The following is a 54,054-nucleotide window of genomic DNA, read 5'->3' on the forward strand; positions in this document are numbered from 1 at the left end:
GCCTCTTCAGTTCAGACTACGGAAAGGCCGCCCAATGGGCGGCCTTTTTGCTTTGGGGTGGGGGGCGAGGTGAGCCTAGACACGCCAATTATGCGCAATGCGGGAACGGCAGCGACCGAGTCAGGGCACTCATTTCGCGTGCGCCTTGCGACTGTCGGACGGGGCCTGCTCGCGGTCGAACTTACCGTAGTCACGTATGACGCTGGCGATGCGGAGTCGGTAGTCCTCAAACACAGCGGCCCGCCCCCTTGCCTGCGCCCCGCGATGCTCATTCAAATTGCGCCAGCGAGCAATTGCTGCTTCATCTTCGAAGAAAGAAAGAGACAAGATTTTGCGTGGGTCAGTCAGGCTCTGGAAGCGTTCAACCGAGATGAAGCCCTCGATCTGATTCAGCATCGGACGCATCTCGGACGCGATGTCGAGATATCCCCCTTTGCACCCGTCCGCCGGTTCGACTTCAAAAATGACCGCGATCACGTTTCGACACCAGGATTGTGTGGCGCAGAAGCGAGCTTTAGGAATGTTCTGTCTTCACGCAGCAGGAATTTCTCTTTCTGGGCAAACTTGTAGTTCTCACGGCCAATGGGGTCTGCTGACAATCGCGACCTATAAGCTTCATAGTCTGCGAGGCTTTTCACATTGTAGATCCCGTAGGCGAGCGTGGATGACCCTTCATGGGGGGCATAATATCCGATCAGATCTGCGCCACAGCGCGGGATCGCCTGCCCCCAGTTGCGGGAATACTCTTCAAACTGAGCCTTTTTAGTGGGGTCAATTTGGTAGCGAATGATGCAGGTCAACATTTAAGGATCCTTTCAGTTTGTTTTTTCCGGTCTACCTAATTGCGACAAGTAGATGCTTCGATTAGGGTCGAACTATGAAGGAAGGTCCTGATATTGCACATGTCGCCGCGCTGATCGGTGACCCTGCCCGCGCCAACATGCTGACCGCGCTCATGGGCGGCAAAGCCTTGACCGTGAGCGAGTTGGCAGAAGAGGCAGGCGTTACCATTCAGACCGCCAGCTCTCATCTGTCGAAACTTGATGGAGGCGGTTTGTTGCGTCCTCGCAAGCAAGGTCGACACAAGTATTTTTCTCTCGCAAATGACGACGTTGCGCATGTTTTGGAAGGCTTGATGGGGTTAGCTGCGGGATCGGGCCGTCTTCGCAAACGTACCGGGCCAAAAGACGCCGCGTTGCGACAGGCACGCGTCTGCTACAACCATCTTGCAGGAGAGTTGGGTACGCAAATGTTCGACAGCTTGATTATGCAGGGCCATCTAGTCTTTGACGGTGATGACCTCCATCTAACGCGTTCCGGCCAAGCATTTGTAACAGAGCTCGGAATTGATTTAGCTGAACTACGCAAAAACAAATCAACGCTGTGCCGTGAGTGTCTGGACTGGAGTGAACGCAGGTCACATCTGGCAGGCAGCCTTGGCCGTGCGTTCCTCAGCCGATTTGAAGGTCTTTCGTGGGCCAAGCGCGATCAGACAACCCGCGTGATTTCATTCTCGGCAAATGGAATCGCGGAATTTAAACGACTTTTCCCTGCTGTTTGACCTTGCCTGAAAGTCGGGACCAGACATTGGCACAGCCGCAGCGAAAGCTCACTTTGTACGCATAGGGGGCGAAAAGGGGCGATGCGGGGGCGTCACTCAGTGCCAGATGAGTCTAGGCTGATGTGGTGGGGTTCTCTGAAGGCTTGCCCAGTGCCGCATCAGCGGCATCGGTGATCTCGTCGAGCGATTGTTGCAGGCTCAGTCGCAGGGCTTCGGTTTCGTCTTCGGTGGGTTTGCGTGGCACCGCGTCGGTCCATTCCTGACAGGTGATGATCCCGCGCGAAAACGGCAGGGGCAGCATTTGCTTGTCCCAGGTCGGTAGGCGCAGGACGCGTTTTTGCGCGAAGGCCAGCGTGAACACCCGCGCGCCGGTGGAGCGTGCCCAAATCAGTGGCACGGTGGAGGCGACGCGGGCAGGGCCGCGGGGGCCGTCGGGCACCACACCCAGCGAGCAGCCTTCGCGGTGGCGTTTGAGCACTTCACGGGACAAGGTCACGTGGCGTTGGTGGCTGGACATTGGGATGGTTTCCCAGCCCAGACGCACGAGGATTTGCCCGGCGAGCCGTCCGGCACGGGCGGCGGAGGTGAGCGAAACCACGCGGGCGCCCTTGGGGGCGTTGACCATATAGGGGCCAAGAATCAGCCGTTGGTGCCACACTGTGGTGATCACAGCCTCACCGCGGGCGAGGCAGGCGTCGAGTTCTTCACAGCCGGTGCGCTCAAATCGGGAGGTCTTGAAGGCGAATCGTACATAGGCGGCAAACATGCCTTCCACGGCGCGGTTCACACGCGGGCTATTGGCGATGTTTTTGCGCAAACGATTGAGCGATTGCTTCAGCGACATGGGGGCAAAACCTCTTGAGTGCGCACCTCTCATACAGGGGCAATTCAAAGCTGACCAGTCTTGCGATTTTTGCGCGTTTTACCTCTTGCCACCGGCGCGAGGGTGCCTTACGAAACACCCCACGTTAGGGGTATAGCTCAGTTGGTAGAGCGACGGTCTCCAAAACCGTAGGTCCCGGGTTCGAGCCCTGGTGCCCCTGCCATTTCCCAAAGATTTGGACACGTCTCAAAGCCCCTTCGGGGGCTTTTTGTTTTGTGGTTTGGTGTGAGGGCAGGACTAGCTGTCTTTGCCCCACTCGGCGTCCTGCATTTCACGCAGGCGGGAGGCGGTGCGTTCAAACTCAAAGATGCCCTCGCCCTCAAGGTAGAGCATTTCCGGCTCGGCGGCGGCGGAGCAGATCAAGCGGACCTTGGCTTCATAGAGCGCGTCAATCAGAGTCACGAAACGTTTGGCTTCGTTGAAATTGTTGCGGCTGAGCGTGGGGATGTCCTCAAGGATCAGCACTTTCACCGCATTGGCCACCGCAAGATAGTCGCCGGGGCCAAGCATCTTGCCGCAGAGATCAAAGAAGCTCGCGCGGCCAATGCCGTTGCGGTAGGCGGGCAGGGTGACTTCGCGGCCCTTTACGGTGAGCACCAGCGGCTCGGCGGCACCGCCGGTGAGATCGTCCCAAATGGCGCGGATTTGCGCGCGGGCCTCAGACCCGGCCTGCACAAAGTAGACCTGATTTCCGGCGAGGCGGTTTTGGCGGTAGTCGGTGGGGCTGACCATTTCCCAGACCCGCATCTGCTCTTTGATCAGGGCGATAAAAGGCAGAAAAAGCTGGCGGTTGAGGCCGTTTTTATAGAGATCATCCGGGATGCGGTTGGAGGTGGTGACAATCACCACACCCGCCTCAAACAGTTGCTCAAACAGGCGCCCGACAATCATCGCGTCGGTGATGTCGGTGATCTGCATTTCATCAAAGGCCAGCACGCGCACGCTGGCCGCCACAGCTTTGGCAACGGGTTGCACTGTGTCCTCAACACCTTCGGAACGAGCCTTGTGCATGGCTTCGTGGATTTCCTGCATAAAGGCGTGAAAGTGTACACGGCGCACGGGCACGTTAAGGCTGTCGACAAACAAGTCCATCAGCATGGATTTGCCGCGTCCAACACCCCCCCAAAGATAGAGGCCCTGCACCGGCTCTGGGGTGGATTTGCGGAACCAGCTTTTCTTCATAGGCTTGGCCAGATCACTGCGGATGCGTTCAAATTCCGGCAGCACCGCGACCTGGGCGTCGTCGGCGTGTAGGGTTCCGTCAGCCACGCGGGCGGCGTAAATCTCGGGCAAGCTATCCATACAAACCCCTTAGCCAATTGAAGCGGTGAGGAAAAGGGCCACGCCGGACCCTATGACAGACTGTTATGAGGGGGTGAACAAATGCTGAATTGACCTTAGGTGCTTCATTTGTTCAGAATCCGCCTGCGCAAACAGGAGCAAGATGATGAGTGCCAAGACCCCGTTGATGTCCCCGGTTTTGATGGTGGGCTGTATCATCATCCTTGTGAGCTTTGCCATTCGGGCGAGCTTTGGGGTGTTTCAGATCCCGATTGCCGAAGAGTTTGGCTGGCTGCGCAGTGAGTTTTCGCTGGCGATTGCGATTCAGAACCTGGCCTGGGGCATTGGGCAGCCGATTTTTGGGGCCATTGCCGAGAAGATTGGCGACCGGAAAGCGATCATTCTGGGTGCGTTGACCTATGCGGCGGGGCTGGTGCTGTCGTCCTTCGCAGTGACGCCGGAAGCGCATCAGATGCTTGAAATCCTTGTGGGATTTGGTGTCGCGGGCACCGGCTTTGGTGTGATCCTTGCGGTGGTCGGCCGGGCGAGTTCGGATGAGAACCGCTCGATGTCTTTGGCCATTGCCACGGCGGCGGGATCAGCCGGTCAGGTGTTTGGGGCGCCGATGGCGGAATGGATGTTGTCGTTCATGAGCTGGCAGCAGACTTTTGTGGTGTTTGCGATTGCGATTTTGGCGGTCCTGCTGCTTTTGCCCGCGATGCGGGCGCCAGCGGCGGCGAGCAAAGAAGAGCTGCAGGAGAGCATGGGCGAAATCCTGAAGCGGGCCTTTAAAGATCCGTCTTACACGTTGATCTTCCTGGGCTTCTTCAGCTGTGGCTATCAACTGGCCTTTGTCACCGCGCATTTCCCGGCGATGATCACCGAGATGTGTGGGCCGATTGCGCCGGGCTCAACGCTGGCAAATATGGGGATCACTTCGACGTCTACGCTGGGCGCAGTGGCGATTTCGCTGATTGGTCTGGCCAATATTGGCGGCACCTTGCTGGCCGGTTGGGCGGGCAAGCACTTCCCGAAAAAGTACCTGTTGGCAGGGATTTACACCGGGCGCACATTAGCCGCAGCGGTCTTTATTCTGATGCCGATTACGCCGATGAGCGTGATTGTGTTCTCTGTGGTGATGGGCTCGCTGTGGCTGGCAACCGTGCCGCTGACCTCCGGTCTGGTCGCGCATCTCTATGGGCTGCGCTACATGGGCACGCTTTACGGGATTGTGTTCTTCTCCCACCAGCTTGGCAGCTTCCTCGGCGTGTGGCTGGGTGGTCGGATGTACGACCTGTATGGTGACTACACACTGGTGTGGTGGGTTGGTGTTGGCGTGGGCGCGTTCAGTGCAATTGTACACCTGCCGATCCGCGAAAATCGGACGCCAGAGGCTGTCGCCGCATAGGGGCAAGTGGGGGCCAGCCCCCACACCCCCGGGATATTTTGAGCAAGAAGAAGCGCTTGCGTTAACCAACCGAAACCTACGTCGGTACTGCGTCGGTATCGTGACTGTTTTGCAGAGGCAGGGAAATTTCAAGGCCGTTGCGGGTTATCGCAGCGGCCTTTGCTTTAAGAAGAGCTTAGGACTGTGCCGCTTGCCACTGATCGAGAATGTAGCGGCTGGTCATCAGGTCGAGGTGCGCGCCGCCGCCGTTTTTGAACAGGGTGATTTGATCGTCCGAGGTGCGGGTGAACTTGTCGAGGCTGTAGTAATCCGCCAGCACGTCTTCGCGGGTGATCACGCCTTCGGCGAGCGGGATTTTCAACTCGCCAATGTGATCCAGCGTGGTGTCGTAGCTGTCGACAAAGAGGCTGGCGCGGTTGAGGGCGGTGTTGTCGATTTCGCGCATGTCGGGGCGGTAGGCACCGATCAGGTCGATGTGCTGGCCCGGTTGCAGCCAATCGCCGCGCAGGGTGGGTTCGGTGGACATGGTGGCGGAGGTCACGATGTCAGCCTCGCCGAAAGCCTGTTCGAGATTGGTCGCGACCTTAAGGCCGTCGATTTCGGCGGCCATTTTTTCGGCGTTGGCCTGCGTGCGGTTCCAGACCGTGAATTCTGCGTCAGGGAAGACGGCGGAGTAGGCGGCGTGCAGATTGCGGCCCACGGTGCCTGCGCCGACGATCAGGATTTTGGAGCTGCCCGGGCGGGCAAGGCGGCGGGCGGCCAAGAGGCTATCCCCAGCGGTTTTCCATTTTGTGACCAAGTGGAAGTCGATCAGCGCGGACAGGATGCCGTGGGCATCGTCAAACAGCGTGACCGCGCCGTGGATCATCGGCACGTCCTGAGACGGGTTGTCCGGGAAGACGGTGGCAGATTTCACCGCGATGCCAAGGCCGTCGATCCAGGCTTGGCGCTGCAGCAGCGTGTCTTTGCCGCGGTAGAGGAAGCTGTCGGAGATTTCCGCTTTGGGCAGGCTGTGGCCTGCGGCGAGCGCATCGGTCAGCCCAAGCCAGTTGATATTCTTCTCGCCCTCGTCAAAGGAGATGATCGTGGTCATTTGGCTTCCTCCTCGGTGAGCAGGCCTTCTGCAACGAGGCGGTCGGCCCAGCCCTGTGGGTGTTCAAACAGGTGGGTCTGCCAGCCGCGTGCCGCAGCCGCTGCGATGTTGTGGGCGCGATCATCGGTGAACAACAGGCGGTTTGGCGCGATGCCGCAGTCTTCCTCGACATGGGCGTAGATTGCCGGATCAGGCTTGATGAGTTTCAGGCGGCCGGAGACATACTCGCGGTCAAAGCGATTGAGAAACGGATAGACCGCTTGGGACAGGGGGAAGTTGTCGTGGCCAAAGTTGGTCAGGGTGAAGACGGTCACGCCTTTGTCGACCAGCGCATTGAGCAGGCGCACGGAATGGGGAATGGCCGGGGCGGCCAGGTCGTTCCAATTGTCGTTCCACATGCGCAACTCGGCCTCATACTCGGGATACTGCGGCACGAGGCTTTCGATCATGCCGGGCAGGGAGGCCCCGGCGTCGATCTGTTCATGGTGGTGATGGATGTTGGTGTCGGCAAAGAAGGCTTTGCGGCGGGCTTCGCCGACGGTGCGGTCGTAGAAGTTTTCCGGCTGCCACTGGATCAACACATTGCCAATGTCAAAAATCACGGCGTCAATTTGCAACATAATTTGCCCCTGAAAGAATGGTTTGCGCCGACCTTAGTGGGCGCAAGCTGGGACGCAAGTGGGGAATGCGTTGGGCTGGGCTTAGCGGCGCACGCGGGGACGGTCCGGCACCGGCGCGCTGCCCACTTTGGCTTCGCGCCAGAACACAAACAGACCAGCGCCAATGATAAGGGTCATGCCGATCCAGGTGGTGGGCGCAGGCCATTCGCCAAAGATCACGATGCCAAACAGCACGCCCATGGGCATGGCTGCATATTCCAGCGGGGCGATCAGACTGGCCTCGGACACGCGGTAGGCTTGGGAGATGAAGAAGCCGCCAAAGGCGATGGAGCAGCCGAGTAGAAACAGGATGGGCCAATCGGCGGTGGCGGGCCAGTGCCAGGCGCGCAAAAGAAAGCTGATCATCTCGCCGCCCGCGTTTTCATAGGCCCCATGGCCGAGCAGCAGGCCGACACAGGCGGAGACCACAATAAAGACGATCTGGATGAATACGGCCATGGTGGCGGCGCTGTCGGTGGTGCCGATTTTGCGGGTTAGCACGTGCAGAAGCGCATAGGCGACGGCGGAGACCAAGGGCAGCAACAGCGCGAGATTGAAGTCGGAGGCGCCAGGGCGGATCATGATTAGGACGCCAATCATACCCGCGGCGACGGCGGCCTTGCGGCGTGGGCCGATGATCTCTCCCAGCAAGACGGCGCCAAAGAGTGTGATCAGTAGAGGCGAGATGAAGAACACGGCCATGGCGTCGGCCAGTGGCAGCACGGCCAGGCCGAGAAAGAAGGTGGTGTTGGCAAAAACCACACAGAGGCCGCGCAGGCCGTGCATGCCGAGGCGTTTGGTGCGCAGGGCCGAGAGCCCGCCTTGGAATGGCACGATCACAATCAGCAGAATGGCCAATCCAATCAGTGAGCGGGTCAGCACAATTTGGTGCAGCGCGTAGTCGCCGGAGAGGAATTTGATTGCCGCGTCGTTGATGGCGAAAAAGAAGGTCGCGATCAGGGCGGAGAGCGGGCCAAGAGGCAGAGTTGTGCGGGGCTGAGACATGGGCGCAGAAGGGCGGGATTCGCCGGCGAGGTCTAGGTCAAAAACGACCTCCACGGGAAAAGCCGTTGAATTGATTGCGTTTAAAGATGTTGACGGAAGAGATACAATGCATAACCATCGAGTTATGAAACTAATTGGTTATGAAAGCCCTGAGTTGAACGCGGTTTTTGCTGCATTGGCTGACCCGACCCGCCGCGCGATTTTGGCGCGGCTGTGTGAGGGCGAGGCCAATGTGCGCGACCTGGCGGAACCGTTTGAGATGAGCCAACCAGCGGTGTCTAAACATTTGAAGGTGTTGGAGGCCTCGGGGCTGATTGAGCGCGGGCAGGTGGGACAAAGCCGCCCGGCCTATTTGAAGGCGGCGCCGATGAAAGAGGCGGTGGATTGGATGGAGCAATTCAGCCGTTTCTGGTCCGGCAGTTTTGATCAGTTGGACGCGCTTCTTGAGACCATAAAATCTAGCGAAAAGGACGATTTGAAAGATGAGTGATTTGCCGATCTATATGTACAAGCGCACGTTTGAAGGCACGTTGGGCCAGATTTGGCAGGCGTTTAGTGACCCTAAGCTGCTGTCGGTCTGGTATGGGCCGGGGGTGGAGACGGTGATCCACGAGTTTGACCTGCGTCCCGGCGGGCGGTGGCTCAATGAGATGCGCATGGGCGAAAAATCGGACTATAGTCGCATGGACTTTCAAGAAGTGGCTGAGGGCGACAAGATTGTCTGGTTGCATCACAGCACCGATGAGAACTGGGAACAGGCGCCCAATCCGATGATGCCAAACTGGCCGCAGAAGCTTTTGACCACGGTGACGTTCAGCGAGCAGAACGGGCGTGGTCAGGTGAAGCTCGAGCAGGTGCCAGTGGATGCGACGGAAGACGAGATTGCCTGTTTTGCGCAGATGATGGGCAATATGGACAGCGGCTGGGGCAAGGGCTTCGATTTGCTGCAAACCCTGCTGTAACGCGCCAAAACGCTATTTTCTTTGCCAAAAACGCCTGTCTCGGCTTACGCTGGGGCAGGCGTTGCGGTGTTTTTGGACTGTTTTGCGCAAAGGGGATGACATGAAATATGCGGTAGTTGCGGCTTGTCTTGCAGGCTGTATGAGCGGCGCGGGGATGGCGCTTGCGGAGGATGCGGGGGCGTTCTGGCAGCCTGCGCGGGAGAAATTCAACCAGCTGTCGGATGAGGCCTGTGACGGCAACGGGCGGGCGTTTCGGGAGTTGATGCAGGCGGCCATTATGGAAGAACACCCGGTGGCGCAAAATGATCTGGCCTGGGTGTTTGCCACGGAGCGGTGTCAGTTTTTTGCCGATGACATCGAAGCGGTGGCAGACCTGCAAAAGCAGGCGGCGGATGCAGGCTATCCGGTGGCGCAGAACAACATAGGCGTGAAGCTGATGCAGGGGCAGGGCATCGCCAAAAACGTTGATCTGGCGATTGATTATTTTGAGGCCGCGATGCGCGCGGGCTATGGCGAGGCGGCGGCGCAGTTGGGCATTTACTTTGCCGAAGGTGTGCATGTGGAGCGCAATATCGCGCGGGCGGATCAGCTTTGGGAGGAGGCGCAGTTCCTTGAGGCGGATCAGGACATGCTCGACCGGCTGGGGGATGCGCTCAATGCCGCCGCGCCTGCGCCGCAATTGGTGAAGATCTCGGACGGCTGGGTCTATCGCGATGGTGAGGCGGGTTGGAACCTGGTGCAGAACGGCGCCCTCGTGGCCACTGTTCTGGTTGGTTACGATCGAGAGTTTCAGGAATATTACTACGGGTTTTACCGGGTGTCAGACGATCCGATGATCCATCTTATGGGGGCGTCGGTGGAACATGCCGGTGGGCGACAGACCGAACTCGATATGAATGGCTGTGGCGGGCAGAGTTGTCTGACGGACTATGGCGACAGCGCGCAGGTGCGGATTCCGATTACCGCGCGCAATCAAGCGCCAATGCTGGAGGCGTTTAAGTCCAGCAATACGGTGAAATTCCGCTATCAGACCCAGGCCAGCTACGCGCAGGATCAGTTCAAAACCATGACGATGGGTCTGAAAGGCTCCCGCAAGGCGATTGAGGCGTTGGAGCGAGAGGCGGCTTTGTCGCGGCCCTCATCGGTGCCAGCGACACCAGCCCCCCAAACTTCTATGCCACAGTCCGCACCAACAGCGCAGGCGGCAGTGGCGGAGCCGAGCTATACTGGCGGCACGTCCTACTATCATGAGGATACGAAAGACGGAGATATCTTCTGTGCGGCGGAGGATCGGGCGGACTTCAGTCCGGGGTTCTACAAAGAGCTGACCCAACGCCAGCAGGACAGTTGGTTAAACCCCATGGGAGGGCAGTTGAAACCGGCGGCCTCGGAGTATTTGCGGACGGCGACCACCTTGTGGCAGAGCGGGTTGCACGCAAGCAGCAATGGAAATCTGGTGTTTTACAAAAACGGCGCCGTGAAGGAACTGCAACACACGGCGCGCGATGGCGTGTTTGACATTTATGAGGTGATGGCGGGCAGTTGGCAGCAGGAGGACGGGCGCGGGATTGTGATGCGCCTGAAATCCAAATGGAACTATTGGGGCATGGGGCATCGCTACTTCGAATGCACCGGTGGCTCCGTGGCGCGTACCCGTGTCTATGGATATCGCGACGGCAATTCCAAGGCCAATTGGCGCAGCTGCAGCATACAGTTCAACTGTGTGCATTGGAGCGACAAACATCCGGAGAAACAGCCCGGGGACTATTATGGCTCACTGATTGAATGGGCCCCCGGCGACGTTGCCCCAAAACAACTGAAGTGGAGTCAGCTGCAACTCAAAGGGCGGAACTAGCGCGGCCCTTTCCGGCTTCTCATTCCCCCAATATCCCTGCCGGAGGCTCCCGAAGGTGCCACTGGCGCGGCGATCAGCGTTTGGCCGCGCGCAGCTCGCGTTCGAGCGCATCCAAAAAACGGGACCGGTCGGCTTTGGTGAAGCCTTTGCCGCCGCCTTGGCGGAAAGGATCGGCGGCACGCAGGTCGGCCATGAGGTCGCGGGTGGCGAGCACGTTGCCGATGTTCGCCGCTGTCAGCGCCTCGCCGTTGTGTTTGAGCACGCGCGCGCCGCTTTCCACACATTTGGCTGCCAGAGGGATGTCGCCGGTGATGACCACGTCGCCTGTCTTGGCGCGGTCGGCGATCCACATGTCAGCCACATCGGGGCCTTCGGGCACAATCACGTTTTCCACCAGCGGGTTTTGCGACGGGCGCAAGCCGCCGTTGGAGACCACGTAGATTTTCACTTTGTGGCGGGTGCCGACGCGCTCGACTTCGGCTTTCACCGGGCAGGCATCGGCATCCACGTAGATGGCTGTCATAGGTAGAGGTCTCTCTTAGTCCGCATAGAGCGCTTCGGCATGGAAGGCGATGTGCTCTTCCATGAAGGTAGAGACAAAGAAGTAGCTGTGGTCATAGCCTTTTTGCAGGCGCAGGGTGGCTTCCTGACGGCGGGCATTGGCGGCTTCGGCCAGCGCTTCGGGGCGCAGCAGGTCGATGAATTGGTCGCTGGTGCCGGCATCGACCAGCACAGGGCCGTCAAAGCCGTTTTCTTTCATCAAGAGCGTGGCGTCATGCGCGGCCCAGGTGGCTTCGTCATTGCCGAGATAGGCGGTGAGCTGTTTGCGACCCCAGTCCGACGCGGTGGGGTTGGCGATCGGGGCAAAGGCTGACACGGAGCGGAAGCGACCGGGCAGGGACATGGCCATGGTCAGCGCGCCGTGGCCGCCCATGGAGTGGCCCATAATTGATTGGCGGCTCAGGTCGACGGAGAAGTTTTCCTGCAGCATCGAGGGCAGGTCTTCGGTGATGTAATCCCACATGTTGTAATGCGGCGTCCACGGGCTCTGGGTGGCGTTGACGTAGAAACCTGCGCCTTTGCCAAGGTCGTAGGCCGGATCATCGGCCACATCATCGCCCCGAGGCGAGGTGTCCGGGAAGACCAGCGCCACGCCTTGTTCGGCGGCCCATTGCTGTGCACCGGCTTTGGTCATGGCGTTTTCATGGGTGCAGGTCAGCCCGGACAGATACCAGATCACTGGCACGGGGCCGGTTTGGGCTTCCTCTGGCAGGAACAGACCAAAGGTCATCTCACAGCGGGTGCTGTGCGAATTGTGGCTGTACACGCCTTGGGTGCCGCCAAAGGCGCGGTTTTCTGAGATGATCTCCATGGGAAGGCCTCCTGCCAAAAAGGGTCGGCGTTCACGATGTCAGAGTTGGGAGACCCATGCAATCACAACGCTGACTGTGGCGATGGATATGACTGTGGAGAACAGGATTGCAGCAGAAGCGCGATGGGGCGCGACGCCATAGTGTTGCGCCAACATGTAGACGTTTCCGGCCACGGGGAGCGCGGCGGCGGCGATCACCACGGAGGCCGAATAGGTGTCGATCGGCAGGAGCCACAACACGGCGACGGCAACAAACAGCGGGTGCAGGATCAGTTTGGCAAAGGTGAGCCAGAGCGCGACTTCGACCCGCTCGGCGGATTTGCCTGCCAGTGAGGCGCCGATGGCAAACAGCGCGCCGGGGGTGGCCGCGCCGCCCAGGATGGCGAGAAATTCGTTCATCGGGTCTGGGATCGGGATTTCCAGCGCAGACCAGACAAAGCCCAGCGAGATGGCGACAATCATCGGGTTGCGCAGCAGGCCGAGGGTGACGGTTTTGAGCACGCCGATGTGCATACGCCCGTCGCGGCTGCCGGTGATCAGGATCACAATCAGGCTGGAGAAGACAATCAGATCCACCGCCAGCACCATCATCACGGGGCCAATGGCCTCCGCCCCCATCAAGAGGGTCAGCATGGGCACGCCGAGGAAGCCGACGTTGCCAATGGTGGCGCATTGGGCCTCGACGGCGGCAGTGGCGATATCCTGTTTACGCAGCATGGCCACAAGCGTGGCGAGGCCGTAGATGGCGAGGCAGCCCACCAGATAGCCGCCAATCAGGCGCCAGTTGAGCACCTCGGCGAGGCTGAGATTGGCGGAAAACCGGAAAAGCATCGCCGAGAGGGCGAAGTAGAAGACAAACTTGGTGAGGTAGGCTGTGGCTTCCGCAGAAAAGAAGCGGGTGCGCCCGGCCCAGTAGCCCAGGCCGATGATTGCAAAAAACGGTAGCGTTTTCAGAAAGATTGCCAACATGCGTCAGCCTTAGCAGGTTTGTGGGGCTTGGCAAATGGAGGAGTAAGTGCCGCTTCTAGTCGAGGTGGAAATGCGTCTCGATGGGGGATGTGCACAAGCACCCAAACGGTGTTCTTAGACCTTTCAGATTTGTGAGGAGCAAGTGCTTGCCGGGACGGAAGCGCGCGGTGTATTGTCCCCGTTACACTCACCGGGAGGCCGGATAACGCCTATGAGAGATATATGACTGACACCGTGGCCATCCTGAAAAAGGGTCGCAAATTTGCACAGGTGGTGGACAGCGCGCGGGCGTTGTTCATGTCGCACGGCTTTGAAAGCGTGAGCATGGATGTGATCGCGCAGAATGCCGGGGTCTCTAAGGCGACGTTGTACAACTATTTCCCGGACAAGCGGATGCTGTTTGCCGAAGTGGCAAGGCGGGAGTGCATTTTGCAGGCAGAGGGGCTTGAAGCGCAGGTGGATCTGGCGCGGCCCGTTCCAGAGGTGCTGGGCATTGTCGGGCGCGGTTTGATGGCGATCATCCTGTCGGACTTCGGGCGCAATATGTTTCGGGTTTGCGTGGCCGAAGGCGAGCGGTTTCCCGACATTGGGCGGCAGTTTTATGAGACCGGGCCGGGGATTTTGAAAACCCGCCTGATCGAGTTCTTCTACATGGCCGAGGAGCGCGGTGAGCTGGAAGTGGATGACTTTGCGTTGGCGGCGGATCAGTTTGCCGAGCTGTGCAAAGCGGGACTGTTCTTGCGGCAAGTGACCGGCGTGCAGACCAAATTTGCCCAGGAAGAAATCGACTATGTGGTGGATGGCGCGGTGGCGACCTTCATGGCGCGCTACGGCGCACGGGTCTGAAATGTCACGGCGGCAAACGTAGAGATCTGCGAAATTTGACGGACCGAGGCCAATCTATGGTAGGCTTTGTGTAATTGACTTGCGCGTTTGGCGTGAATTTTGGCCCGGCGCGCTCCCAATAGCTTTGTTTAAACTGTTGCCGGGAGGGTGCCATGCATAAGGCCCAATGGAAGTTTCACTTGATTTTGAAGTCACTTATGGGGACCGCTACGGCGTCTTCGCTTGCGCTGGGCACTGCGGCGGTGGCGCAGGAGTTCAACACGGAACAATCCGATACTGAAGTGGTGCTGGCGCCGGATGGGTTTTCGCCCTACGCCGGACGCAACTTCCCACAGGTGCCTTTGTGGGGCGACAGCCATTTGCACACGATGGTCTCGGTTGATGCCGGGACGATGACGCGGTTGTCCCAGGAAGATGCGTTTCGATTTGCCCGAGGGGAAGAGGTGACCACCACCCATGGGCTACGGGCAAAGCTGTCCCGTCCGCTGGATTGGCTGGTGGTGTCCGATCATGCGGAAATGTATGGGTTGATGCCCCAGCTTTTGGGGGGAGATGCGCAGATCTTGTCCTCGCCCATCGGTAAAGAATGGTACGAAAATCTCACCGCGGGTGATCCGCAAATTGCGTTTGAAACTGCGATGGAGATTGTCGCCTCGCTGTCCGGGGATGTGCCGCCAATTGATAACCCCAAGGCGGTGAAACATGCTTGGGAGAATTACACGGCGCTGGCGGATCAGTTTAACGAGCCGGGCGTGTTCTCCGCGATCATCGGGTATGAGTACACCACTGAAGGGGCCAACAACCTGCACCGCAATGTGCTGTTCCGCGATGACAGCGTGCGGGCCAATCAGACGCGGCCCTTCTCGCAATTTGACAGTAAGAACCCCGAAGACCTCTGGGCCTATTTGGCAGAATATGAGGCACGCACGGGTGGTGAGGTGTTGGCGATTGCGCACAATGGCAACCTGTCCAATGGGCGCATGTTCTCGATGAACGCCTGGGACGGATCTGACTTGACCAAAGAGATTGCCGAGATGCGGGCACGGTTTGAACCTATTTATGAACCAACGCAGATCAAAGGTGATGGGGAGGCGCATCCGTTCCTGAGCCCGGATGATGAGTTTGCAGACTTTGACACCTGGGACGCATCCAACCTGAATGGCACGGAGCTCAAGACACCGGACATGCTGGCGGGGGAATATGCGCGGGAGGCGCTCAAGCGAGGTTTGAAGATCGAGCAAGAGTTGGGCGTAAACCCGTTTAAGTTTGGCATGGTGGGGGCGACGGATGCCCATACCGGGATGGCAACGGCGCAAGAGGACAACTTCTTTGGCAAGCATTCCGGGGTGGAGCCGGAGCCGCAGCGCTGGAAACATGTGGTGATAGAGGCGCCGGACCCAGATCTGTCGATTTATGGCTGGAAGCAGGCTGCTGGCGGGCTTGGTGCGGTCTGGGCCAAGGAAAACACCCGCGCGGCGATCTTTGACGCGATGATGCGCAAGGAGACTTACGCCACCACCGGGTCACGCATGTTGGTGCGCTTCTTTGGCGGGTATGAGTTTACCGAGGCAGATGCGCAAAGCCGGCTGCCTGCAGATGCGGGATACGCCAAGGGGGTGCCCATGGGCGGAAACCTGGCCGTTTCTGAGGATGGCGCTGCGCCCACCTTCCTGGTGGCTGCATTGAAAGACCCGCTGTCGGGCAATCTGGACCGCATACAGATTGTGAAAGGCTGGCTGGATGCAGAGGGTGAGACGCAGGAGAAGGTCTATAATGTCGTCTGGGCCGGAGACCGTGCGTTGGATGGTGACGGCAAGTTGCCGGATGTGGGCAATACCGTGGATGTGGCCAATGCGACTTGGACCAACACCATTGGGGCGGCGGAGCTGATTGGCACCTGGCAGGACCCAGATTTTGAGGCCAACCAGTCTGCGTTTTATTATGTGCGGGTGATTGAGATCCCCACCCCGCGCTGGACCGCCTATGAGGCCAAGCGCTTTGGGGTGGAGATGGATGCGGCGGTGCCCATGATCACCACCGAGCGGGCCTATACCTCGCCGATCTGGTACACGCCGGGGTGATCTGGAAAACGCGTGGGTTATGTCACGGTGAACTGGCCCATCATGCCGCAATCCTCATGTTCGAGAATGTGGCAATGGTACATGTAGGGCGCGTCTTCCGGGGCTTCGTAGTCAAATTTGACAAGCACTTCGGAGGCGCCGTTTTCGACGTGCACCATGTCTTTCCATCCGGCGGCATAAGCCGGGGGCGGGGCGTCGTTTTGCGTTAGGATGCGGAATGAGCAGCCGTGGATGTGGAATGGGTGCAGTTGGTCGTCTACGGTGATGCGCCAGATTTCTGTGTCGCCCTTGCGCACAGTTTCGTCGATGCGGTCCATGTTCATTGGCTGGCCGTTGATCGCCATTGCGCCGCCGCCGCAGACATTGCCCCAGTTGGCGGCCAAGGCAGCGAGGTCGGCACCGGTGGCCATTTCCAAGGAGAAGTCGCGTGTGACGGAGGCTTGGCTGCGGTCTGGCGGGGCCAGATTGGCAAGCTGATCGGGCAAGGCACCGTCAAATCCCTTGTCCGAGGTGCGCGTCAGGGTGAGGGCGGTTGCGGTGGTGTTTCCGCCGCCAAACAGCCCGCCGAGGAAATTGAACAGGCCTTCCTCGGGTTCCAGGCCAACCATCAGGCTGTTACTCTCTGCAGTGCGCAGGTCGACGAGCACCTCATAGCGTTCCCCAGGGGACATAAGGATGCTGTCAGTCTCCACAGTGCGCGCCAGAAAGCCGCCGTCGGAGGCGATGACACGCATGGGGCCGGTTTGCATCGAGAGCGTGAGGAATTGGGCGTTGCAAGCGTTGAGGATGCGCAGGCGCACGAGGCCGGTGGGCACGTTTTGAGCAACGGGGGCGATGGTGCCGTTGACCACCAAGGTGTCGCCAATAAAACCGTCCTCAAAGACCGCGCCGTTGACGTCGTAGGTGAGCGTGCCATCAGCGGCGAACATCTTGTCCTGAAGCACCAAGGTGAAGTCATCCACGCCATAGGTTTTGGGCAGATCCGCGGCGAGGCTGGCGTCATCTTCGACCAGCATCACGCCTGCGAGGCCTTTGTAGGTTTGTTGCGCGGTCTTGCCGTGGGTGTGGGAATGAAACCAGTTCATCGACGCGTGTTGGACAATGGGCACGTCCGGCGCCCAAGTGTCGCCCGGCGCGATTTCCTGATGAGGTCCGCCATCCACGTCGCCGGGAATGTGCAGGCCGTGCCAGTGCAATGTGGTGACATCGTGCAGTCTGTTTTGCACGTCAAACGGTAGGGTTTGACCCTGTTTCACCCGCAGGACTGGGCCAAGGTAGCTGTTGTTGATGCCGTAGGTGGCGCTCGCTGCCGCATTGCCAAAATCATGGGTGGCCGCAGCCAGTGTCAGCGGAAGGCGGCCTTCTATGCCGGTGGTGAGGTCGGTCATGGGGATCAATGGGAGTGGACGCAGGGAGGATTGTGCGAAGCTTGTTCCAGCACTTGCCAGCAAGGCGGTTGCCCCGGACGTTTTGAGAAAGTCGCGGCGGTTCATTGAACTCTCCATCATTCATCAACTATGGTTGATAAATGAAAATAGAAAGACCATTTGTCAACCATGATTGATAAAAAAGATGACCGCTTCCTTGCCGACAATATCAAGGGGCTGATGATGACCGTGTTGGGGCGGTGGAATGCAGAAATGGATCGGGGGCGGCAAGCCACCGAGTTTGCGGCGATCCGAGACTCTGACATGCGGGTGTTTGGGCAGCTGCGGGGGCGGACGTTGAAACTGTCGGCGTTGCATCGCGAGTTGGGCATGTCGCGACAAGCGGCGCAGCAGGCGGTGGCGCGGTTGGTGGAACGCGGCGTGTTGCAGGTGACGCTTGCCGAGGGCAGCAAGCGGGACAAGGTGGTGTCTGTGACCGACAAAGGTCAGGAGCTGCGCGGTTTGGCGGCGCGGCAAATCCGGGATATTGAGGCACAATGCGTAGAGGCGATTGGTGCGGACAACACTGAGGTGCTGCGCGATTTGCTTAAGCAGCTTGGGGCGGCCAGCCCCCCATAGGCGCGCTACTCCCCTCGCAGTGCCTGGGCCAAGTCGGCGTTTTCCAGCAAGTAGTTGCCAAAACTTGGCCGCCAAACAAGGCCGCGGTCGCGCAGAACGTCCAGCGCCTTTTGCACGCCGCCTTTGGAGTAGGCTTTCCGGTCCGGACCGGCGAGGGCTTGGCGTGTGGCGTCGGTGTAGGGCGAGAACCGGATGCCTTCGGTGGCCATTTTGCGCAACAGCGCCTGTTGTAGCTTGGTGAGCGTGCTGATTTCGGCCAGCAGGGCTTCGCGCATCTGGTGTTTTTTGCGCAAGGCGATGGTGCGGAGGGCTTCGTCGCCAGCGGTGGGCTCCAGGATCAAGTCGCGCAGGCAGTCGGTGAGGATTTCCGGACGGCGGCCGAGGTCGTCAAACACCGCGCCCACAGTGGCGGCGGTGAGTTGGGCAGCGGGCGCGAGGCGGGCGTTGATGCGGTGCGTGAGCGCGGTGCTGTAGCTGCTGCCCAATGTCGGGAAATCGCGCACGCGGGCGCCAAAGAACGGGGCTTGCTGGTCGTGGATCAGCGCGGCGAGTTTGTCACGGTGGGAGCCGGTCATCACCAGATAAAGCCGGTTGGGCAGGCCGGATTGATTCACCGCGTCGCGGGCGGCTTTGAGGGCGAACATGGCGTTTTTGCCCGCCTCAGTGGCGAGGCTTTGCTGGGCCTCGTCGATGATCAACACCACGTCTTTTTGCGTGGCCTCACAGAGCAGTAGGAGCGCATCGGGGATGGTGCCTTCCCATTGGCCCGCCGACTTCAGGTTCACGCTAAAGCCCAGCGCGCCGACGGAGGTGAAGGGCACATTGCGGTGTAATTTGGCGATCAAGCTGTCGTTGTCCTTGAGCGCCTTGGCGAGGCAGGCAGTGATCAGCTTGGCCGGATCAGAGCTGCGGTCGGCCCAGAGGTCCACGTAGAGCACGCATTTGCCCTGCTGCTCCAGAAGCGGGGCGAGGTCGCGGCGTAGGAAGGTGCTTTTGCCCGTGCGCCGTGGGGCTGCGAGGAACAGCCCAGCGCTTTCGCCTACCAAGGGATCGGGGTTCAGCAGGCTGGCGACTTGCTCGGCTTCTAAGGGGCGCGGGATGTGGTGGTCGGTGGTCATGGGTATCCTGGGGTAACTGGTATGGCGGTATGGTAATCTGATGTGGAATATTTTGGAATACCCTGTGTGTCGAAGGGGTCATTGACGGAAATGTGACCGCGCTTGTGGGGAGAAAGCGTGGTCGCGTTGGACAGCTTGGCAGGTGAGGTGCCAGACTGGCATCATGAAACAGGTTTTGGCACTGACAGTGGCGGCAACCGTCGCGATGATGAGCGGCCCCTATGCTCCTTCGGCGCAGGTAGGAAGCTGCGCGACGGACGCGATGCTGGTGTTTGACGGCTCCACCTCCATGGCGGAAATCAGTTTTGAGACCGGCCCCAACACCCGCATTGTCGAGGCGCGGCAGGCGATCCGCCGGGCGATGCCGGACATAGCGCCTTATCGTCGGGTTGGGTTGATGACTTATGGGCCCGGCGCGGGCGGGGCTTGTGCAAATGTGGATCTGCGATTTCGGCCGGTTGAGAACGCAGCCGAGCCGGTGATTGCAGCGATTGATGGGTTGCAACCGGATGGGCTGACGCCGTTGACAGCGGCGGTGCAGCAGGCGGCAGAGGCGATGGACTACCGCAACAGCCCCGGCGTTGTGGTGCTGGTGACCGATGGCAATGAAACCTGTGGCGGGCGGCCTTGTGAGATGGCACAGGCGTTTCGAGCAACGGCACGGGATTTGGTGGTGCATGTGATTGGCTTCCGGGCCGAGGTAGATTTCTTTGCCTGGAACAACCCGGAGCAAGATCCGTTGACTGACACCACCGTGGCGCGGTGTCTGGCGGATGAGACTGGCGGCCTGTTTGTGACCACGGAAACGGTGGATGAGCTGGTGGCCGCGTTGCAGCGCACGTTGGGGTGTCCGGTGATAGGCAGACCGTTTGACCAAGTGAAAACGCGCCCCGTGTGAGGCGCGTTTCTTAAGACTTTTGTCGGGTGATCAGTATTCCACCACCGCGCGAATGGATTTGCCTTCGTGCATCAGGTCAAAGCCGTGGTTGATTTCGTCCAAGGTCAGCTTGTGGGTGATCATCGGGTCGATCTCGATTTTGCCGTCCATGTACCAATCGACAAACTTGGGCACGTCGGTGCGGCCCTTGGCACCGCCGAACGCCGTGCCTTTCCAGACGCGACCGGTGACCAACTGGAACGGGCGGGTGGAGATTTCGGCGCCGGCAGGGGCCACGCCGATGATAACGCTGACGCCCCAACCGCGGTGGGAGCATTCCAGGGCGTCACGCATGACCTGCACGTTGCCGGTGGCGTCAAAGGAGTAGTCCACGCCGCCGAACTGGTCTTTTTCGGTTTTGGTGATCTCGACGATGGCATCCACGACGGATTGCTCGCCCAGTTTTGAGGGGTTCACAAAGTGGGTCATGCCAAACTTCTTGGCCATCTCGGCTTTGTCGTCGTTAAGGTCGACGCCGATGATGGTGTCGGCACCGGCCATGCGCAGGCCCTGGATGACGTTGAGGCCAATGCCGCCGAGGCCGAAGACCGCCGCAGAGGAGCCGATCTCCACGCCAGCGGTGTTGATCACCGCGCCGATGCCGGTGGTGACACCGCAGCCGATGTAGCAGATTTTGTCAAAGGGCGCGTCTTCGCGCACTTTTGCGAGCGCGATTTCCGGCATCACCGTGTGGTTCGCAAAGGTCGAGCAGCCCATGTAGTGGTAGATCGGCGTGCCATCGAGCATGGAGAAACGGGTGGTGCCGTCGGGCATCAGTCCCTGACCTTGCGTGCCACGGATGGCGGTGCAGAGGTTGGTTTTACCGGATAGGCAGGAATGGCATTCGCGGCATTCTGGCGTGTAGAGCGGGATCACGTGATCACCCGGCTTGAGCGTGGTGACGCCTTCGCCACATTCCACCACAACGCCTGCGCCTTCGTGGCCCAGAATGGACGGGAACAGACCCTCCGGGTCGGCGCCGGAGCGGGTGAATTCGTCGGTGTGGCACAGGCCTGTGGCCTTGATTTCAATGAGAACTTCGCCTGCCTTGGGGCCTTCGAGGTTCACTTCCATGATTTCCAATGGCTTGCCGGCTTCCAAAGCGACGGCGGCTTTCGTGCGCATCATTTTGCCTATCCTCCCAGTTTGTTTTGGAGCGTGGTTGAAACGCTCTATCATTGCAACCTTATTGGGAACATAGCGAAGGCCCCTCGTGGTTGGCACGGCGGGGACGAAGCAAATTTGTATATTTGCGACAAGGAGTAAGATTATGCGGTTTGTGGTTTTGGCAGCGGCGGGCTTTGTAGGGCTGGCGGCTTTGACAGCGTGTAAAGGGGAAGACGTGGCGGAAGCAAAAGGCAGCACCACCTGTGATCCGGCGACGTTTGAGTTCCTGGTGGGGCAGGACAAGAGTGCGCTTGAGGGCGTGACCGTGCCGGAGATGGTGCGGGTGATGGCCGAGAACTCGCCAGCCACCATGGATTTCCACGAGAACCGTCTGAACGTGGTGCATGATGAAGCTGGTAAGATTTTGAAAGTCAGCTGCGGTTAAGCCGCTGAGCTAGGCGATGGCATGGCCCGGCCTTTGGTCGGGCTATTTCTTTTTCTGGCGGTAGGGCTTGTGGCAGGCTTTGCAGGCCAGCCCAACCCCGCCCAGCGTACTTGCCAGCGCGGCGCGGTCTTTGAAATCCAGCGCTTTCGCGGCTTTGGTGAGATCGTCAGATTTTGCCGAAAAGTCCGCCCAGTTGTCCCAGATTGCTGGTAAGGCCTCGGTTTTGGGGTCGGTGGCCGGGTTTTCAAACAAGGCGTTGATTTTGCCGGATTCCATCACAATGGTGTCGCGCGCCATGCGGGCTTTGGCTTGATGCAGGGGGACTTCCTGTTTCGCCATGCTGACCAGAGTTTTGAAAGCCGCGCCAATTTTTTCCATCGCCATCATGCGGGCCATGACTTCGGGGTCTTTCACACCGTTGTGGGCGTGGGCCGAAGTGGTGATCAACAAAGCGGCGGCGATCAAAAGGTGGCGGCGCATTTTGGCTCCTTTGGTTGGCTGCCTCTATGCAGCCCATGGCGGGGCTGGGAATCAAGTGGAAAATATGGGAACATAAAGTGAACAAATATCACGATTCTGTTCCGTGTGCTGCCTATGCCGAACCGTCGCATTCTTTCCCTGTGGTTCCCGCGTTTGGGGGCCGAGCGCCTGATCCGTATGGAGCGGGGCACCTTTGATGCACCTTTGGCGGTGCTGCGGGATACGGGACAGATGCAGGTGATTTGCTCGTTGTCGGAGCAGGCGGAGCGGGAGGGCCTCACATTGGGGCAGCCTTTGCGCGATGCGCAGGCGATGTGTCCACATTTGATCACGCGGTTGCGGAATGTGCAGGCGGAGCAGGGGTTTATGAAAGTGCTGACGCGCTGGGCGGGGAAGTACTCACCCTGGGTGGCAGCCACGGAAGAGGATGCGCTGGTGCTGGATGTGACCGGCAGCACCCATCTGTTTGGCGGTGAAGAGGGCGTGTTGGAGCGGGTGGGGGAGGACTGCGCGGATTTGCAGCTGACGGTGCGGGCCGGGCTGGCGGATACCTTGGGGGCGGCCTGGGCCTTGGCGCGGTTTGGGAGGCAGCCAGGGCCGCAGCTTGCCAGTGGGACGCATCGCAGCGGGGATGACATTGATCAGGAGGCCCCGGCGACGCGGTCGCGGGCGGTGAAGCGGCGGCATTGGACCCGGGGCGGCGCGGCCCCGCCTGCTGCGGGCGGCAAGGTGGACGTGGGACGGATTGCGCCGCCGGGGCAAACCCACAGTGCGCTGGCGGCGCTGCCGGTGGCGGCGTTGCGGCTGGATAGCGATACGCAGGCGGAGCTGGCGCGGCTGGGGCTGCGGCGGATTGGCGATTTGACCGGGCAGCCGCGGGCGGGGCTGGCGCGGCGGTTTGGCAAATGGCTGGTGTTGCGGCTGGATCAGGCGCTGGGCGCGGTGCCGGAGCCGGTGAACCCAGCGCCGCCGGAGACGTTTTACGCGGTGCGCATGAGCCTGCCGGACCCGATTGGGCTGGAAGAGGATGTGGCGGCGGCGGTGGACAAGGTGTTGGGGCCGCTGTGTGAGCGGCTGAAGAAAAAGTCCAAAGGTCTTCGCGTCGTGCGGTTGCAGGTGTTTCGCACCGATCAGACCATGCAGAGCGTCGAGGTGGGGCTGGCGCGGGCCACCGATGATCCCGAGCGGGTGCGGCCGTTGTTGCGGATGAAGCTGACCGACATCGATGCGGGCTTTGGCATTGATATGCTGCGACTGGAGGCGGTGCGGGTGGAAACGCTGCATGCGCGCCACACGGCGGGGCATCTGGAGGCGCGGCAGGCGGCAGAGAAGCGGCTGAGCCAGGGCCAGGCCTTGGAGGATCTGATTGGCCGGATTGGCGCGCGGGTGGGGCTGGAACAGATCACCCGACGGCATCCGGCGTCCAGTCATATCCCAGAGAAAACCGCGCAGATATTGCACGCCGCCTGGTCAGAGCCCTGGGAGCAGGCCTGGCCAGAGAGCGTGTTGAAACGGCCTTTGCTGTTGTGGCGACCAGAGCCGGTGCACGCGCCGGAGGTGCCGCGCTTGCCGGAGGTGTTCCGGTGGCGCGGGCGCGATATGGCGGTGGCGGATGCGCGCGGGCCGGAGCGGATTGCGCCGGAGTGGTGGCTGGATGAGCCGGAGTGGCGCAGCGGTGTACGCGATTACTGGCGGGTGACCTGCAAGAATGGCGAACGGCTGTGGCTCTATTTTGCCCATGGTGGGCAAATGTCGGCGGGCTGGTTTTGTCAGGGCAGCTTTGCGTGAGCGGCGAACTGGCCTAGGTTGGCCACAAGGCGTTGACAAGTGATCCACGGGTATTGGGACAGGCATATGACATTTCAAGACAGCTATTTGGGACAATTGCGAGCGCAAGTCGGGAGTCGGCCGCTCATCGCCGTTGGCGGTCGGGTGCTTATTGAAGATGACAAGGGAAGGTTTTTGATCATCCAGCGGGCGGATGACGGGCTTTGGGGGCTGCCCGGCGGCAGTATGGAGCTTGGGGAGACCCTACTCGATGTGGTGCATCGCGAAGCCAAGGAAGAGGCCAACGCGACGATCAGAGATGTAACGGTTTTTGGTCTGTCGTCTGATCCAGAGATCGAAAGCCATACCTACCCGAACGGGGATCAAATCCAGAGCGTCTCGCTTTTGGTGCATGGATTTCTGGCGCAAAAGGCGGTGATGCCCGACCAGCGTGAAACCGTGGCGATTGATTTTGTTGCGCCTGAGGAAATTGACATGGCGCGGTTTGTGCTGCCGGAGCGCCGCACCTTTGCATTGTGGTGGGCCTATCAGGAAACCGGACAGTTTCAACTGGTCTAGGCGCAAAAGAAAACCGCCCCGAAAGGGGCGGCTCTAGCGGGTAAAAAGAAAAGTGCCCCTCGGCGGCACAGACTGGGTGGGGGCAATAGTGCCGCGCCGCCGAAGGTAGCGTTTCGTTTTCGCTATGAGGGTAAGATGGCGGGCAGTTGCGGCGACAAAAGGAAGGCACCAAGGCGTTTTGCGGAAAAATCTGTGACCAAAATGGGGCGTGGTTAACGGCGTGGGAGCGGTATGTTGGGCTTGCTTTTGGTGCGGAATGGCGCAAGGCTGAAGGTATGAATGCCCAACCTCCCAGCAGATTGCACCCGCCCCAGAAGCCGCCTGAGCAGGTGGCGTTTCATCGCACCGAACTGTCGGTTATTTTGGGGCTTTATGGACGGATGGTCGCTGCAGGCGAGTGGCGTGACTACGGGATTTCCAGCTTGCGGGAAGTGGCGGTGTTTTCGGTGTTTCGCCGGGCGGCGGAAAACCCGCTGTATCGCATCGAAAAACGGCCGAAGCTGCGTAACAAGCAAGGGCTTTATGCGGTGATTGGCATGGACGGGCAGGTGCTCAAGCGTGGGCACGACCTGAAAACTGTGTTGCGGGTGCTGGAGCGAAAGCTGATCCGTGCAGTGGAGTGAGCGGGTGGGATTGCGCCAGACCACAGAGTTTCGCAGGGCAACGTTGAAGGAGCTGTCCATCATTCTGGAGTGGGCGGCCGAAGAGGGCTGGAACCCTGGGTTAGAGGATGCGGCCGCGTTTTGGCAGGCCGATCCGGAGGGGTTCTTTGTGGCGACGGTGGATGGCCAGTTGGCAGCGGCGATTTCGGTGGTGACCCACACCGAGAATTTTGCCTTTCTTGGATTGTATATCGCGCGGCCTGCGTTTCGCGGGCAGGGCATTGGTTATGGGCTGTGGGAACATGCGCTCCAACATGCTGGTGCGCGTGTGGTGGGCTTGGACGGTGTGCCGGATCAGCAGGACAATTATGCCGCTTCGGGGTTTGAACTGTTCAGCGCCACGACGCGGTTTACGGGCGAGGTTGTCGCGCGGGAGAGTGATCGCGTCCGAGAGGCGGCGCCGGAGGATGTCGCCACATTGATTGACCTAGAGGCGGCGGCGTCTGGTGTGCGTAAGCCTGCGTATCTTGCTGCGTGGTTTGCACCAGTGGAGAGCCGTCAGACCTGGATCATGCAGGTTGCGAATGGAGTTGCAGGATTTTGCACCGCACGGCGCTGTCGTGAGGGTGTAAAGATTGGCCCGCTTTGGGCGCAGGGCGAAGAGCACGCTCAGGCGTTGATTGCGCATGTGGCCGCGACGATGGGCGGCCCGGTGACGCTGGATGTGCCAGACACCTCGGCGTCGTTGAAGGCGCTGTGTCAGTCGCTGAACCTGACGCCGGGGTTTGCCACCGCGCGGATGTATCGCGGCGCGTCGGTGCCGGTTGGCGACGCGTCAGGCGGATATTTTGCCGTGAGCACGCTGGAGCTGGGCTGACGCAGCGCAAGGGAAGGGGCCAGCCCCTTCTTGGCTTTGCCAATTCATCCCCGGGATATTTGGGGACTGAGAATGTGGGGTCACTCTGGTGAGAGGTGGGTGGCCATCACGCAGAGCAGTTCAAACATCACCGAAACACCCAGGAAGGCGGTGCCGCCGGAGCTGTCAAACGGGGGAGAGACCTCGACCATGTCGGCGCCAATGATGTTGAGGCCGTTTAGGTGGCGCACCACTTCCAGGGCTTGGAAGCTGTTGGGGCCGCCAACTTCGGGTGTGCCGGTGCCCGGCGCGAAGGTGGGGTCCACAAAGTCGATGTCGTAGCTGACGTAAGTGGGCTCTGCGCCCACAATCTCGCGGGCCTCGGCCATGACGTCTTCAAGTCCTCTCGCGAAAAACTCTTCGATGCGGATCACGCGGATGCCGACGGATTTGGCAAAATCCGTGTCCTCGTCATCGTAGGTGCTGCCGCGGATGCCAATTTGCACGAAACGCTTGGGATCAAGCAGGCCTTCCTCCACCGCGCGGCGGAAAGGTGTGCCGTGGGTGTACATCGTGCCGCCAAAATAGCTGTGGTAGAGGTCTGTGTGGCTGTCAAAATGCACCATGCCGACGGGGCTGTCCTTCGCGAGGGAGCGCAGGATCGGCAGAGAAGTGAGGTGGTCGCCGCCTGCGGTGAGGGGCGTGATGTTTTGCGCCAGAACGTCGTCATAGAAGGCGGTGATGCGCTCCATGCTGTCGTGGATGTCAGCGGGGTTGGGGCCCACATCACCAAGGTCGGCGCAGTTGATCAGATCAAAGGGGCGTACGCCGGTGGCGCCATTTTGGGCGCGGATCATGGTGGAGGCGTCGCGCAGTTGGCGCGGGCCATGGCGCGGGCCCGGGCGGTTGGTGGTGCCGCTGTCCCAGGGTACGCCGATCAGGCCAACATCCACATCGGCGATGCGGTCATGGTCCAGATCCATGACGGGTAGGCGCATGAAAGAGGGCACGCCAGCAAAGCGGGGCAGGTCCATGCCAGACACGGGTTGGAAGAAACCGCTGCTCATGTGGAGGCTCCTAAGATGGGTCGTTTGTGGGAGGTGACCGGACCGTCGCCTTGGGCCTCAATACGAGTGATGGCTGCGGCGATGGGCTCATACGCCACGGCCATGTGATGCGCGTTGGCGTGGATCATTGTGTTGGGATCGGTGACCATGGCGACATGGCCTTTCCAGAACAGCAGGTCGCCGCGCTGGTAGGGGCCGGTTGCATCTGGAAAGGCGGCCTCTTGCAGGTCGCTGTCGCCGGGGCAGGGGGTGCCTGTAGCCAAGAGTGCCGCTTGCACAAGGCCGGAACAGTCGATGCCAAAAGAAGAATTGCCGCCCCAAAGGTAGGGCGCTCCGATCAGGCGTTCGGCAACCGTGGCGGCGTCGCTTTCGACGTGATCGATGGGTGCAAGGTGCTGGCTGGGGACATAGAGGTCGCGGGTGACCTGGCCGCCGTCCCAGGCGATACGGGCCCAGTTGTCCTCTTGCGAGAGCACCACAAGGCGAGTGCCGAACGATAGCGGGGTGACATGACCCATGGTTTTCAGGCCTGGGGTGGTTTTGGCGTAGCTGCGGGCGGCGGCGATGCTGTGGGTGGGTGTCTGTTTTGGGTGGCTGAGAAGGTCGCCGATGTCGACCCAGCCGACGTAGCCATCTTTCTCGGCATAGCCAAAGGCCATGCCGTTTTGTGTGTGCACCACATTGACAACTTCGCCGCGCAGGAGCTGGCGTTCGCGGGTGCCTTGCGGGCCGGAGAGCAGGTCGGTGACCACCATGGCGACGCGGTAGGGGGTGGGCTCAACAAAGCGGTCGGCGGTGACTTGGCCGCGCAGGAAGGCGGCGGCGACTTTGCCGGTGCTGGGGGTCAGACGCTTATCCATCAGAGTGACAGAACCTCGGGCAGGGCCGCGAGGATGGCGCGGGCGCCCATGCCAACGCCGCCTTTCGGGCGAGCTGGCGACGGGGTTGGGTTCCAGCCGTAGATGTCAAAATGGGCGTAGCGTTGGTCTTTGGCAAAGCGGCGCAGGAAGAGTGCGGCGGTGATGGAGCCCGCAAAGCCGCCAGAGGGGGCGTTGTCCAGATCAGCGATGCCGGGTTCGATCATCTTCTCATAAGGTTCCCAGAACGGCATGCGCCAAACCGGGTCTGAGACCTCGGTGGCGGCAGTTTCCAGTGCGGAGACAAAGCCAGTATCATCGGTGTAGTAGGGCGAGAGGTCGGGACCGACCGCGACACGGGCGGCGCCGGTGAGGGTTGCCATGGAGAGGATCATATCGGGGGTGTCTTCTGACCCCAGGGCCAATGCGTCGGCCAGCACAAGGCGGCCCTCGGCGTCGGTGTTGTTGATTTCCACGGAGAGGCCATTGCGGGCGGTGAGGATGTCGCCGGGGCGGAAGCTGTCGCCGGAAACCGCGTTTTCCACCGCAGGGATCAGGACGCGCAGTTGCAGCGGTAGATTGAGCGCCATGATCATTTGAGCGAGGCCCAGCACGGTGGCGGAGCCGCCCATGTCTTTCTTCATCAGCGCCATGGAGCCGCCGGGTTTGAGGTTCAACCCGCCGGTGTCGAAACAGACACCTTTGCCCACCAGTGTGAGCGTGGGGCCTTCGCTGCCCCAGCGCATGTCGATCAGGCGCGGGGCGCGGTGCTCGGCGGCGGCACGGCCCACTGCGTGGATCATCGGGAAGTTCTGTTCCAGAAGCGCAGTGCCTTTGGTCACGGTGCAGATTGCGCCGTAGTTCAGGGCCAAGGCACGGGTGGCGTCTTCGAGCTCTTGCGGGCCCATGTCAGAGGCGGGTGTGTTGATCAGATCGCGGGTGAGGGCCTCTCCCGCGGCAATGGCCTCTACTTTGGCGGCGTCCACGCCGGGCGGGCAGATCAGTTGGGCGGTGGCGCCAGAGGATTTGGCGTAGCGGTCAAAGGCATATTGCGCGAGCAGCCAGCCGAGGGCCTCGGTTTCCAGATCGCCAGCGGGCAGGGCGCCAACCAGCGCGTAGGTGCCTGCGGGCAGAGTGGCAGCGGCGGCGGCCAGGGCAAAGCGGCCCCGGGCGCGGGTTTGCGGCGTGCCGAAGCCTGCGACAGCCATCACCGGCGCGCCGGAGGCATCCGGGATCAGAATGGATTTGCCGATGGCGGGCTTGAAACCGGTGGCGATCAGGAAGGTGCGGGCGGATTGGGTTTGGGCGTCACGCCAGGCCTCATAGCTGTCGCTGTCCACCACATGCAATGGGATGGACGGGCCGCCTTCGGCGGAAGCAAATGTGAGGGACATGGCGCACCTTTCTGACCGGACGTAAGCTGTTTGATCTCCAGCCTAACGGTTGGTGCGCCCCCTGCAAGCGGATTGGCGCACCGATCAGATGTAGGTGCGCTTCAGATCCCAGATTTCACGCAAAGCGCCTTCCCCAACGCGGATTAGGCGGGCATGTGTGGCCGAAAGGGCCACGTGGTCGCCGCGATCACAGCAAGCCACCACATCACCGGCAACCTGTGATAGCGCGGTCATGCAGAGGCGACCGGCGATCAGTTCGACCAGGGACATGGTGTCCGCCAGTTCCGACAGGTTGCTGGCGTTCAGATGGTGCTCGCCCATCGCCAGATGATCGGTCAGCGATTTGACCAACCCCAGAAAGGTCTCTTCGGCCTCATCCGGATTCATTCGTATAAAGACGCGGGCCAATTCGTCCTGATCGACGACGGCCTGTTCGCTCATTATTAGCTTTGCCACTTGTGACATGTCTCACCCTAAGTTTTGTCCGTTTCACCCAAACGGTTAGACACATCAATGACCGCCAAACCTTCTCAAATGGTTTCTAGGGCGGTCTAAAATCCGTAGAATTACAGCTAAATAGCGTTCAATTGCTTAGGGTTAGGAGATTCGTGGATGTGCCTGGTTCGCCTCTGAGATGAGGGCGGTGGTGTCGCATTTTCGTTGTTTTAAAGGTGTTTTTTGAGACCTGCAGGGGGCGGTGTTTGGCGATGGGAACGAGAAAGCGCCGCGCCAGTGGGGACTGTCGCGGCGCTTGGGGTGGGTGCCTTTGGAAACAGGGTGTTTCCGAAATTTGTTAGCGCAGGACCATTTCCGAAGGCCATTGCAAGGTGTGGGACAGCTTCACATCAAAGCTTTCGCCAACAGCCAATTCTCGTTGCCACATAAGAATACCGCGTTGGTCTTCGTAGTTGGTTTCTGTCGGCGCAGGCGTGGCCTGATGGGTGATCTCGAGATCCTGTTGCTCGCTATAGGGCACGCGGCCTAACAGGCGCAGGTCCCAAGCGCGGCCGGTGAGGTTCTCGGCGGTCAGCACACGGGTTTCGCTCTGCTCGTTGCGGGTGGTCAGCACACCTTTGTCGCCGGTGACCTTGTTGGTGACCTTGTTGCTCAGGCGCAGGCCGTTGATCGGGCCAAAGGAGAAGTCGATGTCGTCGCCCTCCGCTATCAGGGGCATTTCCTGTTGGCCAATGTAGGTGCCGTTGAGGAAAAAGTTGGCCTCAAAGCTGGGCAGGATCAACTCGCCACCGTCGTTAGTGGCTTCGGCCATGAGGAAGGCGGTCTCGTCACGCATCGGGTTGGCAAAAGCGTAGGTTTCGGGCGTCAGGTCCAAGGTTCCCAGCGCCAGGTGCAGGGCGTCGGAGGCGGACGACACAGAAACTGGCGTTGGGTAGGCGTATGTGGCGTTGATGCCGTCACCAAAGCTGTAAGAGGCTTCCTCCGCGATCAGTACGGGCTCCGCCATAGGCGCGGCCGACTCGCGCAGATCCATCTCGGCGAGGCGGCCCGCGTTGGTTTTGGCGAGGGCGGGCTGTTCTTTTTCGATATGGCGGCGCCAGGGGGACAGACCGCTGGGTTCGGATTGCCCATCCGGGCGGCTGGTGGAGAGGGTAATAGCAACGTCGGTCCAGTCCTCGTCGGTGAACTGGCTCACAAAAGCGCCGCGTTCGATGCTGAGTTGCGGCGTGTCGGTGTTGTTGAGGTGTACGTCATAGGCGGGCAACCAGCGGGCGAACTGTGTGAGGTGGGTGAGCGTGAGAGTGCCTTCGGTGGCGGCCTCGGTCGCGATCGAGATCGCCAGCATGGCATTGTCGCTCTCGGTGGGGGTCAGCGCCCCGACCAATTGGCGGGCGTCCTCCAGCGGTTGGCGCAGCTCTTCGAGTTGTTTTTCATACTGACGCGCTTCGCGTTCTGCCGAGGCAATATCGCGGTGGGCAGCGAGGGTTTCGCGGCCAATCAACGCCATGGTTTCTTTCAGCACATCCGGTGAGGCGGCGGTTTCCGAGGGGCCTTGCAGGGTGGATAGATAGGCGAGGCGCGCGCGGGCGACCTCGGCGGTCATCATCACGTCGGCGTGGCTGTCGCTGGCTTCCTGCCAGTCGTTTTCGAGCAATTCGAGCTCGGATTTTGCCGCCGCGAGCTCGGGGCTGTCTTCTTGCTGGTGCGGGTACACCCGCTCGTGGCGCACGGTCACAGCGCCAAGCTGGGCCCCATCGAGGGCCACACGGACGGACATCGGGTCAAGGCTTTCGGGCAGGTTGGTGATCAGCAGATCGTGGGTGCCAGCGGGGGCACTAAAAGGTACCGCGCGCGTGAGGGTGGCGCCTTCGGAATAAAGCGTGGCCGCGGTGACCGGGGCGTTGAGGCGGATGTCGTCGGCCCAAAGCGGTGTGGCCAGCGGGACAAGGGCAGTGGCTAAAATCGCGTGTTTCATCAATCACCTGTGGTTTTGTTTGATGAAAGACGAACACGCGGGGCGCGCGGAGGCAAGTCAGCTTTGCGTATGTTTGGTCGTTGGGCGGGGAGTTGCCGGACATGCGTAAGACGTCGGGCATGAAAAAGGGCGCCTGTAAGGACGCCCTTTGAAATTCGTCATGTGAAAGGGCTTAGCCCTTCTTGAGCACTTCGCGGCCCAGGGTCTCCGCAATCTGGACTGCGTTCAGTGCCGCGCCTTTGCGCAGGTTGTCGGACACGCACCAGAGGTTCAGGCCGTTGTCCAATGTGCTGTCCTGACGGATGCGGGAGATGAAGGTGGCGAAGTCGCCCACACATTCTTTGGGAGTCACGTAACCGCCGTCTTCGCGCTTGTCGATCACCATGATGCCTGGGCTTTCGCGCAGGATGTCACGGGCTTCGTCTTCGTCCAGGAACTCTTCGAATTCGATGTTGATCGACTCGGAGTGGCCGACAAACACAGGCACGCGCACGCAGGTGGCGGTGACTTTGATCGCCGGATCGACGATCTTCTTGGTCTCGGCAACCATCTTCCACTCTTCTTTGGTGGAGCCGTCTTCCATGAACACGTCGATGTGCGGGATCACGTTGAACGCGATCTCTTTGGTGTAGACTTTTGGCGGCACATCAGAGGTTGGGTTATAGACCGCTTTAGTCTGATCCCAGAGCTCGTCCATTGCGTCTTTGCCGGAGCCGGACACGGACTGGTAGGTGGACACGACAACGCGCTTGATTTTGGCGCGGTCATGCAGCGGCTTCAGCGCCACAACCATCTGCGCGGTGGAGCAGTTCGGGTTGGCGATGATGTTTTTCTTGGAGTAGCCGTGGATCGCGTCAGCGTTGCACTCTGGCACGATCAGCGGCACGTCGGGGTCGTAGCGATAGAGCGAGCTGTTGTCGATCACGACACAATTGGCCGCCGCTGCGATGGGGGCGAACTTCTTGGTGGCTTCAGAGCCGATGGCGAAGAGCGCCATGTCCCAACCTGCGAAGTCGAATTGTTCAATGTCCTGAATCTTCAGGGTTTTGTCGGCGAAGGTGACCTCGGTGCCCTGGCTGCGGCGGCTTGCCAAAACAGCAATCTCATCCACTGGGAACTGACGTTCCTCCAGAATGTTCAGCATTTCGCGGCCCACGTTGCCTGTGGCACCAGCGACGACGATGCGATAACCCATCTGAGGTCTCCATTTCTAACGACGCGCTCTCTTAGCCTTGTTTTCCTCAAGAAAAAAGGGGTGGGTGGCCGGAAATTGCTGAAGGGGGTCATTCCGGTTTGCGATGAATGCTGAAAAGGCGTGGATTTTGATCAATCCATCCGGTCTTGGGAGAAGCAGTAGATCAGCGCGCCGGCAAAGACACAGAGTGCCATGAGGCCAAAGAGCGCCTGATAGGCCAACAGGGAATCGGTGGGGGCGATGGCGTTGTGCAATTTGCCGGAGCCAAACTGCATGACCCCGACACCGCCGATGCCAAAGAGGTTCATCAGGGTCACGCCGCGCCCCGTCAGATGGGCTGGGAAGAAGCTGCGGGCGTGGGCGATCAGGACTGGGAAGGCGGCGCCACAGAAGCCAACGACGGACATCAACAGGATCGAGCGGAAGGCGCTTGTGTCTGTGAACACGGCAAGGCCTGTGAGGGCGGTGGCGCCGATGACGCTGCCGCAGATGATGACCCATTTGCGGGTGCCAAAGATGCGATCGGCGGGGCCATAACAGAAAGTGCCACAGATCATGGCCACGCCCATGACCAGTGTGGCCTGGCCAATTTCGCTGGTGGTGAGTGTGAAGACGTCGGACAGGTAGGGGCCGATCCAGAGGCCCCGGATGCCTGCGGCGGGCATGTAGTTTACAAACATCAGCGGGAAGAGCAGCCAAAGCGCCGGGATTTTCAGAAGGTCTAGCACGGAGCCTTTTTCGGTGCCGTTGGCTTTGGGGGGATCTTGCACTAGCGCCCAGAGGCCAACAGCGATGCTGGAACTGATTGCGGCGAGGACCCAGAGCGTGGCGCGCCAGCCGATGGTTTCGGCGGCCCAGGCGGTCGGGTAGGCGGCGATCAGGTTGCCGACAGAGCCAAAACCCAACATCAGGGCGGCCAATGTGGCAAAGCGAGCTGGAGCGTACATGCGGGCGAAGATGAAGTAGCTGGCCATCAGTACCGGGGCGCAGCCGACACCAATCAGTCCCATGGCGACGGTGATGTGCAGCGGTGTTGTGGCCATGGCGAAGAGGGCGGAGCCGCCACCGCCTCCAATCAACAACAACACCGCGGAGGTGCGACGTGGTCCGACGCGATCCAACGCTGCACCAACCGGGATTTGCATGGCGGCAAAAACCAGGAACCAGAGGCCGCTGGCAAACGCCAGATCGGCGGGCGTCGCACCGACATCTGTCTCCAGCACTTGGGTGAGCACGGCAAGGAAGGCCCGGAAAAACTGGCTCAGCACATAGGCCAGACACAAGAGAACCAAATCGATGCGCATGTTAACTACCTCCCCATTTCCAAAGGCGACAGGATAGTATGTCTTCGGCGAAGGCAAGAGGTGATTTTTGCTGGCGGCTGAACACCGTTGCCCACAACTCTGTGAGCTGCATGAAACATCCTGATCTTTTGCGGATGGCGCACGTATATCAGGTATTCCGCCACCGGTTTTGGACCGTTTAGCCATGAGCCTTCATTACTTGCCCCACGTCATTCCACCTCACACCGACCTGATGTCTGGTCCGGCGTTTTACGAGAACATTGCGCGCATCACCGAGTTTGATCGCTTGGCTGAACCTATGCGCTATGTGCGCTTGCCAGATGAATGGATTGTCGGGGTGGCTGATATCGTTGGCTCCACCGAGGAAATTGCGAAGGGGCGATATAAGGCTGTGAACCTGGTGGGTGCGGCGGTGATCTCGGCACAACTCAATGCGGCGCAGATGCAGGCATTGCCTTATGTGTTTGGCGGAGACGGGGCGCAGTTTGCTGTTTGGCCGGAACAGCGCGACGATGCTGAGGCCGCGCTGGATGCGGTGCGGCGTTGGGCGCAGGCGGAGTATGGGTTGCAGCTGCGCGTGGCGACAGCAACCGTGGCCGAAGTGCGCGGGGCGGGGCACGATGTGCGCGTGGCGCGGTATGCGCCTTCGGATGGCGTCGATTATGCAAGCTTCTCTGGTGGTGGGATGGCCTGGCTTGAGGCGCGTATGAAGGCTGGCGAAGTCTCCTTACCCGTCAGCACAGTTACTGAGGGGCCGGATTTGACGGGGCTAAGTTGTCGCTGGGCCAATATCGAAGCCACGCAGGGGGCAATCCTGTCTTTGGTGATCGTGCCGCAGGCGGGGGCGCGTGAGGCCGATTTTGCGCAGGTGGCGCGGGACGTGATTTCGGTGGCAGACAAGGCGAAACGCCAAGGGCATCCGGTGCCGCCATTGGGGCCTAGGGCGCAGTTTCCACCGCCGGGCCTGGAGTTGGAGGCGCGGGTTGTCCCCAAAGGAGCCATGTGGTGGCGCAAGGCCAAGCTGCTTTTGGGCAGTGCGTTTGCCTGGGCCTTGCTGCGCTCAGAAATACGTCTGGGGCGGTTTGATCCGGTGGATTACAAGGTCGATGTGGCGCGCAACACCGACTATCAGAAGTTCGATGACGGCTTAAAAATGACGCTGGATTGTGGCGCGGACACGCAGGTGCAAATCGAGGCGATCTTGCAGAAAGCCCATGCGCGCGGCGTGATCCGGTATGGGGTGCATGTGCAGGATGCCGCGATGATGACGTGCATCGTGCCCTCGCCCGTGGAGCGGTCGCATATGCATTTTGTCGATGGCGCGTCAGGTGGCTATGCGCTGGCGGCCCGCAACTTGCGCGCGCAGGCCGCCTGATCGGTTATTTCCCGCGCAAGCGGCCGACGATGCCGGTGGGGAAGAAATAGACCGACAGGATGAAGAGCACGCCAAGCCACAGCAGCCAGCGGTCTGCGTTCAACAGGTCTGGGAGCAGCGGCAGCGTGGCGACACTTTCGCCCGCAAGGCTGAGTACGTTTTGCAGGTAGTTTTGCGCCAGCACAAACAGGGTCGCGCCGATGACGGCCCCGTACATGGTGCCCATACCGCCGATCACCACCATCAAGAGGATATCGATCATGATTTCCATGGAGAGCGTGGTGTCCGGGCCGACGTAGCGCAGCCAGACGGCGTAGAGCGCACCGGCGAGGGCGGCGATGGCGGCGGAAAGGCAGGTGGCGGCGACGCGATAATGCACCACGCGATAGCCGATGGCCTCAGCGCGGAAGTCGTTTTCGCGGATGGCTTGCAGAACGCGGCCAAAGGGCGAGTTCACCACACGTAGCATCAGCAGGAAGAGCACAAAGCAGGAGATGAAGACGAGGTAGTACTTCAGCAGTTTACCGTTGGCCTTCACGCCGAAGAGTTCGCCGTCCATGAACTTGAAAGCTGGGCCGAGCGCTCGAGGGATTTTGAAGGACAGGCCATCTTCGCCGCCCGTTAGGGTGGAGAGCTGGCTGACCAACACGGCCACGGCGGAAGCCACCGCAAGCGTGATCATGGCAAAGAAGATGGCGCGGACGCGTAGGGAAAACAGGCCGATCACCAGCGCGAGGAGCGCAGCCAAACCGGCACCGGCCACCGAACCAACCAGCAGGGCGTCAAAACCGCGGCCCATGTCTGTACTGGCCAAGGCGACGCCATAGGCACCAAGGCCAAAGAACATGGTGTGGGCGAAGCTGACGATACCGCCGTAGCCCAGCAGCAGGTCATAAGAGGCCACCAGCACAATGAAGATGCAGATGCGGGCGGCGGTGTCGACTGAGCGCACGCCGGGGAATAGGAAGGGGGCAAAGGCGAGGCAGATCAGGATCACAATTAGGATCGCCAGAAGGATGGGCGAGCGTGGGGTGTCGCCGGAAACAAGGGTCTTCAGCATGTCTATTTCGCCTTTACCACGGGGATCATGCCCGTTGGGCGCCACATCAGGATCGCCACCATCAGGGCGATGTTGGAGATCAGGGCCGCTTTGGGTTCCAGGAAGGCCACGTAGTTCTGCATCAGGCCGACCATAAGCGCGCCGATAAAGCAGCCTTCGACCGAGCCCAGCCCGCCGATGATCACTACGATGAACACAAGGATCATGGTCTGGTTGCCCATGTGGGCGGTGATGACTTCCTGGTAGAGGCCCCAGAGCACGCCGCCGAGACCGGCAAGGGCGGAGCCGGCGACAAAGACGCCGATGAAGACCATGCGGAGGTTGTAGCCAAGGGCCTGCACCATCTCGCCGTTTTCCACGCCGGCGCGCACGATCAGGCCGATCTTGGTGCGGCGCAGCGTCCAGCGCATGGCGAGGAAGACCACGAGGCCGATGCCTACAGCCACAAGCCGGTATTTCTCTAGTGCTGCTCCGGCGAAGGTGATCGCGCCTTTGAGGGCTTCGGGGCGGGTGATGTAAATCTCTTCCGGTCCCCAGAGCACGATGATGAGTTGTTCAACCACGATCAGGCCGCCCATTGTAACAAGGATCTGTTTGAGATGGTGACCATAGACCGGCTTCACGATGACCCGCTCAAAGGCCCAGCCCATGACGCCAGTGGCAGCCATAGCGCCAACAATCGCGACCATGAGCGCGGTCAGGTTCCAGAGCAGGTTCGGTGCTCCGGTCATGTGCTCCAGCAGGAGCAGGAAAGAGACGCCAACAAAAGCCCCGACGGAAACAAAAGCGCCGTGGCCAAAGTTGATTACGTCCATCAGGCCGAAGACCAGTGTCAGGCCTGAGGCCATGATGAAGATCATCATGCCCATGGCGAGGCCCGAGACTGTGAGCGTAAGCCAGCTGGAGGTGGCAGGAATGGCGACAAGGCCAGCGAGGATCAACGCAATCACCAGAAGGATGGGGGCATGGGGTGCAAGCCGCTCAGTCAGCGACATCTTCGCCATCGTGGGCGCATGTTCGGGGGCGGCGCTCATGGGCGGACCTCCAGATTAGGTGTGTTCGGGGACATCAGTGCGCCTCCATGCTGAGGCCCATTAGGCGCTCTTGTAGGTCGGCGTTTGTGGCTAGTTCGGACATTGGGCCGGACCAGACCACGCGACCGTCATCCATGACGTTGGCAGTGTCGCCAAGGGCTTTGGCAACCGCAAAGTTTTGCTCCACCAACAGGATAGAGGCGCCTTGGTCTTTCAGTTCCTTGATGGCGCGGGCCATTGTGGTGATGATCGCGGGGGCGAGGCCCTTGGTGGGCTCATCGATCAGATACAGCGCGCGCTCTTCGATCATGGCGCGGGCGATGGACAGCATCTGCTTTTGCCCCCCGGAGAGCGTGCCCGCGTCTTTTTTCCAGAAGGTTTCCAGTGCCGGGAAAACTGTGAACAGCCACTGCAGGCGGGCGTCATCAATTGCGCCGGAGACAGCGGCGAGGATCATGTTTTCCTCCACGGTCAGGTCGGCAAAGATGCCCATGTCTTCTGGCACAAAGCCAATGCCTGCGCGGGCAATGGCTGGCGTCGGCAGTTTTGTGATGTTCTGACCGTCAAACGTGACGCTGCCCTGATGGGCGCGCCAATGGCCGATGATGGTGCGCAGGGTGGTGGTTTTGCCCACTCCGTTGCGACCGAGAAGCATGGTGACTTCGCCGCGTGGCACAGTCAGTTCAACCCCTTGCAGGATGTGATACTGCGCGATGTTGGTGAAGACGCCGTCGAGTTTCAGGATGGGATCAGACATTGGCGAGCGCCTCCTCGAGATCACGGCCCATGTAGGCTTCTTGCACCACGTCAGAGGCCATAACTTCGACGGGGTCGCCGTCTGCGGCCAGCGCTCCGTTGTGCAATACGATGATGCGGTCCGCGAGGGTGCGGATCACGTCCATCTTGTGCTCCACCAACAGAATGGCGCGGTCTTTGCGGGTTTTGAGGTCTGCAATGAGATCGAGAACCACCGGGGCTTCGTCCACGCTCATGCCGGCGGTGGGTTCGTCAAACATATAAACCAGTGGGTCGAGCGCGATCAGCAGCGCGACCTCGAGTTTGCGTTGGTCGCCATGAGAGAGTTCAGACACAACCTGATCCGCTTGATCGGTCATGCGGATGCGCTCGAGAATATCATAGGCCGGGCCAGTCAATTCGGCGTGGCTGTCCGCCATGGAGAGGACGTTAAAGCCGCGACCAGCCTTGGACTGCACCACAAGCCGCACGTTTTCCAGCACCGACAGGTTGGGAAACAGGTTGGTGAGCTGAAAGGCACGGCCGATGCCGCGGTGGGTGCGCTGGGCGACGGACATGCGGGTGATGTCGCTGCCGCCAAGTTTCACACGGCCTTCGGAGACGGGAATCTGACCGGAGATCAGATTGAAATAGGTGGTTTTGCCTGCGCCGTTGGGGCCGACAATCGCGGTCAGCTCGCCAGCGTTGAAGCTGCAGGAGATGTGGTCCACCGCGACATGGCCGCCAAAGCGCACGGTCAGGTCGGTGGTTTCCAGAATGGGATGGGACATGGTTTGAAACCCAGTGAGTGTGGTCTGGGGAAGCGGCTGGCCCCGGCATAAAATCCGGAGCCAGCCATCGAGGGAAATAAACAGGTCTTAGTTGCGGACCGGGATTGGCAGGTCTTCGAGCTTCAGCTCGCGCACCAGTTCAGGGATGGCCCATTCGACGTTGTCGTCCACTTTGATCTTGAAGTGGTACATGGTCTGCATCGCCTGGTGATCTTCGGCGCGGAACTTCATGGTGCCTTTGGGGGTTTCCCACTCCATACCTTCCATGGCGGTGATCAGTTCTTCGGTGTCAGTGCTGCCGGCCTTTTTGATCGCCTCAACAACGGCGATGCCTGCGGACATGCCACCGGCGGTGAAGAAATCAGGCGGGGTGCCAAAGCGCTCCTGGTGGGTTTTCACCAGCCAGTCGTTCACGTCGTTCTTCGGGATTTCGTAGTAGTAGTAGGTCGCACCTTCGAGACCCGGGAAATCCTTGTAAGCCTTCATGGCCGCCAGGATGTTGCCGCCCGTGGCGATTTCAACGCCAAAGCGGGAGGGGTCCATCGCTTGGATTTTGCCCATCGGGTTGCCGCCACCGGCCCAGATGATGAAGAGTTTTTTGTCGCCTTCGAGGTCTTTCATCGCAGTGAAGATACGCTCTGCCGCCGCGGTGAAGTCGGTGGTGTCGGTAGGCACGTATTCCTCATGCGCGATGCCCTGGCCCTGACCTTCCAATGCCTCGCGGAACGCGGCGATGCCGTCGCGGCCAAAAGCGTAGTCTTGTGCCAAGGTGGCGATGTGCACGTCTTCACCTGCGAGCGCAATTGCGTTGGCCACGGCGTCTTGCGAGCTGTTGCGTCCGGTGCGGAAGATGTAGCGGTTGTAGTTGGCGCCGGTGATGCTGTCGGCCACGGCCGGTTCAACGATCAGCAGCTTTTCATATTCTTCGGCCACAGGCAGCATGGCGAGTGCCACGCCGGAGCTGACGGGACCCACGGCGAGGTCAACTTCGTCATCGCCATAAGCTTCTTCGAGCAGGGCTTTGCCGTTGTCTGGCTTCAGCTGGGTGTCTTTCTCGATTACAACGATTTTCTCGCCGTTGATCTCCATGGTGCCGCCGGTGGCGTACTCCAGACCGAGCATCAGGCCGTCATGGGACTGCTTGGCGTAGGCCTCAAACGGGCCGGTTTTGCCGTAAACGTGGGCGATTTTGATGTCTGCGGATGCGGCGCTGGTCAGTGCCAAAGCAGAAATCGCGCTCGAGATGAGCCATTTCTTCATGAGTTTTCCTCCCTGAACTCAACCGCAAATTGGATTGCGGCGATTGTGCTCATGGTAGGTGGCGGTGGCAAAAAGGGTCAATTCGGGGAAATTACGTAGGTGGGTGGCTTGGGGAAACCAGACCAATCCGGCGGGCTATTTCAGAGGCTGAGGACAGCCGTTTTTGCATTGTAACGTAGGGTTTCGTGCGGCAAAGAAATTGCCTTTTGAAATATTCCAGTGCATGAAGGTGAGATGACAGGCAAGACCAATATTCCCGATACATCTCAGTCGCTTCCTATCGCGCTTCTGCGCGCCAGAGAGAAGGTGATGAAACCGGCGCGATTATTGCTCGCCAATGCGGGGGTCACCGAACAGCAATGGCGTGTGGTGCGGGTTTTGGTGGAAGAAGGCCCGATGGATCCGACCACAATTGCGGATCGCGCGGTGCTGTTGCTGCCGAGCCTGACGCGGATTTTGCAGAAGCTTGAGGAAAAGGGCTACATCACGCGCACGCGCGATGAGCAGGACGGGCGTCGGCAGGTGATCAAAGCCACCTCCGAGGGCTGTCGCTTGATTGCCGACAACATTCCCGCGGCCAAGAGCTATGCGGGGAAACTGCGTGATCACCTCGGCACGGAACGCTATGAGCAGCTTTTGGAGCTGCTCAATGATCTCAACGAGATTGACCTCTAAGGATTGGCCTGGGCGGGGCGGATCTGATCCGGATGTGCTGCGATGAAAGCGGGATGTACCGCGCAGGCAGTTTTGATGGCGTGCAAGCGCGGGAGATCAGAGAAGTCTACGCCCCAACGATGGGCGTTGTAGAGTTGCGGCATTAGGCAGAGGTCCGCCAGTGAGAGCGTATTCCCGCAACAAAACGGCTCTTGGGCAAAAGTTTCCAACAGCGTGTCAAAGGCCTCCAGCCCGGGGCGGATGAAATGCTGCATCCACTCGCGTATTGCGGCGGGTTTGTTCTCGTCATTGGACGTGGCGTGGCGCACGACGGAGAGATTGCACACAGGGTGCAGGTCGACGGCGATGCTCTGCGCCAAGGCGCGGACCTGTGCACGCTGAGCTGGGTCGTCAGGCAGCAGGTCAAGCGCACGGGTGTCGTTGAGATAGTCGAGAATGGCCAAAGATTGCGTGAAACGGTGGCCGTCAATGTCGAGCACCGGGACCAGACCTTGCGGGTTGCGCGCCAGATGGTCTGGCGCGCGGTGGTCGCCTTCGAGCAGGTCCACGGCCACGCGTTTGAAGGGCTCGTCCGCAAGATGTAGCGCGATGCGCACGCGATAGCTCGCAGAGGAGCGCCAGTAGTCGTAGAGCACTGTGTTCATGTCGGGCGGCTCATCGCTGGTGGCCGCTGGTTTGCGCGGCTTTGAGGGCTTCGTCTAGGACCTCATTGTCGCCGATGTGATTGGCGAGCAGGAAGATCAGCCGCGCGTTGAGCGCGTCGCTGCTGGATTTTTCAAGACCATCATGGGCGCGGGCGAGGGCGTCAAAGAAGCCATCGGCGTGGTCCAGATTGGGGCTCAGGATCAGGTTGTCAGACATCAGATCACTCCTTGCCGGTGGCGCGGCGTAGGGCAGCGCGGAAATGGGGCTCGTCAAAGGCTTCGCGGCGGGCGGCGACGTGTTGGTCCGGGCGGATCAGGTAGACGCCAGCGGGGGCATCGCCGAGGTACTGCCGTTTGAGTGTGAGCGTCGGGTCATCGCGCACCGACAGCGCAAGGCGGGTGGCAGTGACGCCATCTTCCTCAAAGCTGTCCGGCGCATCGGCGTCGATGGTCAGCAGGGTGAAGTCATTGCCGAGTTTACTCAGCAGGTGATCCTCACCGAGAGGGGCGTCCGGGCAGGGGCTGCCGGGGCGCGTGAGGTCCGGCGCGGCGAGGGCGTCCGCGGAGTTGAGCATGCTGCCGTCATAGGTGCAGGGCACGGACAGGCGGCCCGAGTTGACCAGTGGCTGCGCAAAGGCGTGATGCGCGGAGAGGTCCAGCACGGCATCACGTAGGATACGGCTCATCTCGGACTTGGGGGTGATGAACTCGGTGGAGCGGGTGGAGTTGAGGATATTTTCATCCGCACCATAAGCTCGCTCGGTGTTGTAGCTGTCCATCAGGGTTTCAGGCGCTTTGCCGTCGAGCACCAGTTTTAATTTCCACGCGATGTTGTCGGCGTCTTGCAGGCCGGAGTTGGCACCACGGGCGCCAAAAGGGGAGACTTGGTGCGCGGAATCGCCGGCAAAGAGGGTGCGACCGTGGCGAAACCGCTCCATGCGGCAGCATTGGAAGGTGTAGATGGAGACCCATTCGAGGTCGAACTCGGCCTCGTCGCCCAGCATCGCTTTGAGGCGGGTCATGACATTTTCCGGACGCTTCTCGCGCTCCTTGTCGATATCGCGGCCCAATTGTAGATCGATGCGCCAGACGTTGTCGGGCTGTTTGTGCAGCAGGGCGGATTGACCCCGGTTGAAGGGCGGATCAAACCAGAACCAGCGCTCGGACGGGAAGTCCGCTTTCATCACCACATCGGCGATCAGGAAGTTGTCCTCAAAGACTTGCCCGTCAAAATCCAGCCCCAACATCCGGCGGGTCGGGGAGTTGGCACCATCACAAGCGACCAGCCACTCAGCTTCTAAGGTATAGCTGCCTTCGGGGGTTTCCACCTCGAGTTTGACGTGATCTTCATGTTGGCCAATGGCTTCGACTTTGTTGCGGCCGCGAATTTCGATGGGCGCGCCGTCGGCCTGCATCTCGCGGATGCGCTCGACCAGGACTTGTTCAAAAGTGTATTGCTGCAGATTGATGAAGGCGGGGTTCTTGTGGCCCTCTTCTTCAGTCAGGCTGAACTCATAAACCTGACGGGTGTCAAAGAAGACCTTGCCGGTGTCCCATTGCACGCCGCGTTCCACCAGGCGTTCACCACAGCCGAGGCGGTCCATGATTTCCAGCGGTCGTTTGGCAAAACAGATGGCGCGGGAGCCAAAGGACACGCGGTCATTGTCATCCAGAATGACGGTTTTGATGCCTTGCTGTGCCAGGTCAATTGCGGTGGCGAGACCTACAGGGCCCGCGCCGATGATCACAACTGGGTGGCGTACGGGCGTTGCTGCGTCTTGATCCGGACTGCGCGTGTAGGCGTAGAGCGGGACGTCAAAAATCTTGCTCATGGGGCTCCTCCTCCCAAAGACAGGCGCGTTTGTTAGGGGTAGCGTGGCGCGCGAAGGGGCAGCGCGCCACGACATAGATCAAGGACGAGGGGTTTTGTGGCGCAGGCGGATGGCGGAGTTCGTTCATTCTTGACCAGTCTCAATGTTGTCACTGCTGAAGATCGCTGAGGCTTGGCCGAGGTACTTGGAGATGCCGAAATCTAACGCAGCCGTCGCGCACATCAGAAAGCCAAAGAGTGTCATCATTGCCATAGATGTGTTGGCGAACCGCCCAAGCTTGGTTCCTTTTTCAAGACGGTGCATCGTTTCCATAGCAGCGCTGGATTGTTGCATTTGTTTTGCGCTGTAGGGACGCACAAACAGGCTGAACCCTTCGGTTTCATCTGCAGCTCGCATCGATAGGAGCGCCATTGAAACGATGCTCAAAGCCCCAAACAAGACCGTTCCGCAAAAGAACAAAGCGAAGATGATCTCCATCGCAGCCATCTACCCTTGCAATGCCTCCCACATTTCCAGATCGCGCTGGGCGGTCCAGATGCGCGGTGTGTCGATGCCACGGGCTTCGTCATAGGCCCGGGCGACGTTGAAGGGCAGGCAGTGCTCGTAAATCGCGTAGTCTGCGAACTTCGGGTCACATTCCGCGCGCACCGCGTCCCAGGCTTCTTTCAGGGTGCCGCCGCGGGCCGCAACCTTGGCGGCGGGACGGTAGGTGCTTTCGACAAAGTCGCGGGTGTTTTCGATCGCGTCGTTGACCATCTCTTTGCCCACCAGCGCGTCGCCGCGGCCAGGGGCAATGGCGTCCACGTCGAAGGCGGCGATGTTGTCGAGCGTGTCGCCCCAGTCGGAGAAATGTCCGTCGCCGCAATAGCAGGCGGAGTGGTATTCAACGATGTCGCCGGTGAACATGACGTTCTGGTCGGGCACATGGATGACGATGTCGCCAGCGGTGTGGGCGCGGCCCAGATGCATGAGGTCAATGCGGCGGTTGCCGAGATAGACGGTCATGTCGTCGCTGAATGTGGTGGTGGGGTAGGTCAGGCCGGGGATGCTTTCGTGGCCTTCAAACAGGCGGGGGAAGCGTTGGAACTCGCTGTCCCAGTCTTCCTGACCACGTTCCACCACCATGGCCCGGGCGGCGTCGCCCATGATGATTTGATCCGCGCCATAGGCCGACGCACCCAGCACGCGTACGGCGTGGTAGTGGGTCAGCACCACATGGGAGATTGGCTTGTCGGTGACGGAGCGCACACATTCGATGACTTTATTGGCCAAGCGCGGCGTGGCCTGGGCTTCGACAATCATCACGCTGTCATCGCCGATGATCACGCCGGAGTTCGGGTCGCCTTCGGCGGTGAAGGCATAAAGGCCGTCTCCAACTTCGGTGAAAGAGATGTTTTTCTCGGTCATGTCCCCTTGGGAGGCGAAGGCTTTGGCCATGGTCAGCGGTCCTTTTGCAGCAGTTGGTCAATCGCCCAGTCGAGACGGATGGGCGTGTAATTGTGGGCTTCGACGCCGACATTGCCGCGGCGCGGGGCGCTGTGGAATGCGGTGTCGTGGGTGTGGCAATGGAAGTGTAACGTGCCGCGCCACCAGCCGTTCCATTCCTCAATCGGGTAGTGAAACAGCACGATCTCGCGGTCGTTGCGTTTGAGCGTGATCAGATCGCGGCCCCAATCGGCTTCGTCGCGGTTGCCATTGAGGCAGATTATTTTGCCGTTGAGTTGTGCGAGATACGGTTCCCGGGGGCGGTCTCTTGGCCAGGCAAAATCACCCAGGTGATAGACCGTGTCGTCTTTGCCAACCACGGCGTTCCAGTTGGCGATCAGCATTGCGTCCATCTCGTCGACAGAGGCAAACGGCCGGTTGGCTTTCTTCAAGATTTGCCCATGTCCGAAATGGGTGCAACCGGTGAGAAACTCCGCCATAATTCAGTACTCGGAGCTCATGATTTCAAGAAGTTGCGGTGTGATACGGCCTTGCATCTCCTGCATGTCTGGCGCGAGCGCGCCCATGACTTGCTGCATCATCGGGCCCATTTTGCCCATAATCGCGGCGCCGTGCTCGGAGCTGTAGAAGGTAATCAGCGCGTCGATTTCCTCAGAGGTGAAGATCTCGGCGGTTGTGGCTTCCATCAGCTCTTCGAGTTTTGGCCGCAGAGTGGCCATTTCGCCGGACATCAACTCGCCAATGGCGGCCTGTTGTGCCTCTGACAGCGTGACGCCAGGGGGCATGGAAGCCACAACCTGTGCCGCCATGCTTTCAGGAGAAAACATGTCCGTCATCATCTGCTGCACTTCGGGCATGTTCACGTAGGTCTTGGCCAGCTCAGCGGCGGTTTGGGCCTGTGCGGAGGACAGGCTGAGAGAGAGGAGGGCGGCAAGGGCGATGTGTTTCAAAAGGGTCTGTCCTGTTGGTTTCTTTGAATAAGACCTGCTTAGGCGGCAGCCGCCCTTGTGCCAAGTGGGGTTTAGGTGGCCTCAGCTGGTGGGCCGGCGATGTCGTAGTCCAGTTGCAGGATGCCACCGGGTTTTTGGCTCGACTTTTTGAGGGTCAGGTTTTGCTGCGCGCCTTTGGCAAAACAGGGCAAGCCGTCGCCCAAAATGGTGGGCATGACAAAGACCGAAATCTCGTCAAACATACCCACATCCAATGCGGCGCGTTGGGTTTCGCCGCCGCCCATGATCCAGACCTTTTGGTGGCCATTGGCCTCAATTGCAGCCCTCAGCCCGTCGATGGGGCCAGCGGCGGTGATGTGGTCGCCTTTGTAGTCGTGGTGGTGAGTCAGCACGTAGCCCGCTCGGTCGCCATAGGGCCAGCCCCAGCCCAGCACCTGTCGGTAAGTGGCGCGGCCCATCAGAACCGCATCCACCTCATCGATAAAGGCATTGTAGCCGCCCGCGTCTTCGCAGTTGCATTCCGCGAGCGCGGCATTGAAAGGGTCAAGCCAGCCCACCCCGCCATCCGGGGTGGCGATGTAGCCGTCCAGACTCTGTGCGATATATCCGACGTAGCGGGGGGCGGTGGCCATGGGCGTTACCCTTCGAAAGGGTCCGAAAGCGCAGGCAAAAGCGTGCCGGTACAGTCGCCAAATCCGATGGTGTACCCGTCCCCTTTGGCCGCGCCTTGGAGGGTGAGCGTGTCTCCATCTTCAATGAAGGTACGGGTCTCGCCACTATCAAGGGTCAGCGGCTCTTTTCCGCCCCAGCTGAGCTCCAAAAGGCTGCCGCGCTCGGGCTTTGTCGGGCCGGAAATGGTGCCGGAGCCCAAGAGATCACCGACGTTCATCGGGCAGCCAGACGTGCTGTGATGCGCCAGCTGTTGCGCGGCGGAGTAATACATCTGATCGTAGTTGGTGCGGGCGATCTCGGTTGGCGCTTTGCCTTCTGGCGCCATGGTGACAGACAGGTCGATGTCATAGAGCATCGGGCCGACGTCTTTCAGGTGATCCAGCAGCTCAAAGTCCCGCTCTGGCGTGTTGGTGCGGAACGGTTCCAGCGCGGCCTTGGTGACGATCCACGGGGAGATCGAGGTGGCGGTGGCTTTGGCCTGAAACGGGCCAAGCGGTTGGTATTCCCAGGCCTGGATGTCCCGCGCCGACCAGTCGTTGAGCAGCACGTAGCCAAAGATCATGTCGTCCGCTTCCTGCACGGTCACCGGACGTTGGGAAAACTGGCCAACGATGGCGCCCATCTCCAACTCGATGTCAAAGCGGCGCGATGGCAGGAAGGCAGGCATGTCATGGTCCGGGGACTTCAACTGCCCCCAAGGGCGGCGGATATCCGTGCCGGACACCACCACGGAAGACGCCCGACCATTGTAGCCAATCGGGATGTGCAGCCAGTTCGGCGGCAGCGCGTTTTCCGGGCCACGGAACATGGTGCCGACGTTGAAGGCATGGTTCCGACCGGCGTAGAAATCGGTGTATTCGCTGACCGCAAATGGCATGTGCAGCGTGGCGTCGGCCATAGGCAGGGAATAGTAGGTCAGCGCCTCTTGGGTCTCTTCCGAGGCATCCTCGGCCAGCATGGCCTGTAGTTTGGCTCGGTAGTCGGCCCAGACTTGCGGCCCCAACTCCATAAAGTCGTTCCAGAACGGTGCGTCCAGAACGTCTGCGTCGGGATCGGCGCGCAGGGTGCCTGCTTCTTCCAGGCCGGTCAGGTCGATGATGCGGTCGCCGATGGCGGTGCCGCAGCGCATCTCGCCGTCGTCTACGGAGAAGACACCATAAGGCAGGTTGTTGAGTGGGAAGGGGCAGGCAGCGTCATTGGCGCTTGTGACCCAGGATTTTAACAAAGACATGCGCGTTTCCTTTTGTGGCGGTCAGTCGAGCGGGAGAGACATCCCGTCGGTGCCGATGAACAGAGGGCCGGACCAGGTGCGGGAGGTTTCTTCCTGCCAATGGGTCTCGGTGAAGTTTGGATCGTCACAGGGGACGAGGTGGTTGAGGGCAAGCTGTTTGACGCCCGCCTCGGTGGCGATGCGCCCGGCTTCGGCGGCGGGGGTATGGCTGCGTTCCAGATGGATACGCAGACGGTCGTCGCCATTGCCCACCCGAGCGCAGAGTGCGTCGATGCCGGCCGACAACATCGCTTCATGCACCAGAAGGTCGGCGCCTTTGGCGAGATCAATCATTTCGGCAATTGGCGCGGTGTCGCCGGAGAGCACAACGCTGTGCTGCGCGCCATCAAACCGCAGGGCGTAGCTGTCGGTGATGGGTGGATGTGCGTTGCGCAGCGTTTTGACTTTCAGCGGGCCGAGGTCCATCTGACCGGGCTTAAGTACATGGATTTTAGCCAGTGGTTCTAGTGCGGGGCGGCCTTCGTCGCGCAGGCGTAGTTCCACATCAAAGGACATGGCGTTGAGGAACCCAGTCCAGTAGTGGTCCAGCCCTTCCGGACCATAAATCGGGATGGGATTGCTCAATCCGGCGGTCCAGGCGGTGTGCAGCAGTGGACCCAATTCCAGATAGTGATCGGAGTGCAAATGGGTGATCAGGATGGCGTCCAGATCAGTTAGAGCCACGCCCGCATCACACAAGCCGCGGCTCACGCCCAGACCAGCGTCTACAAGGATGGTCTGCCCATCTATCTCAACCAGAATGGAGGTTGGCATACGGGTGCCGGGCCGGATGGCCGGGCCGCCTTTGGTGCCCAGAAGGGTGACTTGGTTCGCGCGCATAGGTCTTCCTGATATTCATCTGACGCCCCCATGATTTTCTCATTCCAGAAATATCCTGGGGGAGTCACAGTGTGCTGTGACGGGGGCAAAGCCCCCATCAACGTGAGCTTACTTCTTGCCTGGGGTGCCGTCGAATTTCTTTTCGATGTCCACCCAGCAGTCGATATAATCGTCCTGCACCGGGGCGTCCTTGGCGGCAAATTTGGTGATGTGCTGCGGGAAGCGGGTTTCGAACATGAACGACATGGTGTTGTCGAGCTTGTCCGGGCCAAGGTTCGAGTTGGACGCGCCTTCAAAGGCATTTTTGTCCGGGCCATGCGGCATCATCATATTGTGCAGGCTCATGCCGCCGGGGACAAAGCCCTGCGGTTTGGCGTCATATTGGCCGTAGATGTTGCCCATCAGCTCGGACATGATGTTCTTGTGGTACCACGGCGGGCGGAAGGTGTCTTCGGCCACCATCCAGCGCTCGCGGAACAGCACAAAGTCGATGTTGGCGGTGCCCGGCACGCCAGACGGCGCGGTCAGCACGGTGAAGATCGAGGGGTCAGGGTGGTCAAACAGGATCGCGCCAACCGGGCAATAGGTGCGCAGGTCGTATTTCACCGGCGCGTAGTTGCCATGCCAGGCGACCACATCCAGCGGGGACTGATCGATGTTGGTGCGGTGGAACTGGCCACACCATTTCACGGTCACGGAGGACGGTACTTCGCGATCTTCATAAGCGGCCACCGGGGCCTTGAAGTCACGCGGGTTGGCCATGCAGTTGGCGCCAATTGGGCCGCGCCCTGGCAGGTCAAATTTCTGGCCGTAGTTTTCGCATACAAAGCCGCGCGCGGGACCTTCGAGCACTTCTACACGGTACACCAGGCCACGCGGCAGGATGGCGATCTCTTTGGGTTCCAGATCAATGATGCCCAGTTCCGTGGAGAAGCGCAGCACACCTTCTTGGGGCACCACCAACAGTTCGGAGTCGGCAGAGAAGAAGTATTCGTCTTCCATGGAGGTGTTCACGAGGTAGATGTGGCTGGCCATGCCGACCTGAGTGTTCACATCACCCGCCGTGGTCATGGTGCGCATGCCGGTGATCCAAGTCAGCGTCTCTTCGGTGTGGGGCACCGGGTCCCAGCGGTATTGGCCGAGGCTGCCGAGGTCTGGATCGACGTTGGGCGCAGATTGCCAGTATGGAACGTCGATTTTCTGGTAACGGCCGTTGTGTTTCACCGAAGGGCGCAGGCGGTAGCACCAGGTGCGCTCCACGTTTTCGGCTGTGAAGGCGGTGCCGGATAGCTGCTCTCCATACAGGCCGTAGTTGCATTTTTGCGGGCTGTTCATGCCTTGCGGCAGGGCGCCGGGCAGGGCCTCGGTTTCATAATCGTTGCCAAAGCCGGGCATGTAGTCCTCATGCGGGCCAGCCATGGACGGGGCCTTCTGCATGCGGGTCGGAACTGTGTGCTTGGTCATGTCGCGCTCCTGAGTTTCGAATTTGGTTGCGTTGGTAATAGTTGATTTTGTAACTAACAAGCAGGAGGACGCGCAGAAAATGACAAAAGCTGATGATTTCGATTTGCAGGCGTTTTTGCCTTATCTGCTCAATCAGGCGGCGGAGGAGGCCAGTCTGGGGTTTCAGAAGGTCTACAAGGATCGCTACGGGCTGTTGCGCAGCGAATGGCGGGTGCTGTTTCACCTTGGGATTTTTGGACGGCTGACGGCGACGGAAATTGGGGCCAAGGGCAAAGTACACAAGACAAAGGTCAGTCGCGCGGTGCAGCGGTTGGCGGATCGGCGTTTGGTAAAACGGGCGCGGAGTGAGGAAGATCGTCGGGTGGAGTGGCTGGAGCTGACGCCTGCGGGAGAGAAAGTTTATCGCGACCTGCGCGAGGTGGCGCAGGCGTATGAAGGCAGGCTATTGGCGCAGTTGAATGAGGCTGAGGTGCAGGTGCTGAAATGCATGTTGCTTAAGCTGGCGGGGCGCAGTTGAAGGTGTCGCGATACCTCGATGTGATTCGCGCGTGTTTCTCATTGAGTTGTGGACAGTTTTTGTGGTGCTGTTTGATTGTATTTAGGTCGGGGACAATTGAAGTCGGATTTTCTTAAATCTCTCAAATTTATGGTAAATCGCTTGAGTGATCCCAGTCCGGTATGGCAATTTAAGACCAATACAAATGGATAGGTCCGGGAGTTTTCTTATGGGTCTTTTGAACAAAGCAAATGCTGCGGTATTGGCCGCAACCACTCTGATGTTGAGCGCACCTGCGGCGTTTGCTCAGAATGTCGGCGGGTGGCGCGGCTGGTGGTGGCGCTGGTGGGGCGGCGGCGGAAACGGCGGTGGCAACACTGGTGGCGGCTCAAACGCTGTACCGGAAATTGATGCGGGGGCTGGCCTGTTGGCTGTGGCCGCCGTGCTCGCGACCTTGGCGCTGGCTTGGGAACTGCGCCGTCGTCGTCAAAAACAAAATTAAGCCAGTCTCAACAGGCTGAGGACAATTGGATGGGCGCTCAGATGAGCGCCCATTTTGCTGTCAGTAGGGCTGCCAGAGCGATTGTGGCATTGGCCACGATATGTGCGGCGATGGCGTCCGAGGTCTCTGCGCGACGCAGGTAGAGCAAGCCAAAGGCCACGCCGGCCAAGGTGCCCGCCAGAAAGCGGTCATGCATCAGGCCAAAGAGCAGACTGGAGATGGCGACGGCCAGGATGGTCCAGACCAGCGTGTCTCTGTGCAGGCGGCGCAGGAGGTAGCCTCGGAAGAACAGCTCTTCGATGAGAGGCACCAACAGGATGGTGCCAAGTAGGCGGGTTGTGATCCAAAAGAGCGAAGGTGCGTCGGTGGCGGGCAGCTCTTGGGAGGGGGCCGTGACAATCCAGAGGACGCCAACGGCGAGGCCGACTGCGAGGCTTTCGAGTGATGGGCGGCTCCAGAGGGCGCGGATGGCCGGCAAGAAGACCAGCAGCGCCAAAGCCATGAGCAGAGCGCGGACGGGATAGCCGGCGGCAGGATCCGGCCAGAAGGCGGAAACAAACACGCCGGACAGCATCATCACGATGAACGGCACGATCTTTGCGGCAAGCGTATCTTGGCGGAGTGTTGTTGCGCTGTGTTGGGGCAGTGGTGAGCGGTGCAGCCATTGGGCGCGGTGGGCGATCAGGACGATGAGCAAGGCCAATGCTGTGAACATCAGCCAGCCCGCATAAGAGTGGAACCCATTGAGAGCGTGCTCTGGTGAGACACGGACACCAATGATGATCAGGATGGCGATGCGCAGGATGTTGAAGAGCCAGCTGGCGAGCACGGCGAGTGGGACGAGGATAAGCCAGAAGCGTTTCTGGCGCAGGTCCGGGCGCATGAGGGCGGCGTAAAAGCCCATAAAAATGGTGATGAGCGCGATACCTTCGACGCCGGAACATTGGCTGGCGATCTGCACCCAGAAACCTTCGACGCCAATTTCATAGGTCGGCGGGTGCACACCCACGTCAAAACCGGTGAGGGTCAACACCAGGAAAACCAGGAAGAACGTCAGGCTGCTTAGGGTGCTCCACTCCCAGAGCGGGCGCATCAGGTCTGCGAGGTCGGGCACCAAAAAGCCAATGAACAAGGCCAAGGGCAACAGGTAGCTGTCGTTGCGCATCCAGTCGCGCCAGGCGGCGAGTGGTGTGACCCAGAACACCGCGCCGAGCGCCGTGAGCAGGCCGCCAGAGGTTAGCAAAACAAGAGTGGGCGTGAAGGCGCGGGAGATTTCGGCGGTGCCAAAAAGCGGTAGCGGCAGGAAGATCAGCACAAGCCCTGTTAGGTGGAACAGCATCCAGACCTGGTGGCCGGGTGCTGCTATCGCGCGGTCAGCCAGAGCGCGGTAGGCGGCGGGGCGCAGCCAGAAATAGAGCGCCATCACAGTCATGACAGCCAAGCCACGTGCGGTCATGGAGCGCAGCGCGCGACAGGCGGCTTCGATCTCGGTTTGGCGGCACTCGATGGAGGCCATGACTTGATAGGTCAGGATGACCAGCAGTAACTCGGCCACCACAAGGGCGGCCATGGTCATCAGGCGCGTTGGACGCGCGGGGGGCTGTGTGGCTTGGCCGCGCGCGGTCATGGTTTAGAAGTCGACGGAGACCCCGGGCAGGTTCAGCGCTTTGACAAGTTCGCGCAATTCCTGACGGGCGGCCACGTTGGAGATGTTGAGCTGTTTCACGCCAATATCGCGTAGGTCCAGAAGGGTCAGGCCACGCGGGAAGAGTTCGCGGAAGACCACCCGTTCGTTGAAGCCGGGCGCGACGCGGAAGCCGATGCGTTTGGCCAAACGGTCCAGCGCTTTGCCCATTTTCTCTTTGTTGACCATCTGCTGCGCGCCCATGCGGTTGCGCATGACAATCCAATCGATCGGCTTAAGGCCAGCCTGCGCACGCAGTTGGCGGGCGTTCCAGACCATTTCGGAATAGACCGATGGGCCGAGGATTTTCTCGCCGTCGGCGTCGATTTTTGCCAGCAGGTCAAAGTCGACAAAGCTGTCGTTCAGTGGGGTAACCAGCGTGTCGGCCAAAGAGTGCGCTACTTGGCTCAACCGGGTGTGGGAGCCAGGGCAGTCGATTAAGATAAAGTCGTTGTTCGGCTCCAGCATAGAGACCGCAGCCGAGAGGCGGTGGTCATAGATGTTTTCACCCGGCTGCAGCGCGCTTTGATCCACTTCCGGCAGGTCATGGTAATCTGGGCTGGGCAGGTCGAGGCCGTTTTTCTGCAGGAATTTCCGCCGGTTGGCGACGTAGCTGCCAAAGCTCTTCTGGCGGAGGTCGAGGTCAATGCCGCCCACCTTGTGGCCCATGCGTGCCAGCGCGGTGGCGATGTGCATCGACAGGGTGGATTTGCCTGCGCCGCCCTTCTCGTTTCCGACCACAATGATATGTGCCATGCCCGATGTCCCTGCTCGTGTTTCAGTGCCGCGGCTCTTACGGCGCGGGTTTGTTGGTGTCTACTATATGTTGTGATTATCCACAGGAAAAGTGATTGCGTTGCTATGCGTCGCGCCAAGCGCCACTTTCCAATCCATCCAGCCGCCATTCGCCAATCTGTGCTCGAATTAGTCGCAGAGTTGGGTGCCCCACAGCGGCGGTCATCCGGCGGACCTGGCGGTTGCGGCCTTCGCGTATGGTGAGGGAAATCCATGTGTCCGGGATCGACTTTCGGACACGGATTGGCGGTGTGCGCGGCCAGAGATTATCTGGCTCATCAATGACTTGCGCCTTGGCGGGCTTGGTGAGGCCGTCTTTCAGCGTCACGCCTTTGCGTAGGGCTTCAAGGGCGGTGTCATCCGGCGTGCCTTCGACCTGTACCCAGTAGGTCTTCGCCATTTTGTGGCG

Annotated in this window: 58 protein-coding genes and 1 tRNA gene (1 of these 59 only partly in view); 19 read left to right on the forward strand and 40 right to left on the reverse strand. The window is 60.2% G+C overall.

The window, feature by feature from the left end; all coding sequences use genetic code 11:
- Positions 1-129: 129 nt before the first annotated feature.
- Both MK208_RS00005 and MK208_RS00010 read right to left on the reverse strand, forming a co-directional pair.
- The gene (locus MK208_RS00005) at positions 130-477 is read right to left on the reverse strand and encodes an antibiotic biosynthesis monooxygenase (protein WP_294112672.1); all 348 of its coding nucleotides are present in this window, start codon (positions 475-477) and stop codon (positions 130-132) included.
- Positions 474-803 carry an NIPSNAP family protein gene (locus tag MK208_RS00010; protein WP_294112673.1) on the reverse strand — a complete coding sequence of 110 codons (330 nt, stop codon included), beginning with the start codon at positions 801-803 and terminating at the stop codon, positions 474-476. Before MK208_RS00010 ends, MK208_RS00005 begins: the two co-directional genes overlap by 4 nt.
- Positions 804-877: 74 nt before the next feature.
- On the opposite strand from MK208_RS00010, the gene MK208_RS00015 reads away from it, so the two are divergent.
- Positions 878-1,561: a winged helix-turn-helix domain-containing protein gene (locus MK208_RS00015; RefSeq protein WP_294112676.1), complete on the forward strand. Its 684-nt coding sequence runs from the start codon at positions 878-880 to the stop codon at positions 1,559-1,561.
- A gap of 112 nt (positions 1,562-1,673) precedes the next feature.
- Here MK208_RS00015 and MK208_RS00020 read toward each other — a convergent pair whose 3' ends face one another.
- Entirely contained in the window at positions 1,674-2,405 is a 732-nt protein-coding gene (locus tag MK208_RS00020; protein ID WP_294112678.1) for a DUF374 domain-containing protein, read from the reverse strand.
- A 126-nt stretch (positions 2,406-2,531) separates the two neighbouring features.
- Between MK208_RS00020 and MK208_RS00025 the strand changes: the two genes are divergently transcribed.
- A tRNA-Trp gene (locus tag MK208_RS00025) sits at positions 2,532-2,607 on the forward strand.
- A gap of 74 nt (positions 2,608-2,681) precedes the next feature.
- Here MK208_RS00025 and zapE read toward each other — a convergent pair.
- Positions 2,682-3,746 (reverse strand): cell division protein ZapE, encoded by a 1,065-nt coding sequence (gene zapE, locus MK208_RS00030; RefSeq protein ID WP_294112680.1) that lies wholly within the window; start codon positions 3,744-3,746, stop codon positions 2,682-2,684.
- Positions 3,747-3,891: 145 nt separating this feature from the next.
- Between zapE and MK208_RS00035 the strand changes: the two genes are divergently transcribed.
- On the forward strand, positions 3,892-5,133 hold the full coding sequence (locus MK208_RS00035; protein WP_294112681.1) for an MFS transporter: 1,242 nt from the start codon (positions 3,892-3,894) through the stop codon (positions 5,131-5,133).
- A gap of 175 nt (positions 5,134-5,308) precedes the next feature.
- On the opposite strand, the gene MK208_RS00040 is transcribed toward MK208_RS00035, so the two are convergent.
- The 3 genes from MK208_RS00040 to MK208_RS00050 form a co-directional block, all read right to left on the reverse strand.
- Positions 5,309-6,226, reverse strand: a complete 918-nt coding sequence (locus MK208_RS00040) for an ornithine cyclodeaminase (RefSeq protein ID WP_294112682.1) — start codon at positions 6,224-6,226, stop codon at positions 5,309-5,311.
- Positions 6,223-6,846 carry an HAD family phosphatase gene (locus tag MK208_RS00045; protein WP_366010206.1) on the reverse strand — a complete coding sequence of 208 codons (624 nt, stop codon included), beginning with the start codon at positions 6,844-6,846 and terminating at the stop codon, positions 6,223-6,225. Before MK208_RS00045 ends, MK208_RS00040 begins: the two co-directional genes overlap by 4 nt.
- An 81-nt stretch (positions 6,847-6,927) precedes the next feature.
- A complete protein-coding gene (locus MK208_RS00050; protein ID WP_294112684.1) occupies positions 6,928-7,890 on the reverse strand; it encodes a DMT family transporter in 963 nt (320 codons plus the stop codon).
- A gap of 124 nt (positions 7,891-8,014) precedes the next feature.
- Here MK208_RS00050 and MK208_RS00055 point away from each other — a divergent pair, with 124 nt between their 5' ends.
- From MK208_RS00055 to MK208_RS00065, 3 genes are all read left to right on the forward strand, one after another.
- On the forward strand, positions 8,015-8,380 hold the full coding sequence (locus MK208_RS00055; RefSeq protein ID WP_294112686.1) for a metalloregulator ArsR/SmtB family transcription factor: 366 nt from the start codon (positions 8,015-8,017) through the stop codon (positions 8,378-8,380).
- Positions 8,373-8,852, forward strand: coding sequence for an SRPBCC domain-containing protein (locus MK208_RS00060; protein WP_294112688.1), 480 nt, complete (start codon positions 8,373-8,375; stop codon positions 8,850-8,852). Before MK208_RS00055 ends, MK208_RS00060 begins: the two co-directional genes overlap by 8 nt.
- Before the next feature lie 100 nt (positions 8,853-8,952).
- Positions 8,953-10,707 (forward strand): hypothetical protein, encoded by a 1,755-nt coding sequence (locus MK208_RS00065; protein ID WP_294112690.1) that lies wholly within the window; start codon positions 8,953-8,955, stop codon positions 10,705-10,707.
- 73 nt (positions 10,708-10,780) lie between these two features.
- On the opposite strand, the gene MK208_RS00070 is transcribed toward MK208_RS00065, so the two are convergent.
- From MK208_RS00070 to MK208_RS00080, 3 genes are read right to left on the reverse strand one after another with little or no spacing between them, the layout of a single operon-like run.
- Positions 10,781-11,230, reverse strand: coding sequence for a YaiI/YqxD family protein (locus MK208_RS00070; protein ID WP_294112692.1), 450 nt, complete (start codon positions 11,228-11,230; stop codon positions 10,781-10,783).
- 15 nt (positions 11,231-11,245) lie between these two features.
- Complete coding sequence (gene fghA, locus MK208_RS00075) at positions 11,246-12,079, reverse strand: S-formylglutathione hydrolase (RefSeq protein ID WP_294112694.1); 834 nt, start codon at positions 12,077-12,079, stop codon at positions 11,246-11,248.
- A 39-nt stretch (positions 12,080-12,118) separates the two neighbouring features.
- Complete coding sequence (locus tag MK208_RS00080) at positions 12,119-13,048, reverse strand: AEC family transporter (RefSeq protein ID WP_294112696.1); 930 nt, start codon at positions 13,046-13,048, stop codon at positions 12,119-12,121.
- Between the two features lie 222 nt (positions 13,049-13,270).
- Between MK208_RS00080 and MK208_RS00085 the strand changes: the two genes are divergently transcribed.
- Together MK208_RS00085 and MK208_RS00090 are read left to right on the forward strand one after the other, a co-directional pair.
- The gene (locus tag MK208_RS00085) at positions 13,271-13,894 is read left to right on the forward strand and encodes a TetR/AcrR family transcriptional regulator (RefSeq protein ID WP_294112699.1); all 624 of its coding nucleotides are present in this window, start codon (positions 13,271-13,273) and stop codon (positions 13,892-13,894) included.
- 152 nt (positions 13,895-14,046) lie between these two features.
- Positions 14,047-15,975, forward strand: a complete 1,929-nt coding sequence (locus tag MK208_RS00090) for a DUF3604 domain-containing protein (RefSeq protein ID WP_294112701.1) — start codon at positions 14,047-14,049, stop codon at positions 15,973-15,975.
- Between the two features lie 17 nt (positions 15,976-15,992).
- Here the strand turns inward: MK208_RS00090 and MK208_RS00095 are convergent, their stop codons facing one another.
- A complete protein-coding gene (locus tag MK208_RS00095; protein ID WP_294112702.1) occupies positions 15,993-17,468 on the reverse strand; it encodes a multicopper oxidase domain-containing protein in 1,476 nt (491 codons plus the stop codon).
- 63 nt (positions 17,469-17,531) lie between these two features.
- Here MK208_RS00095 and MK208_RS00100 point away from each other — a divergent pair, with 63 nt between their 5' ends.
- Complete coding sequence (locus MK208_RS00100) at positions 17,532-17,981, forward strand: winged helix DNA-binding protein (protein ID WP_294112703.1); 450 nt, start codon at positions 17,532-17,534, stop codon at positions 17,979-17,981.
- Positions 17,982-17,986: 5 nt separating this feature from the next.
- On the opposite strand, the gene MK208_RS00105 is transcribed toward MK208_RS00100, so the two are convergent.
- On the reverse strand, positions 17,987-19,099 hold the full coding sequence (locus MK208_RS00105; RefSeq protein ID WP_294112705.1) for a hypothetical protein: 1,113 nt from the start codon (positions 19,097-19,099) through the stop codon (positions 17,987-17,989).
- A 163-nt stretch (positions 19,100-19,262) separates the two neighbouring features.
- Between MK208_RS00105 and MK208_RS00110 the strand changes: the two genes are divergently transcribed.
- Positions 19,263-19,997, forward strand: coding sequence for a vWA domain-containing protein (locus tag MK208_RS00110; protein WP_294112707.1), 735 nt, complete (start codon positions 19,263-19,265; stop codon positions 19,995-19,997).
- 30 nt (positions 19,998-20,027) lie between these two features.
- On the opposite strand, the gene MK208_RS00115 is transcribed toward MK208_RS00110, so the two are convergent.
- A complete protein-coding gene (locus tag MK208_RS00115; protein WP_294113251.1) occupies positions 20,028-21,161 on the reverse strand; it encodes an S-(hydroxymethyl)glutathione dehydrogenase/class III alcohol dehydrogenase in 1,134 nt (377 codons plus the stop codon).
- A 145-nt stretch (positions 21,162-21,306) separates the two neighbouring features.
- Between MK208_RS00115 and MK208_RS00120 the strand changes: the two genes are divergently transcribed.
- Complete coding sequence (locus MK208_RS00120; RefSeq protein ID WP_294112708.1) at positions 21,307-21,588, forward strand: I78 family peptidase inhibitor; 282 nt, start codon at positions 21,307-21,309, stop codon at positions 21,586-21,588.
- 42 nt (positions 21,589-21,630) lie between these two features.
- Here MK208_RS00120 and MK208_RS00125 read toward each other — a convergent pair whose 3' ends face one another.
- Entirely contained in the window at positions 21,631-22,068 is a 438-nt protein-coding gene (locus MK208_RS00125; protein ID WP_294112709.1) for a cytochrome c, read from the reverse strand.
- Positions 22,069-22,182: 114 nt separating this feature from the next.
- Between MK208_RS00125 and MK208_RS00130 the strand changes: the two genes are divergently transcribed.
- From MK208_RS00130 to MK208_RS00145, 4 genes are all read left to right on the forward strand, one after another.
- Positions 22,183-23,856, forward strand: a complete 1,674-nt coding sequence (locus tag MK208_RS00130; protein ID WP_294112711.1) for a DUF6504 family protein — start codon at positions 22,183-22,185, stop codon at positions 23,854-23,856.
- 66 nt (positions 23,857-23,922) lie between these two features.
- Positions 23,923-24,414, forward strand: a complete 492-nt coding sequence (locus MK208_RS00135) for an NUDIX domain-containing protein (RefSeq protein ID WP_294112713.1) — start codon at positions 23,923-23,925, stop codon at positions 24,412-24,414.
- Positions 24,415-24,689: 275 nt separating this feature from the next.
- Positions 24,690-25,037, forward strand: coding sequence for a DUF2794 domain-containing protein (locus tag MK208_RS00140; protein ID WP_168591579.1), 348 nt, complete (start codon positions 24,690-24,692; stop codon positions 25,035-25,037).
- Between the two features lie 4 nt (positions 25,038-25,041).
- On the forward strand, positions 25,042-25,893 hold the full coding sequence (locus MK208_RS00145) for a GNAT family N-acetyltransferase (RefSeq protein WP_294112717.1): 852 nt from the start codon (positions 25,042-25,044) through the stop codon (positions 25,891-25,893).
- 80 nt (positions 25,894-25,973) lie between these two features.
- On the opposite strand, the gene speB is transcribed toward MK208_RS00145, so the two are convergent.
- From speB to MK208_RS00180, 7 genes are all read right to left on the reverse strand, one after another.
- On the reverse strand, positions 25,974-26,939 hold the full coding sequence (gene speB / locus MK208_RS00150; protein ID WP_294112719.1) for an agmatinase: 966 nt from the start codon (positions 26,937-26,939) through the stop codon (positions 25,974-25,976).
- Complete coding sequence (locus tag MK208_RS00155; RefSeq protein WP_294112721.1) at positions 26,936-27,799, reverse strand: NlpC/P60 family protein; 864 nt, start codon at positions 27,797-27,799, stop codon at positions 26,936-26,938. Before MK208_RS00155 ends, speB begins: the two co-directional genes overlap by 4 nt.
- Positions 27,799-29,190 (reverse strand): leucyl aminopeptidase family protein, encoded by a 1,392-nt coding sequence (locus MK208_RS00160; RefSeq protein WP_294112723.1) that lies wholly within the window; start codon positions 29,188-29,190, stop codon positions 27,799-27,801. Before MK208_RS00160 ends, MK208_RS00155 begins: the two co-directional genes overlap by 1 nt.
- Before the next feature lie 84 nt (positions 29,191-29,274).
- A complete protein-coding gene (locus MK208_RS00165) occupies positions 29,275-29,631 on the reverse strand; it encodes a hypothetical protein (RefSeq protein WP_294112725.1) in 357 nt (118 codons plus the stop codon).
- A gap of 352 nt (positions 29,632-29,983) precedes the next feature.
- On the reverse strand, positions 29,984-31,621 hold the full coding sequence (locus MK208_RS00170; RefSeq protein ID WP_294112726.1) for a mucoidy inhibitor MuiA family protein: 1,638 nt from the start codon (positions 31,619-31,621) through the stop codon (positions 29,984-29,986).
- Between the two features lie 172 nt (positions 31,622-31,793).
- Positions 31,794-32,816 (reverse strand): aspartate-semialdehyde dehydrogenase, encoded by a 1,023-nt coding sequence (locus tag MK208_RS00175; RefSeq protein ID WP_294112727.1) that lies wholly within the window; start codon positions 32,814-32,816, stop codon positions 31,794-31,796.
- A gap of 131 nt (positions 32,817-32,947) precedes the next feature.
- Entirely contained in the window at positions 32,948-34,120 is a 1,173-nt protein-coding gene (locus MK208_RS00180) for an MFS transporter (RefSeq protein WP_294112728.1), read from the reverse strand.
- Positions 34,121-34,304: 184 nt separating this feature from the next.
- Here MK208_RS00180 and MK208_RS00185 point away from each other — a divergent pair, with 184 nt between their 5' ends.
- Positions 34,305-35,495 carry a DUF3095 domain-containing protein gene (locus tag MK208_RS00185; protein WP_294112729.1) on the forward strand — a complete coding sequence of 397 codons (1,191 nt, stop codon included), beginning with the start codon at positions 34,305-34,307 and terminating at the stop codon, positions 35,493-35,495.
- Positions 35,496-35,499: 4 nt separating this feature from the next.
- Here MK208_RS00185 and MK208_RS00190 read toward each other — a convergent pair whose 3' ends face one another.
- From MK208_RS00190 to MK208_RS00210, 5 genes are all read right to left on the reverse strand, one after another.
- Entirely contained in the window at positions 35,500-36,555 is a 1,056-nt protein-coding gene (locus MK208_RS00190; RefSeq protein WP_294112730.1) for a branched-chain amino acid ABC transporter permease, read from the reverse strand.
- A gap of 2 nt (positions 36,556-36,557) precedes the next feature.
- Entirely contained in the window at positions 36,558-37,589 is a 1,032-nt protein-coding gene (locus tag MK208_RS00195; protein ID WP_294112732.1) for a branched-chain amino acid ABC transporter permease, read from the reverse strand.
- 34 nt (positions 37,590-37,623) lie between these two features.
- On the reverse strand, positions 37,624-38,346 hold the full coding sequence (locus MK208_RS00200; RefSeq protein WP_294112734.1) for an ABC transporter ATP-binding protein: 723 nt from the start codon (positions 38,344-38,346) through the stop codon (positions 37,624-37,626).
- Positions 38,339-39,115, reverse strand: a complete 777-nt coding sequence (locus tag MK208_RS00205; protein WP_294112736.1) for an ABC transporter ATP-binding protein — start codon at positions 39,113-39,115, stop codon at positions 38,339-38,341. Before MK208_RS00205 ends, MK208_RS00200 begins: the two co-directional genes overlap by 8 nt.
- An 87-nt stretch (positions 39,116-39,202) precedes the next feature.
- Positions 39,203-40,375 (reverse strand): substrate-binding domain-containing protein, encoded by a 1,173-nt coding sequence (locus MK208_RS00210; protein WP_294112737.1) that lies wholly within the window; start codon positions 40,373-40,375, stop codon positions 39,203-39,205.
- 234 nt (positions 40,376-40,609) lie between these two features.
- Between MK208_RS00210 and hpaR the strand changes: the two genes are divergently transcribed.
- Positions 40,610-41,050, forward strand: a complete 441-nt coding sequence (gene hpaR, locus MK208_RS00215) for a homoprotocatechuate degradation operon regulator HpaR (protein ID WP_294112738.1) — start codon at positions 40,610-40,612, stop codon at positions 41,048-41,050.
- On the opposite strand, the gene maiA is transcribed toward hpaR, so the two are convergent.
- From maiA to hmgA, 11 genes are all read right to left on the reverse strand, one after another.
- A complete protein-coding gene (maiA, locus tag MK208_RS00220) occupies positions 41,047-41,694 on the reverse strand; it encodes a maleylacetoacetate isomerase (protein ID WP_294112740.1) in 648 nt (215 codons plus the stop codon). The two genes, hpaR and maiA, sit on opposite strands and share 4 nt — an antisense overlap.
- Positions 41,695-41,704: 10 nt before the next feature.
- The gene (locus tag MK208_RS00225; protein WP_294112741.1) at positions 41,705-41,911 is read right to left on the reverse strand and encodes a DUF2783 domain-containing protein; all 207 of its coding nucleotides are present in this window, start codon (positions 41,909-41,911) and stop codon (positions 41,705-41,707) included.
- A 4-nt stretch (positions 41,912-41,915) separates the two neighbouring features.
- Complete coding sequence (locus MK208_RS00230; protein WP_294112743.1) at positions 41,916-43,526, reverse strand: FAD-dependent oxidoreductase; 1,611 nt, start codon at positions 43,524-43,526, stop codon at positions 41,916-41,918.
- Between the two features lie 123 nt (positions 43,527-43,649).
- Positions 43,650-44,012, reverse strand: coding sequence for a hypothetical protein (locus tag MK208_RS00235; protein ID WP_294112746.1), 363 nt, complete (start codon positions 44,010-44,012; stop codon positions 43,650-43,652).
- Complete coding sequence (locus MK208_RS00240) at positions 44,013-44,963, reverse strand: MBL fold metallo-hydrolase (RefSeq protein ID WP_294112748.1); 951 nt, start codon at positions 44,961-44,963, stop codon at positions 44,013-44,015.
- A gap of 2 nt (positions 44,964-44,965) precedes the next feature.
- Positions 44,966-45,451 (reverse strand): hypothetical protein, encoded by a 486-nt coding sequence (locus tag MK208_RS00245; protein WP_294112750.1) that lies wholly within the window; start codon positions 45,449-45,451, stop codon positions 44,966-44,968.
- Between the two features lie 3 nt (positions 45,452-45,454).
- The gene (locus tag MK208_RS00250) at positions 45,455-45,922 is read right to left on the reverse strand and encodes a DUF2059 domain-containing protein (protein ID WP_294112752.1); all 468 of its coding nucleotides are present in this window, start codon (positions 45,920-45,922) and stop codon (positions 45,455-45,457) included.
- Between the two features lie 71 nt (positions 45,923-45,993).
- Positions 45,994-46,554: a dihydrofolate reductase family protein gene (locus tag MK208_RS00255; RefSeq protein WP_294112754.1), complete on the reverse strand. Its 561-nt coding sequence runs from the start codon at positions 46,552-46,554 to the stop codon at positions 45,994-45,996.
- 5 nt (positions 46,555-46,559) lie between these two features.
- On the reverse strand, positions 46,560-47,825 hold the full coding sequence (gene fahA / locus MK208_RS00260) for a fumarylacetoacetase (protein WP_294112756.1): 1,266 nt from the start codon (positions 47,823-47,825) through the stop codon (positions 46,560-46,562).
- 21 nt (positions 47,826-47,846) lie between these two features.
- Positions 47,847-48,704 (reverse strand): MBL fold metallo-hydrolase, encoded by an 858-nt coding sequence (locus MK208_RS00265; protein ID WP_294112758.1) that lies wholly within the window; start codon positions 48,702-48,704, stop codon positions 47,847-47,849.
- A 108-nt stretch (positions 48,705-48,812) separates the two neighbouring features.
- Positions 48,813-50,141, reverse strand: a complete 1,329-nt coding sequence (gene hmgA, locus MK208_RS00270; RefSeq protein ID WP_294113252.1) for a homogentisate 1,2-dioxygenase — start codon at positions 50,139-50,141, stop codon at positions 48,813-48,815.
- 106 nt (positions 50,142-50,247) lie between these two features.
- Between hmgA and MK208_RS00275 the strand changes: the two genes are divergently transcribed.
- Positions 50,248-50,685 carry a MarR family transcriptional regulator gene (locus tag MK208_RS00275; protein ID WP_294112760.1) on the forward strand — a complete coding sequence of 146 codons (438 nt, stop codon included), beginning with the start codon at positions 50,248-50,250 and terminating at the stop codon, positions 50,683-50,685.
- A 208-nt stretch (positions 50,686-50,893) separates the two neighbouring features.
- The gene (locus tag MK208_RS00280) at positions 50,894-51,166 is read left to right on the forward strand and encodes a VPEID-CTERM sorting domain-containing protein (protein ID WP_294112761.1); all 273 of its coding nucleotides are present in this window, start codon (positions 50,894-50,896) and stop codon (positions 51,164-51,166) included.
- Between the two features lie 37 nt (positions 51,167-51,203).
- On the opposite strand, the gene xrtE is transcribed toward MK208_RS00280, so the two are convergent.
- From xrtE to MK208_RS00295, 3 genes are all read right to left on the reverse strand, one after another.
- A complete protein-coding gene (gene xrtE / locus MK208_RS00285) occupies positions 51,204-52,742 on the reverse strand; it encodes an exosortase E/protease, VPEID-CTERM system (protein ID WP_294112763.1) in 1,539 nt (512 codons plus the stop codon).
- A 54-nt stretch (positions 52,743-52,796) separates the two neighbouring features.
- Positions 52,797-53,606, reverse strand: coding sequence for a division plane positioning ATPase MipZ (locus MK208_RS00290; protein ID WP_168591513.1), 810 nt, complete (start codon positions 53,604-53,606; stop codon positions 52,797-52,799).
- A 103-nt stretch (positions 53,607-53,709) separates the two neighbouring features.
- Positions 53,710-54,054, reverse strand: partial view of an rRNA large subunit pseudouridine synthase E gene (locus MK208_RS00295; protein ID WP_294112767.1) — the 3' portion only. The gene runs 204 nt beyond the window's last position; only the last 345 of its 549 coding nucleotides appear in the window; its start codon lies off the right edge, out of view; it ends in the stop codon at positions 53,710-53,712.

Origin of the sequence: Shimia sp., from assembly GCF_022448905.1 — a bacterium.
Classification (GTDB): domain Bacteria; phylum Pseudomonadota; class Alphaproteobacteria; order Rhodobacterales; family Rhodobacteraceae; genus Shimia.

What these genes read in the sequence shown, in the direction of transcription:
- MK208_RS00010 (WP_294112673.1), bottom strand. Translation starts at nt 803, where the DNA reads ATGTTGACCTGCATCATTCGCTACCAAATTGACCCCACTAAAAAGGCT.
- speB (WP_294112719.1), bottom strand. Translation starts at nt 26,939, where the DNA reads ATGAGCAGCGGTTTCTTCCAACCCGTGTCTGGCATGGACCTGCCCCGC.
- MK208_RS00045 (WP_366010206.1), bottom strand. Translation starts at nt 6,846, where the DNA reads ATGTTGCAAATTGACGCCGTGATTTTTGACATTGGCAATGTGTTGATC.
- MK208_RS00115 (WP_294113251.1), bottom strand. Translation starts at nt 21,161, where the DNA reads ATGCGCACGAAAGCCGCCGTCGCTTTGGAAGCCGGCAAGCCATTGGAA.
- MK208_RS00100 (WP_294112703.1), top strand. Translation starts at nt 17,532, where the DNA reads ATGATTGATAAAAAAGATGACCGCTTCCTTGCCGACAATATCAAGGGG.
- MK208_RS00120 (WP_294112708.1), top strand. Translation starts at nt 21,307, where the DNA reads ATGCGGTTTGTGGTTTTGGCAGCGGCGGGCTTTGTAGGGCTGGCGGCT.
- maiA (WP_294112740.1), bottom strand. Translation starts at nt 41,694, where the DNA reads ATGAACACAGTGCTCTACGACTACTGGCGCTCCTCTGCGAGCTATCGC.
- MK208_RS00200 (WP_294112734.1), bottom strand. Translation starts at nt 38,346, where the DNA reads ATGTCTGATCCCATCCTGAAACTCGACGGCGTCTTCACCAACATCGCG.
- hmgA (WP_294113252.1), bottom strand. Translation starts at nt 50,141, where the DNA reads ATGCAGAAGGCCCCGTCCATGGCTGGCCCGCATGAGGACTACATGCCC.
- MK208_RS00085 (WP_294112699.1), top strand. Translation starts at nt 13,271, where the DNA reads ATGACTGACACCGTGGCCATCCTGAAAAAGGGTCGCAAATTTGCACAG.
- MK208_RS00040 (WP_294112682.1), bottom strand. Translation starts at nt 6,226, where the DNA reads ATGACCACGATCATCTCCTTTGACGAGGGCGAGAAGAATATCAACTGG.
- fghA (WP_294112694.1), bottom strand. Translation starts at nt 12,079, where the DNA reads ATGGAGATCATCTCAGAAAACCGCGCCTTTGGCGGCACCCAAGGCGTG.
- zapE (WP_294112680.1), bottom strand. Translation starts at nt 3,746, where the DNA reads ATGGATAGCTTGCCCGAGATTTACGCCGCCCGCGTGGCTGACGGAACC.
- MK208_RS00080 (WP_294112696.1), bottom strand. Translation starts at nt 13,048, where the DNA reads ATGTTGGCAATCTTTCTGAAAACGCTACCGTTTTTTGCAATCATCGGC.
- MK208_RS00015 (WP_294112676.1), top strand. Translation starts at nt 878, where the DNA reads ATGAAGGAAGGTCCTGATATTGCACATGTCGCCGCGCTGATCGGTGAC.
- MK208_RS00265 (WP_294112758.1), bottom strand. Translation starts at nt 48,704, where the DNA reads ATGCGCGCGAACCAAGTCACCCTTCTGGGCACCAAAGGCGGCCCGGCC.
- MK208_RS00095 (WP_294112702.1), bottom strand. Translation starts at nt 17,468, where the DNA reads ATGAACCGCCGCGACTTTCTCAAAACGTCCGGGGCAACCGCCTTGCTG.
- MK208_RS00245 (WP_294112750.1), bottom strand. Translation starts at nt 45,451, where the DNA reads ATGGCGGAGTTTCTCACCGGTTGCACCCATTTCGGACATGGGCAAATC.
- MK208_RS00225 (WP_294112741.1), bottom strand. Translation starts at nt 41,911, where the DNA reads ATGTCTGACAACCTGATCCTGAGCCCCAATCTGGACCACGCCGATGGC.
- MK208_RS00235 (WP_294112746.1), bottom strand. Translation starts at nt 44,012, where the DNA reads ATGGCTGCGATGGAGATCATCTTCGCTTTGTTCTTTTGCGGAACGGTC.
- MK208_RS00140 (WP_168591579.1), top strand. Translation starts at nt 24,690, where the DNA reads ATGAATGCCCAACCTCCCAGCAGATTGCACCCGCCCCAGAAGCCGCCT.
- MK208_RS00180 (WP_294112728.1), bottom strand. Translation starts at nt 34,120, where the DNA reads ATGCGCATCGATTTGGTTCTCTTGTGTCTGGCCTATGTGCTGAGCCAG.
- MK208_RS00090 (WP_294112701.1), top strand. Translation starts at nt 14,047, where the DNA reads ATGCATAAGGCCCAATGGAAGTTTCACTTGATTTTGAAGTCACTTATG.
- MK208_RS00105 (WP_294112705.1), bottom strand. Translation starts at nt 19,099, where the DNA reads ATGACCACCGACCACCACATCCCGCGCCCCTTAGAAGCCGAGCAAGTC.
- MK208_RS00240 (WP_294112748.1), bottom strand. Translation starts at nt 44,963, where the DNA reads ATGGCCAAAGCCTTCGCCTCCCAAGGGGACATGACCGAGAAAAACATC.
- MK208_RS00290 (WP_168591513.1), bottom strand. Translation starts at nt 53,606, where the DNA reads ATGGCACATATCATTGTGGTCGGAAACGAGAAGGGCGGCGCAGGCAAA.
- MK208_RS00185 (WP_294112729.1), top strand. Translation starts at nt 34,305, where the DNA reads ATGAGCCTTCATTACTTGCCCCACGTCATTCCACCTCACACCGACCTG.
- MK208_RS00275 (WP_294112760.1), top strand. Translation starts at nt 50,248, where the DNA reads ATGACAAAAGCTGATGATTTCGATTTGCAGGCGTTTTTGCCTTATCTG.
- MK208_RS00255 (WP_294112754.1), bottom strand. Translation starts at nt 46,554, where the DNA reads ATGGCCACCGCCCCCCGCTACGTCGGATATATCGCACAGAGTCTGGAC.
- MK208_RS00195 (WP_294112732.1), bottom strand. Translation starts at nt 37,589, where the DNA reads ATGAGCGCCGCCCCCGAACATGCGCCCACGATGGCGAAGATGTCGCTG.
- MK208_RS00190 (WP_294112730.1), bottom strand. Translation starts at nt 36,555, where the DNA reads ATGCTGAAGACCCTTGTTTCCGGCGACACCCCACGCTCGCCCATCCTT.
- MK208_RS00035 (WP_294112681.1), top strand. Translation starts at nt 3,892, where the DNA reads ATGAGTGCCAAGACCCCGTTGATGTCCCCGGTTTTGATGGTGGGCTGT.
- MK208_RS00050 (WP_294112684.1), bottom strand. Translation starts at nt 7,890, where the DNA reads ATGTCTCAGCCCCGCACAACTCTGCCTCTTGGCCCGCTCTCCGCCCTG.
- MK208_RS00165 (WP_294112725.1), bottom strand. Translation starts at nt 29,631, where the DNA reads ATGAGCGAACAGGCCGTCGTCGATCAGGACGAATTGGCCCGCGTCTTT.
- hpaR (WP_294112738.1), top strand. Translation starts at nt 40,610, where the DNA reads ATGACAGGCAAGACCAATATTCCCGATACATCTCAGTCGCTTCCTATC.
- MK208_RS00160 (WP_294112723.1), bottom strand. Translation starts at nt 29,190, where the DNA reads ATGTCCCTCACATTTGCTTCCGCCGAAGGCGGCCCGTCCATCCCATTG.
- MK208_RS00110 (WP_294112707.1), top strand. Translation starts at nt 19,263, where the DNA reads ATGAAACAGGTTTTGGCACTGACAGTGGCGGCAACCGTCGCGATGATG.
- MK208_RS00205 (WP_294112736.1), bottom strand. Translation starts at nt 39,115, where the DNA reads ATGTCCCATCCCATTCTGGAAACCACCGACCTGACCGTGCGCTTTGGC.
- MK208_RS00170 (WP_294112726.1), bottom strand. Translation starts at nt 31,621, where the DNA reads ATGAAACACGCGATTTTAGCCACTGCCCTTGTCCCGCTGGCCACACCG.
- MK208_RS00055 (WP_294112686.1), top strand. Translation starts at nt 8,015, where the DNA reads ATGAAACTAATTGGTTATGAAAGCCCTGAGTTGAACGCGGTTTTTGCT.
- MK208_RS00060 (WP_294112688.1), top strand. Translation starts at nt 8,373, where the DNA reads ATGAGTGATTTGCCGATCTATATGTACAAGCGCACGTTTGAAGGCACG.
- MK208_RS00125 (WP_294112709.1), bottom strand. Translation starts at nt 22,068, where the DNA reads ATGCGCCGCCACCTTTTGATCGCCGCCGCTTTGTTGATCACCACTTCG.
- MK208_RS00135 (WP_294112713.1), top strand. Translation starts at nt 23,923, where the DNA reads ATGACATTTCAAGACAGCTATTTGGGACAATTGCGAGCGCAAGTCGGG.
- fahA (WP_294112756.1), bottom strand. Translation starts at nt 47,825, where the DNA reads ATGTCTTTGTTAAAATCCTGGGTCACAAGCGCCAATGACGCTGCCTGC.
- MK208_RS00020 (WP_294112678.1), bottom strand. Translation starts at nt 2,405, where the DNA reads ATGTCGCTGAAGCAATCGCTCAATCGTTTGCGCAAAAACATCGCCAAT.
- MK208_RS00230 (WP_294112743.1), bottom strand. Translation starts at nt 43,526, where the DNA reads ATGAGCAAGATTTTTGACGTCCCGCTCTACGCCTACACGCGCAGTCCG.
- MK208_RS00065 (WP_294112690.1), top strand. Translation starts at nt 8,953, where the DNA reads ATGAAATATGCGGTAGTTGCGGCTTGTCTTGCAGGCTGTATGAGCGGC.
- MK208_RS00210 (WP_294112737.1), bottom strand. Translation starts at nt 40,375, where the DNA reads ATGAAGAAATGGCTCATCTCGAGCGCGATTTCTGCTTTGGCACTGACC.
- MK208_RS00155 (WP_294112721.1), bottom strand. Translation starts at nt 27,799, where the DNA reads ATGGATAAGCGTCTGACCCCCAGCACCGGCAAAGTCGCCGCCGCCTTC.
- MK208_RS00280 (WP_294112761.1), top strand. Translation starts at nt 50,894, where the DNA reads ATGGGTCTTTTGAACAAAGCAAATGCTGCGGTATTGGCCGCAACCACT.
- MK208_RS00175 (WP_294112727.1), bottom strand. Translation starts at nt 32,816, where the DNA reads ATGGGTTATCGCATCGTCGTCGCTGGTGCCACAGGCAACGTGGGCCGC.
- MK208_RS00130 (WP_294112711.1), top strand. Translation starts at nt 22,183, where the DNA reads ATGCCGAACCGTCGCATTCTTTCCCTGTGGTTCCCGCGTTTGGGGGCC.
- xrtE (WP_294112763.1), bottom strand. Translation starts at nt 52,742, where the DNA reads ATGACCATGGCCGCCCTTGTGGTGGCCGAGTTACTGCTGGTCATCCTG.
- MK208_RS00070 (WP_294112692.1), bottom strand. Translation starts at nt 11,230, where the DNA reads ATGACAGCCATCTACGTGGATGCCGATGCCTGCCCGGTGAAAGCCGAA.